Source organism: Couchioplanes azureus (genome assembly GCF_014648355.1).
Classification (GTDB): domain Bacteria; phylum Actinomycetota; class Actinomycetes; order Mycobacteriales; family Micromonosporaceae; genus Actinoplanes; species Actinoplanes azureus.
The window spans coordinates 115,343-173,013 of sequence record NZ_BMQY01000012.1; the positions used below are offsets into that span (position 1 = coordinate 115,343).

44 protein-coding genes and 1 pseudogene (1 of these 45 cut by a window edge) are annotated in these 57,671 nt (G+C 70.3%); 19 read left to right on the forward strand and 26 right to left on the reverse strand.

Annotation, left to right across the window (positions count from 1 at the left end):
* The 3 genes from IEY99_RS30405 to IEY99_RS30415 form a co-directional block, all read right to left on the reverse strand.
* Positions 1-288, reverse strand: partial view of an SHOCT domain-containing protein gene (locus IEY99_RS30405; RefSeq protein ID WP_189207543.1) — the 5' portion only. The gene continues 24 nt to the left of window position 1, outside the view; the window shows 288 of its 312 coding nt (coding positions 1-288); it begins with the start codon at positions 286-288; the stop codon falls past the left edge of the window.
* Positions 289-304: 16 nt separating this feature from the next.
* A complete protein-coding gene (locus tag IEY99_RS30410) occupies positions 305-751 on the reverse strand; it encodes a DUF6325 family protein (RefSeq protein WP_189207544.1) in 447 nt (148 codons plus the stop codon).
* Positions 752-1,054: 303 nt separating this feature from the next.
* Positions 1,055-1,642 (reverse strand): hypothetical protein, encoded by a 588-nt coding sequence (locus IEY99_RS30415; protein WP_189207545.1) that lies wholly within the window; start codon positions 1,640-1,642, stop codon positions 1,055-1,057.
* 694 nt (positions 1,643-2,336) lie between these two features.
* Here IEY99_RS30415 and IEY99_RS30420 point away from each other — a divergent pair.
* A complete protein-coding gene (locus IEY99_RS30420; RefSeq protein ID WP_189207546.1) occupies positions 2,337-2,738 on the forward strand; it encodes an SSI family serine proteinase inhibitor in 402 nt (133 codons plus the stop codon).
* 153 nt (positions 2,739-2,891) lie between these two features.
* Here the strand turns inward: IEY99_RS30420 and IEY99_RS30425 are convergent, their stop codons facing one another.
* The 4 genes from IEY99_RS30425 to IEY99_RS30440 all read right to left on the reverse strand — a co-directional run bounded on the left by IEY99_RS30425 (position 2,892) and on the right by IEY99_RS30440 (position 8,648).
* On the reverse strand, positions 2,892-4,739 hold the full coding sequence (locus IEY99_RS30425; RefSeq protein WP_189207547.1) for a glycoside hydrolase family 15 protein: 1,848 nt from the start codon (positions 4,737-4,739) through the stop codon (positions 2,892-2,894).
* A 33-nt stretch (positions 4,740-4,772) separates the two neighbouring features.
* Positions 4,773-5,609 carry a class II glutamine amidotransferase gene (locus tag IEY99_RS30430; protein WP_189207548.1) on the reverse strand — a complete coding sequence of 279 codons (837 nt, stop codon included), beginning with the start codon at positions 5,607-5,609 and terminating at the stop codon, positions 4,773-4,775.
* A 98-nt stretch (positions 5,610-5,707) separates the two neighbouring features.
* Positions 5,708-6,697 (reverse strand): hypothetical protein, encoded by a 990-nt coding sequence (locus IEY99_RS30435; RefSeq protein WP_189207549.1) that lies wholly within the window; start codon positions 6,695-6,697, stop codon positions 5,708-5,710.
* 679 nt (positions 6,698-7,376) lie between these two features.
* Positions 7,377-8,648, reverse strand: coding sequence for an EAL and HDOD domain-containing protein (locus IEY99_RS30440; protein WP_189207550.1), 1,272 nt, complete (start codon positions 8,646-8,648; stop codon positions 7,377-7,379).
* A 722-nt stretch (positions 8,649-9,370) separates the two neighbouring features.
* Here IEY99_RS30440 and IEY99_RS30445 point away from each other — a divergent pair.
* Positions 9,371-9,787: a hypothetical protein gene (locus IEY99_RS30445; protein WP_189207551.1), complete on the forward strand. Its 417-nt coding sequence runs from the start codon at positions 9,371-9,373 to the stop codon at positions 9,785-9,787.
* Positions 9,788-9,860: 73 nt separating this feature from the next.
* Here the strand turns inward: IEY99_RS30445 and IEY99_RS30450 are convergent, their stop codons facing one another.
* Positions 9,861-10,268, reverse strand: a complete 408-nt coding sequence (locus IEY99_RS30450) for a cellulose binding domain-containing protein (protein ID WP_189207552.1) — start codon at positions 10,266-10,268, stop codon at positions 9,861-9,863.
* A 108-nt stretch (positions 10,269-10,376) separates the two neighbouring features.
* Between IEY99_RS30450 and IEY99_RS30455 the strand changes: the two genes are divergently transcribed.
* A complete protein-coding gene (locus tag IEY99_RS30455) occupies positions 10,377-13,298 on the forward strand; it encodes an AfsR/SARP family transcriptional regulator (RefSeq protein WP_189207553.1) in 2,922 nt (973 codons plus the stop codon).
* A 61-nt stretch (positions 13,299-13,359) separates the two neighbouring features.
* The gene (locus IEY99_RS30460; protein ID WP_189207554.1) at positions 13,360-13,989 is read left to right on the forward strand and encodes a hypothetical protein; all 630 of its coding nucleotides are present in this window, start codon (positions 13,360-13,362) and stop codon (positions 13,987-13,989) included.
* A 58-nt stretch (positions 13,990-14,047) separates the two neighbouring features.
* On the opposite strand, the gene IEY99_RS34625 is transcribed toward IEY99_RS30460, so the two are convergent.
* From IEY99_RS34625 to IEY99_RS30480, 5 genes are all read right to left on the reverse strand, one after another.
* Positions 14,048-14,266, reverse strand: a complete 219-nt coding sequence (locus tag IEY99_RS34625; protein WP_229799384.1) for a hypothetical protein — start codon at positions 14,264-14,266, stop codon at positions 14,048-14,050.
* Positions 14,267-14,389: 123 nt separating this feature from the next.
* Complete coding sequence (locus tag IEY99_RS30465) at positions 14,390-15,244, reverse strand: flagellar basal body-associated FliL family protein (protein ID WP_189207555.1); 855 nt, start codon at positions 15,242-15,244, stop codon at positions 14,390-14,392.
* A 361-nt stretch (positions 15,245-15,605) separates the two neighbouring features.
* The gene (locus tag IEY99_RS30470) at positions 15,606-16,622 is read right to left on the reverse strand and encodes a hypothetical protein (protein ID WP_189207556.1); all 1,017 of its coding nucleotides are present in this window, start codon (positions 16,620-16,622) and stop codon (positions 15,606-15,608) included.
* Positions 16,623-16,876: 254 nt separating this feature from the next.
* Entirely contained in the window at positions 16,877-18,703 is a 1,827-nt protein-coding gene (locus IEY99_RS30475; RefSeq protein WP_229799385.1) for an ATP-binding protein, read from the reverse strand.
* 399 nt (positions 18,704-19,102) lie between these two features.
* Positions 19,103-19,669 carry a Uma2 family endonuclease gene (locus IEY99_RS30480; protein ID WP_189207557.1) on the reverse strand — a complete coding sequence of 189 codons (567 nt, stop codon included), beginning with the start codon at positions 19,667-19,669 and terminating at the stop codon, positions 19,103-19,105.
* Positions 19,670-19,912: 243 nt separating this feature from the next.
* Here IEY99_RS30480 and IEY99_RS30485 point away from each other — a divergent pair, with 243 nt between their 5' ends.
* Complete coding sequence (locus IEY99_RS30485) at positions 19,913-21,673, forward strand: acyl-CoA dehydrogenase (RefSeq protein WP_189207558.1); 1,761 nt, start codon at positions 19,913-19,915, stop codon at positions 21,671-21,673.
* 121 nt (positions 21,674-21,794) lie between these two features.
* Here IEY99_RS30485 and IEY99_RS30490 read toward each other — a convergent pair whose 3' ends face one another.
* Entirely contained in the window at positions 21,795-22,343 is a 549-nt protein-coding gene (locus tag IEY99_RS30490) for a hypothetical protein (protein WP_189207559.1), read from the reverse strand.
* A gap of 430 nt (positions 22,344-22,773) precedes the next feature.
* Positions 22,774-24,225 (reverse strand): hypothetical protein, encoded by a 1,452-nt coding sequence (locus IEY99_RS30495; protein WP_189207560.1) that lies wholly within the window; start codon positions 24,223-24,225, stop codon positions 22,774-22,776.
* A gap of 562 nt (positions 24,226-24,787) precedes the next feature.
* Here IEY99_RS30495 and IEY99_RS30500 point away from each other — a divergent pair.
* Positions 24,788-27,883: an ATP-binding protein gene (locus IEY99_RS30500; RefSeq protein ID WP_189207561.1), complete on the forward strand. Its 3,096-nt coding sequence runs from the start codon at positions 24,788-24,790 to the stop codon at positions 27,881-27,883.
* On the opposite strand, the gene IEY99_RS30505 is transcribed toward IEY99_RS30500, so the two are convergent.
* Both IEY99_RS30505 and IEY99_RS30510 read right to left on the reverse strand, forming a co-directional pair.
* Complete coding sequence (locus tag IEY99_RS30505; protein WP_189207562.1) at positions 27,880-28,779, reverse strand: hypothetical protein; 900 nt, start codon at positions 28,777-28,779, stop codon at positions 27,880-27,882. The two genes, IEY99_RS30500 and IEY99_RS30505, sit on opposite strands and share 4 nt — an antisense overlap.
* A gap of 102 nt (positions 28,780-28,881) precedes the next feature.
* On the reverse strand, positions 28,882-30,078 hold the full coding sequence (locus IEY99_RS30510; RefSeq protein ID WP_189207563.1) for a chymotrypsin family serine protease: 1,197 nt from the start codon (positions 30,076-30,078) through the stop codon (positions 28,882-28,884).
* Between the two features lie 254 nt (positions 30,079-30,332).
* Here IEY99_RS30510 and IEY99_RS30515 point away from each other — a divergent pair, with 254 nt between their 5' ends.
* Together IEY99_RS30515 and IEY99_RS30520 are read left to right on the forward strand one after the other, a co-directional pair.
* Positions 30,333-31,247, forward strand: a complete 915-nt coding sequence (locus IEY99_RS30515) for a glycosyltransferase family 8 protein (RefSeq protein WP_189207564.1) — start codon at positions 30,333-30,335, stop codon at positions 31,245-31,247.
* Complete coding sequence (locus IEY99_RS30520) at positions 31,235-34,927, forward strand: WD40 repeat domain-containing protein (RefSeq protein WP_189207565.1); 3,693 nt, start codon at positions 31,235-31,237, stop codon at positions 34,925-34,927. The genes IEY99_RS30515 and IEY99_RS30520 overlap by 13 nt, the downstream gene beginning before the upstream one ends.
* Positions 34,928-35,112: 185 nt before the next feature.
* Here the strand turns inward: IEY99_RS30520 and IEY99_RS30525 are convergent, their stop codons facing one another.
* Complete coding sequence (locus IEY99_RS30525) at positions 35,113-36,051, reverse strand: PhzF family phenazine biosynthesis protein (protein ID WP_189207566.1); 939 nt, start codon at positions 36,049-36,051, stop codon at positions 35,113-35,115.
* Between IEY99_RS30525 and IEY99_RS34630 the strand changes: the two genes are divergently transcribed.
* From IEY99_RS34630 to IEY99_RS30545, 4 genes are all read left to right on the forward strand, one after another.
* The gene (locus IEY99_RS34630; protein ID WP_229799395.1) at positions 35,999-36,667 is read left to right on the forward strand and encodes a winged helix-turn-helix transcriptional regulator; all 669 of its coding nucleotides are present in this window, start codon (positions 35,999-36,001) and stop codon (positions 36,665-36,667) included. The two genes, IEY99_RS30525 and IEY99_RS34630, sit on opposite strands and share 53 nt — an antisense overlap.
* 60 nt (positions 36,668-36,727) lie before the next feature.
* Positions 36,728-37,402: a TetR/AcrR family transcriptional regulator gene (locus IEY99_RS30535; RefSeq protein WP_189207567.1), complete on the forward strand. Its 675-nt coding sequence runs from the start codon at positions 36,728-36,730 to the stop codon at positions 37,400-37,402.
* The gene (locus tag IEY99_RS30540; protein ID WP_229799386.1) at positions 37,399-38,841 is read left to right on the forward strand and encodes a carboxylesterase/lipase family protein; all 1,443 of its coding nucleotides are present in this window, start codon (positions 37,399-37,401) and stop codon (positions 38,839-38,841) included. Before IEY99_RS30535 ends, IEY99_RS30540 begins: the two co-directional genes overlap by 4 nt.
* 523 nt (positions 38,842-39,364) lie before the next feature.
* A complete protein-coding gene (locus IEY99_RS30545) occupies positions 39,365-41,425 on the forward strand; it encodes a GGDEF domain-containing protein (RefSeq protein WP_189207568.1) in 2,061 nt (686 codons plus the stop codon).
* Positions 41,426-41,543: 118 nt separating this feature from the next.
* Here the strand turns inward: IEY99_RS30545 and IEY99_RS30550 are convergent, their stop codons facing one another.
* Both IEY99_RS30550 and IEY99_RS30555 read right to left on the reverse strand, forming a co-directional pair.
* On the reverse strand, positions 41,544-42,299 hold the full coding sequence (locus tag IEY99_RS30550) for an SDR family oxidoreductase (RefSeq protein ID WP_189207569.1): 756 nt from the start codon (positions 42,297-42,299) through the stop codon (positions 41,544-41,546).
* Positions 42,296-42,760, reverse strand: coding sequence for an alpha/beta hydrolase fold domain-containing protein (locus IEY99_RS30555; RefSeq protein WP_189207570.1), 465 nt, complete (start codon positions 42,758-42,760; stop codon positions 42,296-42,298). Before IEY99_RS30555 ends, IEY99_RS30550 begins: the two co-directional genes overlap by 4 nt.
* Positions 42,761-43,061: 301 nt before the next feature.
* Between IEY99_RS30555 and IEY99_RS30565 the strand changes: the two genes are divergently transcribed.
* On the forward strand, positions 43,062-43,451 hold the full coding sequence (locus IEY99_RS30565; protein ID WP_229799387.1) for a nucleotidyl cyclase domain-containing protein: 390 nt from the start codon (positions 43,062-43,064) through the stop codon (positions 43,449-43,451).
* A 24-nt stretch (positions 43,452-43,475) separates the two neighbouring features.
* Here the strand turns inward: IEY99_RS30565 and IEY99_RS30570 are convergent, their stop codons facing one another.
* Together IEY99_RS30570 and IEY99_RS30575 are read right to left on the reverse strand one after the other, a co-directional pair.
* Positions 43,476-44,585 (reverse strand): catalase family protein, encoded by a 1,110-nt coding sequence (locus IEY99_RS30570; RefSeq protein WP_189207573.1) that lies wholly within the window; start codon positions 44,583-44,585, stop codon positions 43,476-43,478.
* A 139-nt stretch (positions 44,586-44,724) separates the two neighbouring features.
* Entirely contained in the window at positions 44,725-45,096 is a 372-nt protein-coding gene (locus IEY99_RS30575) for a DUF4345 family protein (protein WP_189207574.1), read from the reverse strand.
* Positions 45,097-45,211: 115 nt separating this feature from the next.
* Between IEY99_RS30575 and IEY99_RS30580 the strand changes: the two genes are divergently transcribed.
* A complete protein-coding gene (locus IEY99_RS30580) occupies positions 45,212-46,009 on the forward strand; it encodes a helix-turn-helix transcriptional regulator (RefSeq protein WP_189207575.1) in 798 nt (265 codons plus the stop codon).
* A gap of 15 nt (positions 46,010-46,024) precedes the next feature.
* On the opposite strand, the gene IEY99_RS30585 is transcribed toward IEY99_RS30580, so the two are convergent.
* Positions 46,025-49,075 (reverse strand): AfsR/SARP family transcriptional regulator, encoded by a 3,051-nt coding sequence (locus tag IEY99_RS30585; protein WP_189207576.1) that lies wholly within the window; start codon positions 49,073-49,075, stop codon positions 46,025-46,027.
* Between the two features lie 187 nt (positions 49,076-49,262).
* Between IEY99_RS30585 and IEY99_RS30590 the strand changes: the two genes are divergently transcribed.
* From IEY99_RS30590 to IEY99_RS30605, 4 genes are all read left to right on the forward strand, one after another.
* Positions 49,263-49,685, forward strand: coding sequence for a peptidase inhibitor family I36 protein (locus IEY99_RS30590; protein ID WP_189207577.1), 423 nt, complete (start codon positions 49,263-49,265; stop codon positions 49,683-49,685).
* A gap of 231 nt (positions 49,686-49,916) precedes the next feature.
* Positions 49,917-50,396 (forward strand): SRPBCC family protein, encoded by a 480-nt coding sequence (locus tag IEY99_RS30595; RefSeq protein WP_189207578.1) that lies wholly within the window; start codon positions 49,917-49,919, stop codon positions 50,394-50,396.
* 346 nt (positions 50,397-50,742) lie between these two features.
* Positions 50,743-51,258: a hypothetical protein gene (locus IEY99_RS30600; RefSeq protein WP_189207579.1), complete on the forward strand. Its 516-nt coding sequence runs from the start codon at positions 50,743-50,745 to the stop codon at positions 51,256-51,258.
* Between the two features lie 626 nt (positions 51,259-51,884).
* Complete coding sequence (locus tag IEY99_RS30605) at positions 51,885-52,820, forward strand: DUF389 domain-containing protein (protein WP_308427101.1); 936 nt, start codon at positions 51,885-51,887, stop codon at positions 52,818-52,820.
* Here IEY99_RS30605 and IEY99_RS30610 read toward each other — a convergent pair.
* From IEY99_RS30610 to IEY99_RS30620, 3 genes and pseudogenes are all read right to left on the reverse strand, one after another.
* A pseudogene (locus IEY99_RS30610) lies at positions 52,817-53,176 on the reverse strand (amino acid transporter); the annotation flags it as partial. The gene IEY99_RS30605 and the pseudogene IEY99_RS30610 overlap by 4 nt on opposite strands.
* Entirely contained in the window at positions 53,140-54,102 is a 963-nt protein-coding gene (locus tag IEY99_RS30615) for an alpha/beta fold hydrolase (protein WP_189207580.1), read from the reverse strand. The gene IEY99_RS30615 and the pseudogene IEY99_RS30610, both read right to left, overlap by 37 nt.
* Before the next feature lie 502 nt (positions 54,103-54,604).
* Positions 54,605-55,105, reverse strand: a complete 501-nt coding sequence (locus IEY99_RS30620; protein WP_189207581.1) for a DUF6624 domain-containing protein — start codon at positions 55,103-55,105, stop codon at positions 54,605-54,607.
* A 565-nt stretch (positions 55,106-55,670) separates the two neighbouring features.
* Between IEY99_RS30620 and IEY99_RS30625 the strand changes: the two genes are divergently transcribed.
* Positions 55,671-57,332, forward strand: a complete 1,662-nt coding sequence (locus IEY99_RS30625; RefSeq protein ID WP_189207582.1) for a serine/threonine-protein kinase — start codon at positions 55,671-55,673, stop codon at positions 57,330-57,332.
* Positions 57,333-57,671 lie beyond the last annotated feature (339 nt).

The following is a 57,671-nucleotide window of genomic DNA, read 5'->3' on the forward strand; positions in this document are numbered from 1 at the left end:
AGCGTTGAACTCCTCATCGGTGAGGATGCCCTTGTCGCGGAGATCGGCGAGCTGCCGGAGCTGATCGACCATGGTGGGCTGGGGCGCGGCCGCGGGGGCCGGCGCCGCTTGGCCATAGGGTCGCCGTTCGGCCATTTCCTGCTCGTAGGCTTGCTCCCGGTCGGCGTAGGTCTGCGCATCGCGGTCGGCGAACTTCTTCGCCTGGTGACGCTGCACCCGTCCGGCCACAGCACTCGCCGTACCGGCCACCACGGCGGTGCGGGCGATTCCTCGCAACAGTCCCGGCATGACTTCCTTCCCTTCCTCAGGCCTGGCGACTGATCTCCAGCCGGTCCAGCGCATCGATCACGTCCTGGGCGGGGATGCGCTCGCTAGCGATCATCTCCCCGCCGGCATCCAGTGCGGCGGCGACGAAGGGCGCGGCCCAGGCGTTCTCGAAGACGATCAGGACGGCCATCGTGCCGGGTTGCATGACCTCGGCCGCCGTACTGAGGTCATCGTCGCCGAGCAGCCCTGACCGGGCCCCGCCGAACACATGGAACCCACCCACGCCGAAGGGCGTCACCTCGGAGAGGTCCACCCCGCTGAACGACCCGTCGAGCGCTTTGCGGATCACCAGAAGGTCGTACAGGCGAATGGAACCGCGCTCGACAAGATCCATGATCGCGTCGGCGCACGCCTTGGTATCGGCATCGCCCGGAAACTCCAGCAGCACGAAGTCGATCGGGCCGACGGCTACCTGGTTCGGCATCTCTCCATCACTCTCCCGTTGTCACTCACGCGTCCTGGCCGCGGGGTACGCCGCGGGCGAGGTCTGCACCGGCCATGCCTGGTCCCCCGCCACGGTAGGCGCCGGCAGACGCACCGAAATCACCCCGCACGGAGGGCTTCCGGTGGCCGTCCCGGTCGGTTCACGCGGGCGAATGCGGGGCCGGCAGGCCGCCTGGGCGGCCCACCGGCCCCGATCACGCCAACTGCGCCGCGTCACGGGAAAGGACATCGTGAGCGCTGTGGTGAACCGATCGATCGGACGGCAAGGACTGCGTGAACGAACCTAGAAGACGCCGATGGCGATCGCTTCGAGGGGTGTGGCCTCATTCGTGGTGCCGGCGATCTGGGTGTTGCAGCGAACCTCCTCCCAGCCCGAGCCCTGCAGATGTGCCTGATAGCAGACGCCGCCGAGCTGGACGCCGATGGCCAGTCCGTCCAGCCCGTAGCCCTCACCGACCAGGCCGGCGATCTGGGTGTTGCAACGAACGTCGTCCCAGCCGAGGCGTTGGATGTGTGCCTGGTAGCAGACGCTGCCCACCTCGGGGCTCACACCGATGGCGATCGCCTCCATCATCTGGCCCTCACCGATCGTGCCGGCGATCTGGGTGTCACAGCGGACCTCGTCCCAGCCGAGGCCCTGCACGTACGCCTGGTAGCAGACGTGCCGCCCCACCGGCTGGGCGACGTCGGCATCGGCCACCGCTGCCTGGACCCGGACCACACCGTCGGCCGGGTCGAGGGATCGCGCCTCGCGTGCCGCGGCGGCGAGCCCGTCGGTCGAGAGCCCCGTGGCGCCCGCCATGACCGGCGACGCCTGAACTGTGACGGCCAGCGTCGTCAACGCCACGACAGCGGCGACGCGTTTCCACATGGATGACTCCTTTCATCGGCGCCGGCGGCGGGTCGCGGAGGCCGGACAGTCGTCCGTCGCAATCACGTCACCGCAGGTCGCGCTATCACGGGAGGAGCTCCTGGCGGACCAGTATTCGCCGCAGGCACATATCCAATCAAGGACTTCGATGGAACGTCAAAGAAGAGAACGAGCACGCAAGGGGCCACGGTCACCGACCGCTCCCGCCCAGGACGGTTTGCCGACCCGGGCAACGACCAAAATGGCGGACAACGGCACTCCGGGCAGGCAGAGCGGAGCGGCCAGGTTAAGACCTCGTGAACATATGTGACTCGACGCAATTGATCGCCATGCCGCGAGCGTCCGGTCGCGCCGCACCCCACCACCCGGCGCCAGCATAATGTCGACGATCTGCCGATAATGTCGCCGTGGCATTTAATATCGACTTTCATCGAAAGGTAATTGACTGGCCGGGCACGGCGACATAGCGTGTAGGCGATTGCTGGCCAGCAACTGGTGAATGCCGCCACCCGGGTATCGGTTCATGGACGACAGCCAGCACTGCGGACAAGACAGAACCAGGGTCATTCGGCAACCAGCTGTAGCACCAACAAGGTCACGGACGGACAGGTGAGCCGGTTTCCCATGGCCCCCGAAAAGGTGATCGCCATCGGGAACCGGTTCGTCCGGCCGCGTCTCTCACAAGGAGGATTCCATGACCACCTTCCGGCGTATCGGTATGGCGTTGGCCTGCCTCTCCGCAACGGCGGCAGGGCTGGCCGTCTCGACGCCCGCCCAGGCTGTTCCCGCCGCTTCGGCGAGTTCGTTCGTCCTCGCGATCGTTCCGGAGTACGGCGGCCCCGTCAGTACGGCGACACTTCGCTGCGAGCCCGCCGGTGGAACGCATCCACACCCGATCGCGGCCTGCGCCCAGCTCGAGTCCGCCAACGGTGATTTCTACGCCGTCGAGGGCACCCGGGGCGCGTGCACCCTGGAATATCGCCCGGTGACCGCCATTTCGGTCGGAGATTGGCGGGGCACGCTCATCACCTATCGTGAGACCTTCTCCAACCGGTGCACCATGGAGCGCGCAACGAGCGGCATTTTCAATTTCTGAGCGATTCGTCCTTCGGCCGGGAAATCGGTCGGGACAGGCAGAACCACATCCCGCGGCACGGCAGGGCCCGGCCGCTTGCGCGATCGGGCCCTCGTCACCCTGCCCCGCCGGGAGGCAGGTGACCACCACGGTCCGCACCCCTTGGGCGTCGGCCTACCGCGGGGAGCGACGGTCCAGGTGGCGGTTCAACGTCAGGGCGGCGTCGATCAAGGCGAGGTGGGTGAACGCCTGCGGGAAGTTGCCCAGCTGCTCCCCGGTCAGGCCGATCTCCTCCGAGAACAGGCCGAGGTGGTTGGCGTACGTCAGCATCTTCTCGAAGGTGACCCGGGCCTGGTCGAGCCGGCCGGCACCGGCGAGCCCGTTGACATAGGCGAAGGTGCAGAGCGAGAAGGTTCCCTCGGCGCCGCGCAACCCGTCCGGTGACGCCGCCGGGTCGTACCTGTACACCAGGCTGTCCGTGACCAGCTCCGCGTCCATTGCTCGCAGGGTCGACAGCCACCTGGGGTCGGTGGGGGTGACGAAGCCGACGGTCGGCATCCGCAGCAGGGACGAGTCCAGTACCTCGGTCTGGTAGTGCTGGCGGAAGGCCTGCCGCGACGGACTCCACCCGCGATCCATGATCTCGTGATAGATGAGGTCCCGTTCCCGGCGCCAGCGGTCGAGCGGGGCCGGCCGGCCGTGGCGGGCCGCCATGCGGACGCCGCGGTCCAGCGCCACCCAGCACATCAGCCGCCCGTACGTGAAGCTCTGTCGGCCGCCGCGGGTTTCCCAGATGCCCTCTTCAGGCTGCGACCAGTTCTCCGCCACCCAGTCGAGCAGCCCGCAGATCGCCGTCCAGCCCTGGTGGCTGGGCGCGAGTCCGTGCTCGGCGGCGACGTGGATGCTGTCCAGCGCTTCGCCATAGATGTCGAGCTGGAGTTGGTCCGCCGCGCCGTTGCCGATATGCACCGGCGCAGACCCGCGGTATCCGCTCCAGTGCGCGAGGGTCTCCTCGGTCAGGTCCCCCGATCCGTCCACCCGATACATGATCTTCAACGGAGCCGTGCCGTCCTTCTCCGCCCGCTCGTCGATCCGGTCGCGCAGCCAGCTGCCCAACGCTGCTGCCTCGTCCGTGAAGCCGAGCCCGAGCAGTGAGTACACGGAGAACGAGGCGTCGCGGACCCAGGTGTAGCGGTAGTCCCAATTGCGTTCCCCGCCGATCACCTCGGGCAGCGCGGCGGTCGGCGCGGCTACCAGCGCGCCGGTGGGTGCGTACGTCATGAGCTTCAGCGTGATCGCCGAGCGGTGCACGGCCTCGCGCCATCTCCCGGCGTAGGTCGACCGGTCGAGCCAGGACTTCCAGAAGCCCACCGTCTCCTCGAACAGCCGCCACGCCTCGGCGACGCGTACCTCCCGCAGCCGGCCCGCATCGCCCGTGCGCAGGACGATCCCGCGCGTCTCCCCTGCCGTGAGCCGGACCTCCGCATGGACGTCGCCGTCGTCGTCCACCCGGATCCGGGCCGCCCGCTCGTCGCCCGCATCGCGGATCAGACAGACGGTCAGGGTGGTGCCACGGACGCCCTGAAAGACCGCGCCACTCCCGTCGACGTGGGTCTTGCCGGGCTCGCGGCCGTAGTCGAAGCGTGGCGCGATGTCGAGGCGGAAGGTCATGTCTCCGCGGACGCAGCGGGCCATACGGACCAGACAGCGTTCGTCCGACGCGACGCCGGGTGCGCTGACCGGCATGAAGTCGACCACCTCGCCGGCTCCCTCCTCGGTCAGGAACCGGGTGACCAGCACCGCCGTGTCGGGAAAGTAGAGCTGCCTGCGGGTGAAGGCTTCCGCCGACGGGCGGACCCGCAGATGGCCGCCCCGCTCGGCGTCGAGCAGTGCACCGAAGATGCTCGGCGAGTCGAAACGGGGCGCGCAGAACCAGTCGACGCACCCGTCGGTGCTGACGAGAGCGGCACTCTGCAGATCCCCGATGAGGCCGTGGTCGGCGATGAGCGGATAGTCAGGCATGGGCAAGCCCGCCCTCCCGGATGATCAACGGTGTCAGGGAACGACGGGCCGGAAGGGACCGAGCTCGTCCTGACCCTTCTGAATGACGCCATAGCTGGACTCGGGCACCGGTTGCCAGGCGCCGGGCAGCTCGCTGAGCGGCTCGGAGACGACCAACCGGGTCTCGTCGGACAGCCGCCGCAGATTGTCGTTCTCCGGGTAGAGCTCGTGCAGCGCGGAGATCGCGGTGCTGAAGTGAAGCGTTCGGCTGCGTCCCTCGCTGGAGTAGCGGAAACACCAGACCCGGTCGCCGTCGGTGGTGGCGACCGTCATCTGGATCGGATCCGGGACCTGGTGCGCCCGGGCGACCGACTCGACCAGGCCCACCATGCGCTCCACCGCGGCCACCGGGCCGTCCTGCAACCCCAGGGTCAGGGCCAGATAGAACATCACCTCGGAGTCGGTGGAGCCGGTCACCGACGGGAAGAACTCCGCGGCGATGGCGAACATCAGGTCCCGTCTCAGCCGCGGGAACTCGCGAATGGCGCCGTTGTGGACCCACAGCCAGCGTTGGTAGCGGAACGGGTGACAGTTGGACTGCTGCACGGGCGTGCCCGTGCTCGCCCGGATGTGCGCCAGGAACAGCGGCGAGGAAACGGCACCGGCCAGCTCGCGCAGGTTCGCGTCGCTCCAGGCGGGACCCGTGTCGCGGAACAGTACGGGCCCGGACCGCTCGGAGGCGCCGTACCACCCGACGCCGAAACCGTCCCCGTTGGTGGTCTCCACGCCGAGACGCGCGTGCAGGCTCTGATCGATCAGCGAGAAGGCCGGCTTGTAGAGCAACTCCTCCAGCAGGATCGGCGTGCCCGAGTAGGCCAGCCAGCGGCACATGACGGCTCCCCTTCGGCGGCGGGTTCGACCAGCCCGATGTTCCCGGCGACCGGCCACGGCGTGCTTCATCCCGGGCGAATGAGGCAGGCCCGCAGTGGTCAGGTCCCGAACGCCGAGGGCCTGGGCTCTCCCGCCGCGGGCGGTTCCGGATGCGGTTGCACCGCGAGCGCCGCGGCGAGAGCTCGTTCGACCTGATCGACCCGGGGCCGCAGGAGCATCCAGTCCCGTCCGAGGGTGAGCGCCTCGTTCTCGGCGTCCACCGCGGCGACGAGGTCTCGCAGCAGGGCGCCGATCTCCAGCGACCAGTTCCGTCGCGGTTCACCGGTGGCCCGTTCGACCAGGGCGTTCCACCGGCCGGCAAGCTCGGTCAGGTCGGCGCGTACGGGCAGCCAGACCAGGCCTCGCTGCGCCGCGGTCGTCGCGGTCAACACCGGCGGCAACCGCCTGCCGGTGACGGTGCGGGTATCCAGCGCCAAGGCGCGGGCCTCCGCGTCCCAGGCCGACTTCCGCTGCGCCCGGTAGACCATCAACCCGCCGACGACCAGCGCTGCGAGGAGGACGAGCAGCAGGAACCAGCCGAGCGGTCCGAAACCCGTCGCCGCGGCAGCCGCCGCGGCGCTGGCGGACACGCTGGGCGCCGAACCGGCCTGCGCCGGTGCGGTGGTCACGGTGGTCTGCGCCGGTACGGGTGCCGCGACGGTCGCCGATGCCGGAGGCCGGGTCGTAGCCTGGGCCGGAGTCGTGGTCCGGACGGTGGTGGTGGTCCGGGCCGGCTCCGTCTCCGGGGCGGTGGGCGTCGCGGGCTTCGCGGGCTTCGTGGGCTCCGCGGGCTCCGCGGTCGGCGCCGGTTGCCGCGACCGTGGAGCCTGCGTGCCGTCGGTCCGGCTGGGCCGCGCCGCGGTGGGGTCAGCCTCCGGCTCCTGCGATGCGGGGCGGTCGACGGACCGCTCCGACGCACGGGGCGACGGCAGGGTGGACGGGTCGCCCTCACCTGCGCCGCATGCGGGCAGAGCGAGCACCGCGCCGATCATGAACGCTGACAGCACGCTCACCGCGCCGGTCCGCCGATGGTTGCGCCTGGATCCCATGCCGGCTCCTCGCTGGTCGGTGGCGCGACGCTAACCCGGGCGCGGGCGCTCGCGAATCATTCGAGATTGACGATTCGTGGTCGCCCCGCAGCGAGCGCGTGCGCGGCTCGCGTCTCATCCAGAGCGAGTGGTTCCGGCCGGAGCGGAACAGAGCGCACCCGCGCGAGCGGCCCGGGTCGCTCGCGGATCGCGGTCAGCGACGGCCGTTCCGGCGCCGGATGGTGATCACTCCGGCGACGACGAGCAGGACGGGAAGAACGAATCCCCACAGCAGCCAGCCGTTCATGGGCAACCTCGCCAGATCCTCATGCGTCGGATGCGGACCGGACTCAGCGGGCACCGTGGCCCCATGAGCCTCCGCGGGCTCTGCCCCGGCGCACGAGGAACGATCGATTCCGTCGCCAGCGTTCGGGGCACATGCCGTAGCGACGGAGCACGCCGAGAGCCTCTCCCAACAGGTAGACGCCCAGCCCGCCGGCCAGCCCGGCCACCAGCGTGTGAACGAAATCCGCCCCAGTGAGGTTCACGGTCACTCCCCCTCGGCGACTGTCCGGGTCGCACCCACCTTGATGAAGGGTCGGCAATAGGCATGCCAGCCGCCTCATCCGATGCGGAGGTTTCTCCGGATCCTCGGCGAGGGGTACCGCACAGCTGACCGTTCCGCACGGCGGGTTGCGTGCTACGGCGTGTTTGCGTCCGCCGGTCCTTCCGACGCTGTGCCCAGAGCACCCTGCAGAGTGTGCCTGGACCAGCCGACGGCCGACAGGTAGGTGGGCACCATGATGTCAATGCCGACCATTCTCAGGGCGGCGGCCGGCTCGCCCTGTTCGTAGGCGCGCACCACGGAAAGAACCTGACCCAGGTCGCCGATGCCGTCGGTCAGAGCTGCAGCGACCGGCGCGGACAGCGGCAGCTGCGAGATGAGATCGTCGGCCGGCTCGGCCAGCAGTTCGGCGATTCCGGACAGCAGACCGACGGTGAAGGCGGCGCCGCCGTCGGCTCCCACCTCTTCGGCGAGGAGTTGACACAACCGTGCCCTGATCATGGTCGCCATCAGCTGTTCCTCGGTGGCTTCGGTCAGGTCGCTGAACAGCATCAGCGTCACCCATTGCCGTACGGTGGCCATGCCGAGCAGCACGGCCGCGTCGCGTACGGACGACACCCGGGCGCTCAGCCCGGACGCGGCCGCGTTCGTCGCCTGCAACAGCCGATAGGTGATCGCAGGATCACGGCTGATCAAGTCCACGATCTCGTCGAGATCCTGCTCGGTGGCGTTCAGGGCGGCGATCAACTGGAGGCGACCGACGCGCGACGGCGACAGGGAGGCCTTCGACAGGATGTGCGGTCGTCCGAGTACGTGACCCTGGAAGTATTCGAAACCCAACTCCATCGCCTGCTGCAGTTGGTCCTCGGTCTCGAGCCGCTCGGCGATCAACTGCAGGTGGGGGAACTTCCGGCAGTGCCGCACCGTCTCCGCGGTTTCCGCCGCCTCGGTGTCCAGCATGTCGATCTTGACATAGGTGACCATGTCGAGCAGTCGCTCGCTTTCCGTGCCCCGCACGAAGTCGTCCAACGCGAGGGTGAAGCCTCTGTCGACCAGCGATTGGACCCCGGCGACGACCGTGTCGTCGACGTGCACCGTTTCGATGATCTCGAGTACGGCCTGGTTGGCGTCGAAGGGCACCGGCAGGTCGCCGACCAGGAACTCCCGGGTGACATTGACGAAGCACGCCTTCGAGCCCGCCAGCTCGGCGAGGCCGAACTCGGTGAACGCGGCGATGATCACCCGGCTGGTCGCCTGCGCGGACCGTCGTGATGCATTCTCCGCGTCCGAGGTGTCGCGGAACAGCAACTCGTAGGCGATCACGTCACCGCTGCGATCGTAGATCGGTTGACGCCCGACATGGATGAACCGTGTCTCGTCATCGTTGGCGGCAGCGGAGCTCGTCATACCACCGACGGTATGCCCCAAGACCCCCTGCGGGTCGGGCTAACCGCATGACATGCCGCCGGGGTGTGTACCGCTACCGGACCCGGACACGTGGGAAACCCCTCAGCACGTAAACCATCCTAGGAACCTGGCTCACCGGGTGGAAGGTTGAAGCGTCGGAGGATTCACGTTGCGGTTCGGGTGCATCTTCCTCATGTGGGTGCCCACGGTGCCGATACCGAAAGAATGCACAGTCGCCTGACAGGGATGTTCACATGCGCGGGGTCGTGGCTGACCGGCCTGGCACTGACGGCATGCCTGACCGCGGCGACGGCCGTCGCCGCCACAGCGACGCAGCCCGGATCGTGGGGCGCCCGGCTGACGACGCACCAGTACGCAGTCGAGCGGACTAAGGACATTTCCTCCGCGGCCGCGCGGCGCCACCACTGGACCAAGCAGGTCGCCTCGTCGACACCGCCGGGCGACCACGTACAGGCGCACCGCGTAGACCTCTGGGCCCGTCTGGCAGCAATCTCCGCGAACGACGCCGACCAGGTGACCGCTCTGACGGCCGCGTCATCCGGCGTAAGGGCTCTCGGACGAGCTGCTTTCGCACGAGAGCGAACACCTCGTCCGTGGTGAATCCGTGGTTCGGGTAGGACCAGCCCGCCACCGTCCAGCCGCCGTCCAGTACGCGTCCAACCCTCCCTCACAGACTGTTCAGACCTACTAGGGGAGGAAACATGCACCGACCGAAGGCCCTCGTGACCATGGCACTCGCCGCAGTTGCCGCAGCCTGCTTCCTGATCGGCACACCGGCCACCGCCGTCGCCGGTCCGCAACCGGCCGCGCCCGCCCTCGCCGCCACCAAACTCGGCTTCGGCAAGGCGCCAGCCACCACCACCGGCAAGGGCATCCCGATGTCCGGCTTGCAGACCAACCTCGTCCAGGGCAGCTGCAACGTCTTCATCCCACCCGGACCGGTCTACTACGTCGACTTCGTCTGCAACATCACCGCCGGCGCCGTCCGGCTGTTCATCGTCTGCAACGACAACGTCACCTACTGGAGCCCCGTCGTCACCGGCCAGCAGGATCTGCGCGGCATCTGCGGCCCGCCCGGGACCGTCATCCAGTACGGCGGCCGCGAGGTCGTCGTCTAGGACCTGGCCAGACCGTCCAGCGCGCGGTTGGTGCGATTCCTCCGCACCACCGCGCGCGTCTGCGCTGTCGTCGTCAGGCGCAGGGGACGCTGTTGACGGTGAACTCCGCCGGCCGGGTGGCCTGACCGGAGGCCTGGTAGGACACCGTGACCGCGCCGCCGGGACGGACGGTCGCGTTCGTGACGATGTCGTGCGCGACGATCACGTCCGAGGTGGTCTCCAGGTATGCCCCCTTGGCCAGGAGGATCGTCTGCCCGAGCGGCAGCCTGAAGCGCAGCGTCCAGCCCTCGATCGGCGCGGTGCCGGTGTTGTTGATCCTCAACACCGCCTCATGGACCGACGCGTCCACCTGCCGCCCGTAGTAGTCGACGGCGCAGCCCACCGACGGAGCCGCAACGACCGCTCCGGCCGGCAGGGCGGTCGACAGGGCGGCCGCCGGGCCCAGAAGTCCCGCGGCCAGGCACCGGAAGATTCGCGACATACCCGTTCCCCTCCTCGCTCGTGGTCTCCATGCTCGATTGCAGACGATGACGGCCGTCACTGGACAGCGACTGGATGGCGACTGGTGCTGCGGATACAGGTTCTCGGCTTGACCCGGGCGTGGGTCGGCGGGGAACCGGCCGACCTCGGCCCGGCCGGCCAACGGGCCGTCCTCGGGCTGCTCCTGCTCGCCGAAGGGCAGCCGGTGAGCCGGTCCGCGCTGATCCACGCCCTGTGGGAGGACAAGCCGCCGGACAGCGCCGTCAACATCCTGCAGACCCGGATCAAGCATCTGCGCCGCCATCTGGAACCGCGGCGCCCGGCCAGGCAGCCCAGCGAGCTGATCCCGCTGGCCGGTGACGGGTACCGGCTGAACGCCCCGCCGGGCAGCGTCGATCTGGCCGAGTTCCGGCGGCTGGTCCGGCTGGCCGGGCAGGCGCACGACGACCGCCGGCTCGGCGAGGCGCTCCGGCTGTGGCGGCACAGCGAGCCGTTCGCCGACGTACCGGTGCTCGGCCGTCACCCGGCGGTGATCGCGCTGGCCGAGGAGCGGCGGTCGGCGCTGACCCGGTACGCCGCGGCGATGCTGGCCGACGGGCACGCCGACCGGGCGGTGCGGTTGCTCGCCGAGGCGGCCGCCGCCAGCCCACTGGACGAGACCGGTCAAGCCCGGCTGATCCGCGCCTACCAGGCGGCGGGGCGGCGGGCCCAGGCGTTCGACACCTACCACGCAGTACGGAAACGGCTGGCCGAGGAACTGGGCGTAGACCCGGGCCCGGAACTCAGCGCGGCGCACGAGGCCCTGCTCGCCGAGGAGCCGGTGCGCCGGTCGGTGTCCGCAGCCACCGGCCCGCCGGTAGCCGTACCCCGGCATCCGCCGCAGGCGCCGACGGCGCCGCCGCCCGCCGAACTGCCACCCGGCATCGGGGGTTTCACCGGCCGTCAGGCCGAACTCGACGAGCTCGACCGGCTCGCCCTCGAGGACCCCGGCGAGGCGCTGCGGATCATCGTGCTGTCCGGGACCGCCGGGGTCGGCAAGACCAGCCTCGCGGTGCACTGGGGCCACCGGGCGCGGGACCGGTTCGTGGACGGGCAGCTCTACGTCAACCTGCGCGGATATCACCCGGAGCAGCCGGTCGCCGCCGGTGACGCGCTGGCCGGGCTGCTCCGGTCGCTCGGCCTGCCCGCCGACTCCGTGCCGGCGGACCTCGCCGAACGGTCCGCCCGGCTCCGCAGCCTGCTCGCGGGCCGGCGCATGCTCCTGCTGCTGGACAACGCCGCCACGGTCGAGCAGGTCCGCCCATTGCTGCCCGGCACCGGATCGTGCGTGGTCCTGGTGACCAGCCGGGACTCGCTGGCCGGCCTGGTCGCCGGGCAGGGCGCCGACCGCCTTGAACTGGACCTGCTGCCGCTCGCCGACGCGGTCGCCCTGGCCGGCCGGCTGCTGCGGTCGCGAACGGACGGCGAACACGATGCGGTGGCCGCTCTCGCCGTCCAGTGCGCCCGCCTTCCGCTGGCTCTGCGGATCGCGGCCGAACTGGCCCTGATGCGCCGCACCGCGCCGCTGGCCGCGCTCGTCGACGAGCTGTCCGACCGGCACCGGCGCCTGGACCTGCTGGCCACCGGGACGGATCCGCAGACCGACGTCGCAGTGGTGCTGTCCTGGTCGTACGGCCACCTGCCACCGGCCACGGCCCGGGTGTTCCGGCTGCTCGGGCTGCACCCCGGCCCGGACATCGACGGCCACGCCGTGGCCGCGCTCTGCGGCGGGGACCCGGCCGTCACCCGGCGGGCGGTGGACGAGCTGGCCCGGGCGCACCTGATCCGGCGCCACGACGCCGACCGGTTCGTGCTGCACGACCTGCTGCAGGCGTACGCCGCCCGGCTCGCCGCCGACGACGCCGAACGCGATGCCGCTCTGCACCGGCTGCTGAACTACTACTGGTACACCGCGCAGACCGCCACCGAGACCATGTACCCGGCCGAACGGCACCGCCTCGTCTGCGGCAGGGCCCCGGAAACACCGGGGCCGTCGCTGGACACCGCCGCCCGCAGCCTCGCCTGGCTGAACGCGGAACGGGCGAACCTGGTCGCGGTCGCCGTGCACGCCGAACGACACGGGCTGCCCGCGCACACCACCGCACTGACCCTGGTGCTGCTGCGCTACGTGGAGGCCGGCGGGCACCACGACGAGGCCGCCACCCTGCACACACACGCACTGCGGGCCGCCGAAAAGCTCGGCGACACCCGCCGGCAGGCGCACCTGGAGACCAACTTCGCCGTCATCCTCGCCCAACAGGGGCGGTACCCGGAGGCGGAACTGCGGCTGCGGCACGCCGCCGATCTGGCCGCGAAGATCTCCGACCCGGTCGCGCAGGCCCGCGCGCTCGGCAACCTCGGTCACCTGCACGAGCGGCAGGGCCGGTACGCCGAGGCGGCCGACCGGCTCGACGAGGCGATCACGCTGTGCCGGGCGGCCGGCGACAGCACCGGCGAGGCCCGCGCCCTCGGCAACCTCGGCCAGGTGCTGCTGCGGCGCGGGCTGCCCGGTCCCGCCGGGGAGCGGCTGCGCGCGGCGCTCACCATCAACCGGCGCACCGGCGACGCGGTCGGCGAGGCGTACGCGCTGATCAGCCTGGGGCACATCGCGCTGCGGCAGGGCGACCACGACCGCGCCGCCGACCTGTGCGGAACGGCCCTGAAACTGTGCCGGGCCAACAACGAGCCGGCCGGCGAGGGGTACGCGCTCGACGCGCTCGGCCTGGCCCGGCTCGCCGCCGGTGACCACGCCGCCGCGCTGGACCTGCTGCGCCAGTCGCTGGTCACCTTCAGCCGCCTCGGTGAGCGGGCCGGTGAGGCGAACGCCGGCAACAGCCTCGGTGAGGCGCTGGCCGCATCGGGCCAGGTGCACCAGGCGCGGGCGTACCACGAGGCGGCGCTCACCCTGGCCGCCGAGATCGGCGACCACCACCAGCGGGAGCGCGCCGTTCGCGGACTGTCCAGTACCGGCCGGCCGACGTCCAGTGCCTGACCAGCGCCCCGTCCTACGTTCCGTCCCAGCACATCGACCGATGACCAGAAGGGACAGAACAATGCGACAAGGAATCCTTCGGACGCTGGCGGCCGCCGCGGCCGCCGGGGCGCTGGCCTTCGCCGGGGCCACCCCGGCGAAGGCGGACTCCGACCTGCCGAACTTCCAGCTCGGCATCCAGCTCATCGACAACGGCAGCGAGGTCGGGCAGATGCAGATGACCCCGTTCGCCACCTTCGGCGGCGGCTGCTCCGAGTGGGCCGGCGACCCGAACGCCTTCGACCCGGACGGCGCCCGCGTGCAGCTCATGCCGGCCCCGCGTGGCCGGCTCGGTGACCGTGACCTGCGGTTCGGCATCCAGCTCGAGGACCGCAACGGCAGCGAGCGAGGCCCGGTGCAGTGGACCAGGTGGGCGAGCGAGGGCGGCAGCATGAGCCCGGACGCGTTCGACGCCAACTTCTTCGACCCCGACCGGGTCCGGGTCTGCCTGGAGACCCGGACGATGCCGGCCGGCATCGACCTCTACGACATCAGAGCCTCCATCAAGGCCGTCGACCTGGGCGGGCGGGACCAGAACGGACTCCGGCAGTTCACGCCGTGGCTGTACGACGGCGGCGGGTTCAGCGGATGGGCGTACGACTCGAACGCCTTCGACCCGGACGGCTTCTCCATCGGTCTGGAGGTCTACTGAACTAGGCACGGGGACCGGTTCGCGCCGGTCCCCGTCCCGATGCTGTCAGCCGGGCCGATCAGTTGCGGACGATCGTGAAGGTCGACGTGGTGTTGCGGATGTCGACCGCGTTGTGGGCCAGGGTCAGGTTGGTGAAGACCACGCGGCCCACGGCCGGGCCCTGGCCCGGTTCCGGCATCTCGTTGGCCCAGATGTTGGTGAAGGCTCGTGGCGGTGATGGGGTTCTGCGGCTGGTCGGCGCGGACGATGGATCGGTGCATGAAATGCCGAGCCGCATCTGACCTCAATGGGAGGCGGTCAGGTCGAGTGCGGCGTGCCCGTCGACGGCGGCTGATCAAGCTGGAGGCGAGCCGCTACGTCACCGTGAGCGGATGAGTCTGCCGTGAGGGGACGATCGGAACTAGGTCTTCTTGATGGTCCATCGGCCGTCGCTGTTGACGACGAACAGCACTGAGTCGTTCGGAACCAGGTGCTCGCCCTTGAAGTTGCCGATGTCGTTGACGACGAGATCGGCATCGCCGTCCGAGTCGTACGCGTACATGGTGACATTCGAGTCTGATCTCGTACTCACGAACTCGATCGAGTCGAGCGGGTCGAAGGACGACGCGACATTCACCACGCCGTCGCTCTTGCCGGAGTAGGTCCCGGACCCGTTCCACCGTTCGGCTGTGGTCAGCGACGCCAGCTTGACGGTCCACGACCCGCCGCCTTCGATCTTCAGGCCGGCGACCTCGGATCCCCGAGGGTTGAAGAGTGCCTGCCCGGAATACGAGTCGATGGCGTTGACCAGGAGATCATCCTCATCGCCGTCCGGGCTCAGCGCGTAGATGGTGATATTGCCGTCGGCGCCTGTCCAGGATGTCGTCATGAGCAACGAGTCGGTGATCACCGGACGGAATTTCACCACCTTGTCGCCCCTCCCCCGGTACACCTTCGGCGCCGGCGTCTTCGGCGCCGGTGGCGCCGGCGCTGCCGTGGTGGGTTGGGGCGCCCGAGTGGTCGTCCGGGGAGTGGCCACCGGCGGTTCGGTGTCGGTGGTCGCGGCCGACGTGGCAGCGGGGCTGGCGCCGGCCGTCTCGGGCACCACCGCCTCCGAGGCGGTCTTCTCCTTCTCGTCTTCGCCGCTCATCACGGCGGCCACAGTCACGCCGCCACAGCACAGCAAGAGAAGTACGCCCGCACCCGCACCCGCGATGATCAGTTTCTTGCGCCGTGAGGCTGCCGGTCTGCCGGGACCCGGCGGAAAGCCCGGCATTCCGGCAAGAGGAGGTGGCGGAGGTTGAGTCATCCCGGGCAGTACACCACCAAAATCCGGCCGGAGTCGGAGAATTCGGCGGACTACCCGATTCGATCCGTCCCGTCCGGATCAGCATCACCGGTACTCCATCTGCGTATCGCGGCGTGTACTTGAACGGCATGATCGCGATGATGTTCCCCTCGTCGTACCCGGTGATGGTACGAGCCCATCCCACGGCCGGATCGGTGCCATGGAAAGCAGCGGCACAGCTCGTAGCTCGCTGGCACCCCAGCTTCGCCGCGATGACGCGGCGTGCCTGCAAGCGTGGGGCCAGAGCAAGGTACTGCAGAGTCCGCACATGCCGATGAGCGGCTGTTGGTTATTGGATCCATGGCCGTTTCTGCTGTCTCCACCGGTCGATCTCTCGGACGGCTGCTGGGTCCGGTGCTGCATCACGAGCCAGAGCGAGCAGCGCCCGAGTCATCCGAGCGCGGCGCACGTCGTACGGTGCGATTTCACGCCAGCTCTTCGGCATCGACAGGGCTTCGTCGAGCGTCATGGGAAGAGCGGCCATGCAGGCACGAGACACCTCAGCAGGCGACGGCGAGCCATAGCGCGCCCAGTGGTAGGTCCATTCCTCCTGGAGGAAGGCGTTCGTTTCGCGTGCCCGCTCCAGGAACCAGGAAAGCAGTGCGGTCCACTCGTCGGCGCGGGTCGGCTGGTCGCTGTCGAGCCGGGTGAGCGCGACGAACACCGCCGCATAGTCGTCCGCCGCGAACTCACGCTCCGCCAGCCATGCGGGCCACGCTCCGGCGCCCGCCTTGCCGAGGGCGCGCATCGCGTTACGGATGTGCCCCCGCCGGTCCGGGGACGGTAACGGTACGACGTTCCGGTTGATGGTGACGTCGATCAGCCTGCCAGGCGGTGCTGCGTCGTCACCGTCGCCGGTCGCCACCTTCGCTGACACGGCGGACGCTCTGACGGTGTACTCGTCCGGATGGGCGAGAGCGCCCGGCCCGGGTACCAGCTCGAAGCCGTACCGCCGCAGCTCCGCCACGACAGCTGACCACTCGGGAGGCTCGTCCATCAAGTAGGCACGGATAGTGATCCCGTTGGCCTCCCACGGCGCGTGCAGGTGGTCACGCACATAGAAGGCCGTGACATGGTTCCAGTCGCGGGTCATGTGCAGACCACCGGCGAAGTACCGTTGCTCGAAGGCCCGGCCGTAGGGCTCGCCCCGATCCGCCTGATCGGGAGGCAGCCGGTTCGGGAAGCCGAGTTGGGAGGCCAAATCCTCCGGGTCCGCCTCCAGCGGCACGCCTTCAATACAGCCAGTGGCAAGCGCCTCCAGACACGCCTCAGTCAACTCATCGTCGGTCCAGTACACAAACTCCACGCCCATAGAGACTAGTGGCCGGCCACAGGACGATCGTACGGAGAAAGCACCACCACGATCATGCCGAGTTTGATGGACTGCAGGACATCCGCTCATGCCGCGATGTGCGCGCTACGGCTGACACCGAGCGGTAAGGACAAGCCGCCGCCCCGGTTCGGAAGCGACCTGTGTCCCGGTGTCCCATCCGACAAGTACGACACTTGGCGGCCACCCGAGTCCCGGGTAGCCGCCCAGTGCTGTAGAACGTCGAGCTGCTACGCAGCCGGCCGCCTCTCGCGGGTGCTGCCCAGCTTGGAACCCAACGACCGCTTGATGGCGTGGTCGACGTGGTAGCGCTGCATCACTGCTGCCGTCAACGCCTCCGGGGTCCAACAGGCGGCCAGATCATTCGGTGTCCATTCCCTGCTGCCACGCAGGGACAGCACACCCAGGATGGTCTCCACCAACGCCTGCTCGAACCACTCCTGGACCACGTCCGTGATCTGCGGTCGAGCTCCAGGGGTGGCGGCGTACTCGGCGCTCCACCGGTCGATCATGTCCGTGAAACCTCGGAAGTCGCCGTTGATCTGCAGCAGGTTCTGGTCCTGGAGGTAGTGAGCCGCACGGTCCTCCAGCAGGCCGGGGGCGCGCGTCCCGTTCTCCGTGCTGATCCACTGCACCTTCGGATCGTCATGCCCTCCGACGAGGTCCGCAGGCGTCCCGTCCTCATCGATCAAGAACAGCGAGTAGACGTCGTTGCCGCGTCCGCCCTTACCGCCGCGTCCGCCGCCCCCCGAGCTTCCTACGCCGTCCACCGGGGTGCTGTCATGGTCCGGCTTTTCGGCAGTGACGTTCACCGACCCGTTCGGCGTGGTGCGGTAGCGGGACAGCCGGAACAGGTTGCGGATCTCCTTGAGTCGGTCCTTGATGCTCTTCTGGTGGTTGGAGTCAGCCGAGCCGGCAGACACCGCCTCCATGAGTTCGCGGATCTCGGCGGGCAGATTCGCCCGGAACTCGGCCATCCAGTCTGACCAGGGCAACGGCTCGTTGTTGAGCAGGAGTTGGGTCCGCGCAGTGTTCGAGGTGATTCGGCACGTCTCGCTGTGGTGTGGCTCGATGTAGATGACCACGCGGTTGCTGCCGAAGATGACGCCGAAGTGCTGCAGGCGCGCCATGCCACCACGCCCGGTCACCATCTCGTACAGCTCGTCACGGTACAACGCCGCAGCATGGCCGTTGGAGGCGTACACCCCGGAGTTCGAGCCTGAGGCCTTCTCCTCGCGCAAGATCCACCAGTGCGCGGTGGCATTGGTCAGCTTGACCTTGCCATTGGACTCTGCGTGCCGTGTCAGGTAGTGCTCCTGCCCGGTAATTGTCCGCAGGATGTTGGTGTCAGTGTTCTCCCGAGGCTTGGTCCAGCCTTCGCGGGCCTTGACCGTGACGCCGTCGGGGAAGCGAAAGTACCGGGTGTTCAGGTAGTACGAGACCCAGCGAGACGCCGGCTTGATTCCCTCGGGGGCTGCCATGGTGTCCTCGTCCGGGGCGTTTCCCAGGAGAGTGACCTGGGTGCCATGCGCCTCGATCATGGCGGGCTTGGCCTGGTCGCTGATCCGACTCCAGTACCTGTTCTCACCCTTGATCTCCATCGGCGCCAGGCCGTAATTCCCGGTTATCGGATCCCGCCACAACCGGATCTTCTCCCCAGGCTTACCGTCGCGCCAGGAGAGGTAGATCAAGCCTTCATGGTTACGGGTGGCGGCCGCGATCTTCGCACCGACGCCGAAATTGCCGTCATGAGCCTGCTTGTGCACCGAGGACGACAGGGCGTTGATGTACTGGGCCATCTCCTCCCCGGACATACCGATTCCGTTGTCGGTGATGGACAGCTTGAAGGTGCCCTGGACGGAGTGGGTGATCCAGTCGACGTCCCACACGATCAGCCCGACGCGCTCGGCGGTGGCGAGCACCGCCTCGATCGAGTTCTGCGTCAGCTCGCGCAGGAACTGCAGCGGTGCGCAGTCCTGGCCCAGTCGATCGACCATGAAACCGGTGTTCGCCACGGTCATGTCGAGCGTCCTGCCGATGTCGGCTACAGGAGCCATCGGTCCACCTTTCGCGGGCGGACGAGAAGGGATGGCGACTCGTCCGCGTGATGCCGGACAGCGGCCGGGCAGGTGGGAGTCCGAAGACAGCGACCCGTCCGTACCGCTCGTTCGGCGATGACCGCGACACGGTAGCGGCAGGGAATAACGACCTCGGCGGACCAACAGTCCGTCGGCCGACTTTCACCGTGAAGAGAATTTCTGCCACACGCGCAGACCACGTTGGAATTCGACATCTGCGGGCACCCGCGACTCTCCGCGCCGACGAGGCACCCACGCTCGCGCGGCTGCCCGCCGAGCACGGCAGCACTCCTCCCGCCTGCGCCCGCGACCACAATGACCGCCCGAAGACAGAGCTGCTCGGCAACACGCGCGAGCACTGATTCGCGTAGAGGAGGGTCAGATCTGGCCGAGATCGACCTCAAGGGGAAAGGGCGCCGCCAGTTTCACTGTGCCGGTGAAGACGTCGCTGTCGCGATATCGGTTCGTCGCCGGGTCAAGAACGTACGTATAGACGATCGGCGCGCCAGTTGCAGCCTGTTCAACACGCCAATAAAACTGAATTCCGGCTCTTGCGTACTGATCGGTTTTGACGATTCGATCCGTCGTCTCGGAGCCCGGTGAGACCACCTCGACCACCAGAAGCACATGCTCAGGTCGGGTGGGAGTCACGTCGATGGTGTCCGCTCGGTACACCGTCACATCCGGACGCCGATTGTTCAGTGGCACGTCCTGAAGGCGGACGTCGAAGTCGGTGTCGGCGTTCCAGTCCGGCCCCGCCGCAGCATCCAATGCGTTCGCCAACAGCCTGGCCAGGCGGTTGTGCCGCTTGGAGGCGCTCGGAGTCACGACGACCATCCCGTCCACGATCTCGATGCCCGCACACTGCTCTTCTGACCATGCCGCGTATTGCTCAGCCGTGACCTGCTGATGCATCCAAGCCGGCGCGACCATCTCGACCGCCATACACACCTCCTGCGGCGCCGTCGGCCATCAGAATCAAGATACCGAAGTTCCGGCCACGGACGGCGGTCTCCATGCGTCTGCGCCGTCTTCGGGACCGGCTTCGGCAGACACCGTCGCGCCGTGGCGGCGCGCATCGCGGCCTGCGGAAACGACGGTCCAGAATTCGTCAGCGTATCCGGTCGGGACGTCAGCGTATCCGGTCGGGACGTCGCCGGCGGCCGCCCGAGCTACTAAGCTCAGCGGATGTCCCGGATTCTCTCAGCGCGTGACATCGAGTTCCTCCTCTATGAGTGGCTGGACGTCGAGGCGCTGACCAAGCATCCCCGGTTCGCCGAGCACTCGCGGGAGACCTTCGACGCCGTCCTCGAGGTCTCGGCGCGCATCGCCGAGCGCGAGTTCGCCGGCCACAATCGCAAGAACGACCTGCACGAACCGACCTTCGACGGCGAGCGCGTCACGGTCATCCCCGAGGTCCGGTCCGCCCTGCGGGCATTCCACGAGTCAGGGCTGCTCGGCGGCGCGCTGGACGAGGAGGTCGGCGGCCTCCAACTGCCGCACGTCGTCACACGCTCCTGCTTCGCGTGGTTCCAGGCCGCGAACATCGCGACGTCGGCGTACCCGATGCTCACGATGGCGACCGTGAACCTGCTGCTCGCGTACGGGAGCCAGGAGCAGGTCGACGCCTTCGTCCGGCCGATGGTCGAGGGCCGGTTCACCGGCACGATGTGCCTGTCGGAACCGCAGGCCGGGTCGTCGCTCAGCGACGTGACGACCCGGGCCGTGCCCGCGGACGACGGGACCTACCGGCTGCACGGCAGCAAGATGTGGATCTCCGGGGGCGACCACGAGCTCAGCGAGACGATCGTGCACCTGGTACTGGCCCGGGTCGCCGGCGCGCCGGCCGGGGTCAAGGGGCTGTCGCTGTTCATCGTCCCGAAGCATCTGCTCGGGCCCGACGGTACGCCGGGTGAACGCAACGACGTCGTGCTCGTCGGACTGAACCACAAGATGGGCTTCCGGGGCACCACCAACGCCGTACTGTCGTTCGGCGACGGGACCCACACGCCGCACGGCGCCGCGGGCGCGGTCGGCTACCTCGTCGGCGAACAGGGCCGCGGGCTCGCGTACATGTTCCACATGATGAACGAGGCACGGATCGGCGTCGGGGCCGGCGCGGTCGCGCTCGGTTACACCGGATATCTGCACGCACTGGCATACGCCCGGGAACGCGTCCAGGGCCGGCCGCTCGGGGACAAGGACCCGACGGCACCACCGGTGCCGATCGTGCGGCATCCGGACGTACGCCGGATGCTCCTGGCGTCCAAGACCTACGTGGAGGGTGGTCTCGCCCTCATCCTGTACGCCGCCAAGCTGCTCGACGAGGACTCCCCGGACGCCCCACTGTTGCTGGACGTGCTGACCCCCATCGTGAAGGCGTGGCCGTCGCAGTGGTGCCTCAAGGCCAACGACTACGCGATCCAGGTGCACGGCGGATACGGCTACACCCGGGAGTACCCGGTCGAGCAGTTCTACCGCGACAACCGGCTGAATCCGATCCACGAGGGCACCGACGGCATCCAGGCATTGGATCTGCTCGGACGCAAGGTGACGATGGATGGCGGCGCGGGCCTGTCCCTGCTGCTGCGCACGATGGGCGAGACGACGTCGCGGGCCCCCCGGGAGCTGTCGGGCATGGCCCGCGCGCTCGATGCGGCCCGGGGGCGCCTGGCCGAGGTGACGCGGACGCTGTGGGCCTCGGGCGATCCCCGGACCGCGCTGGCGAACGCGACCGCCTACCTGGACGCCGCCGGGCACATCGTCGTCGCATGGATGTGGCTGGAACAGGCGATCGCCGCCCACGGCAAACAGGGCGCGTTCTACGACGGCAAGCGCCTGGCGGCGACGTACTTCTTCGACCATGAGCTGCCGCGTACGGGACCGTGGCTGGACCTGCTGGCCAGCGGCGACACCCTGCTGGCCGATCTGGACGACGCACTCCTCTGACCCGCGGCGGGCGGTGCGGCGTTCCTCGTGCCCGGCATGGCCCATCCCGATCGGCACGAACGCGCCGCCGAGACCGTGAGGCCCGCCGACAGGGGGCGAGAACTGACGCGTTTCTCCTCGCTCAGGCGCCCGGCCGTGCGGGAAGGTTCAACTTTCCCGCGAGCCAGTCCGACTGGGGCACGGCCGATCCACGAATGCCGAGACTTGCCCGGGCCGCCTGGTAGAAGCGATCGCGCGTCTCGTTGGCATGGTCGAGCCCAGCAGCCAGCTCGAACCCCGCGGTAGTCATGCCGCGGGCGTAACGGGCGATGTCCGTCACTGCGGCGCGCCACTCGCGGGCCGCGGTGATCGATGCGGCGTCGCCCAGGAGGAGGACGCTTTCCCAGGTCTTCGTGCGTCGGATGTCGGCCTCTTCCATCCTGGCCAGGGCCGGCTCACGATCGACACCGTGCGCAAGCGCGTTCAGGTTGGCGATCCGTAGCGCGTACGTATGCACTTCCTTGACTGCATCGGCAAACTCGACGTACGCCTGAAGCCGGCGCTCGTCCCACCGCGCCGCCTGCTGGCGCTGCCACCGCGAGCGGTCCGCGATCCCGGTAGCGAGGATGGTCCCGCCTGTTCCGAGCAGGACGCCGAGCAAGGCCGGCAGTTGGTCCGTCAGCGCGCTCATGCCCTCATGGTGCACGGGCGCCACAACATATGTGCGTCTGCCGCCGCGGCGGCGGGCCGCCCGCCCGGCGAACGCGCTGAGCGGCACATTGGTGCGTCGATCGGTCACCGACGCATCACGACGCGGGGCCCTCACCGGCAAACCCGATCGGATGACTCCGCGACCTGTCGATCGTCCGAGCTGAGTCGGCGCAGACCTGGCGTACTAGTGCGGGTCCGCGCGTCGGAGCGCATGTCGTGTGGTCCCCTACTGGTCCCCGTCGGCTCCCAGTTCAGCGCTGGCCGGACGCAGAGGGGGCCTTCTGCCGCGTGCCATCCTCCGCTTGCCCCGGCCCAGCATGACTACGCGATAACCGCGGCGAGCGCGAGGCACGGGACTGAACGACTCACCCCCGCCGAAGCACGACGGGGGTGAGTGCAGAGGCGTCGTGCTAGACGGCGGGGCTGGTGCCGGTCATCATGCCGTAGCCGGTGTCGACGGCGCGTTCGCCGTCGCGGACCCAGAGGAAGCCGGTGTTGGCCTGGAACACGATCCGGTAGCCGCGGATGGCGGGGCTGGTGCCGCGCATCATGCCGAAGCCGGTGTCCTTGGTGATCCCGGTGTTGGTGTGCACGTACAGGAACCCGGTGTTGGCCTGGAACGCCGTGGTGTAGCCGACCGGGGTGGCGCTGATCGCGGGGCTGGTGCCGTTCATCATCCCGTAGCCGGTGTCGCGGGCGCGGCCGTTGCTGTCGATGACGTACAGGAAACCGGTGTTGGCCTGGAAGGCGATGGCGTAGCCGCCGGTCGGCAGGGCGGTGATCGACGGGCTGGTGCCGGCCATCATGCCGTAGCCGGTGTTCACGACCGCGCCGGAGGAGTCGCGGGTGTAGAGGAAGCCGGTGTTGGCCTGGAAGGCGATCCGCCACCGGCTGGTGTCACCCGCGATGGACGGGCTGGTGCCGCGCATCATGCCCAGTTGCAGGTCCTGAGTGGCGCCGGTGTTCATGTTCCGGGTGTAGAGCATGGTGGTGTTGGCCTGGAAGGCGATCTGTCCGCCGGAGATGGCGGGACTGGTGCCGTTCATCATGCCGAAGCCGGTGTCGAGCATCGCGCCGTTGGTGTTACGGGTGTACAGGAAACCGGTGTTGGCCTGGAACGCGGTCTGCCCGCCCGAAGTGGCGGGACTGGTGCCGTTCATCATCCCGTAGCGAGTGTCGAGCATGGCCCCTGCGCCGCTGCGGGTGTACAGGAAGCCGGTGTTGGCCTGGAACGCCGCGGGGATGTTCTCGGGGCTCGGAATGGTCGAGCCGGTACCGGTACCAGTGCCGGAACCCGTGCCACCGCCTCCCGGCGCCGTACCCATGCCTTCATCGGCCGGAATGACGATGCGGGGGAACCAGGAGGGACCCTCAGGAAGTCCGGCCGCCCGACCACCGCATCTGATGGAGGTGATGATCAGTCTGTCGCCTCCGTGGAGCCGTATCCATCGGCTCTGCTTACCGACCTGGTTCAGCTGGCCGCCGGAGCCATTGAGGGTGTAGTTGGTGATGCAGTCTCGGTAGCCGCGGAAGGCGTCGACGTCGTAGTACTCCCTGAACGTGTCGTTCATGCTCGAGTTCTGCCTGGCCGGCAGCTCGTAGTCGCCGTACACAGCGCTCTTGTTGTTGAAGTTCGACGGGTCGATGCACGGATTGGGCGACCCCTCCTTGTAGGGCTGGTCCAGGTGGTCACCGAAGCGTTCGTGTTGCCACTGCCAGCACCAGTTGTTTGCGATGAGGATCGAAAAGTTGTTGTCTGTCTCGTTATAGACCACCGCACCGCAATAGGGCGTGTAACACTTGTCGGCCATGGCGGGGCCGGCGAACGCGACCGGTGCGACAGTTCCGGCGAACATCACCACCGCGGCGATCCGGGCGATGACACCGATTCTTGTCCGCGGCCGCGGGCGCCCACCGGCCGTGTCGGACCGGCGTGGGCGCAGGAAACGTACTTTCACGGATACTCCACTACTACGGGGTGACAGAGCAGTCGGGCGGCGGCTCGGCCGGGAGCGTACCTGGAGCTCGCCAGGTATCAGAGCGGTGTCGATCACCAAGCCCCATCTCCACCGAAGCCGCTGAACACGAGCCTTTGACGACGAACCGGAGCAGGCCACAGCAATCGACGTTGGTCTCGTGACGACGTGAGGGATATACGACTGCTCGGCGTGCACCTCAAACTCCATGTACCTCCCAGTCGCCGGTGACGACGGCTTACGTCGAAGAGGTGCAGGCGAACTCCCTGGCATCGAGCCCTTGGCTGGCGGCATGTTGATCGGCTGGTTCCCGACAGAGGGTTGTGGAGTCGTCTCGGTCAGCGCAAATCTGTGGGCGTGTGCCGGCGCCCATCACGACTTCGGGCGAAGGCGCGGGCAGGGAAGGGGAAGGTCGGTGCAGTCGTCGTCGCGAGCAGCTGCGGAACCGGTGGGGCGGCGCAGCGCCTGCTGGTGGCTGGTGGCGGCGGCCGGCTACGGGAAGAGCACCGCGCTGCGCCGCTGGTTTCCGAGGCCTGACACGCACTGGCACCGGGTGGGCGGGGCACCGCAGGCCGGCGCGGTGTCGCAACTGGTGAGAGAGGCGGTCCGGGCCGGCGCCACGGTGATCGTCCTCGACGATGTTCCCCGGCTGTCCCGCGACACCGTGCAGGACCTGGTCGCGGCGGTGGAGTCGATGCCCACCGCGGTCACGGTCGTGCTGTCCTCGCGCTGGCCGCAGCACCTTCCGGCGGCGGACAGTCTCGGGCACGGCCTGTGGGGCCGGCGGGGGCCGGCCGATCTGGCACTCTCCGCCGAACAGGTGGCCGACGTGTTGCGGAAGGAGTACGACCGTGTCGACCCGGACCTCGCCGATCGCGTCCACGAGGCGACGGCGGGCTGGCCGGCGCTGGTGCATCTGGCCGCCGACATGGTGCGGGCGGACGGCGCCCCGCACGGGTCGCTGGTCACCGCGCTGAGCGAGCCCGGTGGTCCGCTGGCCACGTACGTCGCCGGCGAGGTTCTCGCGGCCCTGCCGCCGGCGGCGGTGCGCCTGATCCGGCAGGTCGGTCACCTGGCGCCGGTAACGGCCGGTGTGTGCCGTGCGCTGGGGCACCGGGGTGCCGAGGAGGCGGTGCGGCTGCTGTCCCGGGTCGGCGTGATCGCCCGCGCCGGTCCGCCGGTGCCGGGCCTGCCGCCGGTGCACCGGATCGTACCGGTGGTGGCCGAGGTCTGCGGGCACGGGCGACGCTGCTCCCCCGCACAGCGGACGGCGCACGCCGCGCTCGCCGCCGCCTGGTACCGCGAGCACGGTCCACCCGTCGCTGCGGCTCGCGCCTACCGGCTTGCCGGGGACGAGGACGCCTGTGCCGGCGTGCTCGAGGCGCACGGCGCGGCCATCGTGGCCGGTGGGGACGCCGCCGCCGTGGCCGAGCTGACCGCCGGCCTGCCGCCGCGGCTGCACACCCGGGCCGTGCGTCTGGTGCGCGGCGACGCCTTGCGCACCGTCGGCGAAGTCGACGCCGCCGCCCGTGCGTACGCGGCGGTGGCCGACGCCGAGCCGCACTGGGATGCCGGACTGGCCTGGCGGGTGGGCCGCATCGCCTACCAGCGAGGCGACGCGCGGGCGGCGCTCGCCGCCTTCGCCCGCGCCGAAGGGCCCGAGGCGTCCACGGCCGATGCCGCGCTGCTGCTGGCCTGGACGGCGCACGCCCACCTGCTGGCCGGTGAGGTCGACCGGGCTGCCGGCTGCGCCGGGCGCGCGATCGAGGTGGCCGTGGCCGCCGATGACGACCCGGCCCGGGCCACGGCACACCTGAGCATGGCGTTGTGCCTGAGCGTGACCGGCGACGAGGCCGGCAGCGCGGAACAGTACGGGCTCGCCTCGTCGATCGCCGAGCGCACCGGCGACATCGTCCTGCTCAGCCGGATCTTCACCAACCGTGCGTACCGGCTGCTGCGCACCGCCCGCTACGCCGACGCGCTCGCCGTCGCGCGACGGTCCGGCCGGTACGCCGCGGCGGCCGGCTACCTCAGTCTCGCGGCCCTGGCGGTCAACAACGAGGCCGAGGCACTGACCATGCTGGGCCGTTTCGACGAGGCCGTCCAGCGGTACGAGTGGGCGCTGGTCCGCTTCCACCGGATGGGCTCGCGCCGCCTCTGCTGGGCACGGCTGGGTCTGGCCGAGGTGTACCGCCGCCGTGGCTGGCGCGAGCGGGCCCGTGCGGCGTACGAGGAGGCGGTCCGGGCTGCCCGCGAGGCGGCCAACGCCCACGTCCTCACCGAGGCGCTGGCCGGGTTGGCGCTGGTCGTGCTCGACGACGATCCACGAGCGGCGGCCGGACACGCCGACCGCGCCGCGGACGGCGCCGCGGCCGAGCTGCGCGTGCCGGCGCTGCTGGCACAGGGCTGGGTGGCGCACCGCACGGGCGACCTTGCCGGCGCGGCGCACCTGGTGCAGGAGGCGGCGCGGATCGCCCGCGAGCACGGCGACCTGGCCCGGATGGCGGACGCGTTGGAGCTGCGCGCCGCCACCGAGACGGACCCTGCCCGGGTCCGAGCCGAGCTGCGGGAGGCCCACGCGATCTGGGTGGAGGCGGGCGCGACCGTGGAGGCGGCCCGGATCCTGGTGCTGCTCGGCCGCCGGCCCGAAGCCTGTGCCGACGACCGGCTCGACGGTGTGGTCGCCGCCGGGCACCTCGCCGCCGCCGGTGCGGTCACGGATCGGCCGGGCGATACCGCGCTGACCGGCAGCGGTGGGCCGGCTCCGGGCGGTGAGGTGGCGATTCAGGCCCTGGGACGGTTCGAGGTCCGCCTCGGCGGCGTCGCGGTGTCGGCGTCGCAGTGGCAGTCCCGCAAGGCCCGCGAGCTTTTGAAGATCTTGGTCGCCCGGCGCGGACGTCCGGTGCCGCGCGGCGAGCTGTGCGAACTGCTATGGCCGGATGACGACCCGGAGCGTACCGGCCACCGGCTGTCGGTGCTGCTGTCGATCGTGCGTGGCGTGCTGGATCCGGCCAAAGCCGTCGCCGCCGACCACTACCTCGCTGCCGACCAGGCCAGCGTAGCCCTCGACCTGTCCCGGCTCCAGGTCGACGTGGTCGACTTCCTGGCGCACGTCGCTCACGGCCGTCGCCTCGCCGAGGCCGGCGCCTGGGCCGAGGCCCGCACGGTCCTCGCCGCGGCCGACGCCCGGTACCGGGCCGAGGCCTTCGAGGACGAGCCCTACGCGCACTGGTGCGGCCCGTTCCGCGAGGAAACCCGCGCGGCCCACCTCGGCATGTTGCGGATCCTCGCCCAGGCGACCCAGGCCACGTCCGGCCCGGATGCGGCCGTCGGCTATCTGCTGCGGCTGCTCGAACACGACCCGTTCGACGAGTCCGGTCACCGCGCGCTGGTCCACGCGCTGGTCGCCGCCGGCCGGCACGGCGAGGCCCGCCGGGCGTTCGAGCGGTACGCCGCCGCGATGCGGGCCATCGACGTGCGGCCGCCGGACGAGGTGATTCTGCGCCCCGCCCGGGCGGCCGCCGCGCCGGCCGCCCGCCGCTAATGGAACGCGGCCGCGGCGATCACGTACACCGTCGTGCTGGCGTCGTCGCCGGCGCGGGCCGGCGCACCCCGCCGGGCCCGCTCCACGCCGCCGGCCGGTTCCGGCAGCCGGGCCCGTACCACCTTCACCTGTCCGACACCGCCGTCCGGGTCCGGGAAAATCGCCTCGGGGTACGCGTTCGGGGCGCCCCGTACCTCCACCCCGACCGAGTACACGGAATGGCCCGTGAGGCCGGCGGTCACGGCGGTGGGATCGGCCTCCGACAGGCCGGTCGTGGCGGCCACGCGCACGCTGGGCGGCCCGTCGGATCGCGGAGGCTCGTGGCAGATGGCGTACGCGGTGAGCGCCTGCGGGGGCAAGCCGCCGGTGCGCACCTCGACCCCGGTCAGACCGGCGTCCGGGGTCAGATTCGTGACGTGGCCGGAATCGGCCGCACCCTCGTAGCGGTACCCCATCCCGAGCAGCCGCGTGATGCCCGGGCACTGTGCCGTCACGGCGGCGGCCCCGCGGACCACCGCGGGCACCAGCACCGGCGCGTGGGCGGACACGTTGCAGACGACCGCTGCCTCGACCGCCCACGGCTCGGCATGGCCGGTGCGTGCCCGCGCCTCGATCCGCGCCGAGGTGAGCCCGGCATCGGGCTGCATCCGCGTCACCGTCACCGAGCCGCGTCCGTCGATGATCCGATAGCCGACCGCGAACACACGGTACGCCCCGGGGCAGCTCACCGAGACTTCTTTGGTCTCGTCGGTGTCGTACGGACTGCTCGCCGTCGGGCGCACCGGTGCGCTGACGGCACGGCCCGGCGCGGTGGTCACCACCACGGACCCGACCAGCCCCGCGACCGCCGCGACGACCGCACCGACGGCCCGCCGGCCGACCCTGTATCGCTTCACGTCGACGTCCTCCCCAAGTCCGGCCGTCCCGTACGGACGGCGCGCACACTGTCCCGGGAGCGCATCACGGTGGCGTCATGGTGGCCGGCGGGATGTCCGGCGTCAGAGGATGACCGTGACGCCGAGCGCGGTGTACATGTTGGTGGCGAGGCTGTACACGTTGCGCCAGCTTCCGCCCGTATAGTAGTCGCCGAGGTGCACGCCGATGCCCTCGCTGCCGAACGACCAGGTGCCGCCGCTGTCGCCGCCGGTGGTGTGGTCGGTGGTCATGGCGATCAGGCTGCCGACGGTCACGGTCACCACGTAGGTCGAGTACACCTGGTCGCAGGCGCGCAGGTCCGAACCCCGCCCGTAGACACAGGACCAGAATCCGGTCGCGACGTTGTTGTACGGCGTCAGTGCGGTCAGCGTGCGTCTCTCGCCATCGCGGGCGTAGAATTCGGGCAGATCGACATGGTTCTGTGTCGTCATCCACTGGAAGTCGCCGTACACGCCCTGATGCTCGCTCTGGAAGGTGACCCCGTAGTCCGGGTCGCCCTCGGGCGGGCGGTACTCGTCCAGCCCGGTACAGTGGCCGGCCGTGCTGACGCCGGTGGTCCCGGTGACACTGTCGATCACCGTGAACCCGCTGGTGCACTCGAACACGTTGTTGTCCAGCAGCTCTGCCCCGCCCCGGGTGTGCTCCTGCCGGGTGACGGCGGCCGGCACGGCGGTGACCCGTACGCCGTCGCGCAGCTCCGACGGCAGTATGGGGGCCGGTGCGCCGCCACCGATGGTGAGGTCGATCGTGCCGTCGAACCTCACGGCGGCGGTGGCATCGGCGTACCCGAGGCCGCGCAGGTGCGCGATGACCGCGTCGGCGCGGGCCCGCACCTCGGTCGAGGAGTACCTGGCCCCACCGGCCAGGTTCACCCGGATCCCCGCGGCCGCCGCGTCGGCCGCGGCGTCGGCAGGCACCTGTCCCTTGAACCGGATGTCGGACGTCCCACCCGGCTGCCCGGCGAGCCGGCCGCCGGCGAAGGTGTCCGGGTGCCGCTCCGCGAGCCGGCCGAGCAGGACGCCCAGCTGCTGCTGCACCTTCAGGTGTTCCGCGGTTGCGGCCGGTGTCCAGCCGGTACGGGCCGCCACGAGGGCTACGTCGTGCTCGATGGCCGTACGCTGGTCGACCTGCTGGCCCGGGCGCTCGTCGTCAGCGGCATGGCCACCGTGGGCCGACACCGCACCGACCGGCACGACCCAGCCGAAGACCAGCGCGGCGACCAGCCCGGCCGTCCACATCGGTTTCCTACCGATTTCCATGTGCTCCCCTTCCATCCGCCTCCGGCGTTCACCCCGCCGAAGGGCGCCCATGACGGGTCGGACAGAGCGTCGCCCAGCCCCGTCACGGCGACATCAGGGACGGCTCACGGTCGGTCTGACAGGGCGCAAGCGCACGACGTCGACTGATGGTTCCGGCGCTGGGCGCCACGGCGGTGCGCACGATCGGCAAGTCCGCGACGTCCTGGTGGTTTCGCTACTCTCGGTCCAGAGTGCAGGCAAAAGGAGCGACGTTCATGGCAATCCTTCTGCAATCCGGATGGGCGCCGGCCGAGCCGCCACCCGCCGTCCGCCTGGTCCTCGGCGTTGACGCCCGCTATCTGGTCCCCGCCTGCGTAACCCTGTCATCGGTAGTGAGCTGTGGGGATCGGCGGGCGTTATCGGTGGACGTCCTGCACTTCGATCTCACCGGTGCCCACATCGCAATGCTGGAGTCGGTCGGTGCGTGGCTGGGCTTGCGAATACGCGTGCAGCAGGTATCCGATCATTTCGTCCCCGCGAACTCTACGCTGCCCCACATCAGCAGGGCGACGTATCTGCGGCTCGCTGCACACGACACGATTCCGCCTTGCGACCGGATGATCTACGTGGACAGTGACCTCCTGGTTCGCGGCGACATCGTCGCGTTGGCCAGCCTACCGCTGCGCAAGCCCGTGGGCGCGGTGCCCGATGCCTATCTCACGGCGGGCGACGCATCGCTGAAGCAGCTGGGTCTGTGGCTGGCACCAGACGGGCGCCGGTACTTCAACGCAGGCGTCTACCTCACCGATTTCCGGTGGCACCGTCGTCTCGACCTCGACCAGCGCGCTCGGGGTTTCCTCGGACCATACGCCGGCCGCATTCGTTACGGGGACCAGGATGCCATCAACGTCGCCTGGGGTGAGTTCATCGAGCCGCTGCACACGTCGTGGAACCATCCGGTCTCGTTACTGTGGCCGGAGAGCGCATCGGCACAGGGCCGGGCCGCCAAGCTGGCGACCCGGCTCGGCGCGGCACAGATCCTGCATTTCGAAGGGGCATTCAAACCCTGGCATGCGCGGGTGCCGTCGACCGAGGTGGTACGAGAGTACCGGCAGGAGCTCAACCGGGTGCTGCGTCGGCTGGACCAGACCGGCTGGACCCTGTACCGACGTCGCGGATGTTACTGCTGATGCGCCGCCAGCGTCATCGACGGCGGCGTCCGCGACTCCTGATCGAGATCCTGATCCTGCTGGCGGCCGCCGCTCTCAGCCTCACCACGAACTATCTCAGCAACCAGGCCCAGGTGCCGACCGTGTTCCGCCTGCTGCGCGGTCAGGCGCTCGTTGCGTCCCTCGCACTGGTGGCTGTTGTCGTACTGCTCGTGGTCTGGCGGTTCCGGGTGGAGGCGGCGCCCGACCTGCCGATCCGCGCCGGGCGTTCGCCGTTCCCCGGGCTCGAGGCTTTCGGTGCGGACGACGCCGCTGTGTTCTTCGGCCGCGACGAGGAGATCGGCACTCTGCTCGAACGGCTGAATGCACCCGCCCGAGAACCGGCGTCTCGGGTGATCGCAATCGCGGGACCGTCCGGTGTGGGTAAGTCGTCGCTGGTCCACGCCGGCGTCGTGGCCCGGCTGAGGAACGGGCGGCGTGGCTGGCTCGTGGCGCCGACCGTGTTTCCCGGCGAGCAGCCGACCGCCAGCCTCGCCGCGGCCATCACCGCGACGCATCCGTGCGGACCGGCCGTCGGCGGATCGGCGGCCGAACAGTCGCACCACGCGCTACAGGCCCTGCGGTTGAGGCCGGATTCGGCACGGCGGAACGTCCTGGTGGTGGTGGACCAGGCGGAGGAGCTCTACACGCTGGCCGGACTGCGCGAACGTGAGCACTTCCTGTCCGTTCTCGAGGAGTTGCTGTCGGTCGACCGCCACCTATGGGTGGTACTGATAATGCGCTCGGAGTTCTTGACCGAGCTTCTCTCCGGCCGGTTCGCGCATCTGTGTCGGAACCTCGTCACCGTCGGCGCACTCCCACGTCCGGCACTGATCGAGGTGGTACGGCGCCCGGCGGAGACGAGCGGGCTGCGCTTCGAGCCGGCGACGCTTCCGGAGCGCATAGCGGACGACGCCGGGTCCGGCCTGGCGTTGCCCCTGCTGGCGTACACAATGCAACAGCTTTGTGCTCAGGCCGGTGGGTCGGGCGTGCTCACACTGACCGGGTACCAAGCACTCGGTGGCGTGGTCGGCGTCCTCGCCCGCCGGGCCGACGGGGTCGCGGCGGATCTGCGCCAAGCAGACGACACGATGCCTGTCCTGCCCACGTTGCTGAAGTTCGTAGCACTCACCGACAGCGAGCCGACCCGGCGGCGGGTCCGCCGAGCCGCCCTCGACACGGCCGAATCCGCCGTGGTCGAGGGATTCCTCGCCGCGCGCCTGCTCAGCTCGGACGGCGGGCGGGCGGACCCGGGCGCGACGCTGGAGGTGGCCCACGAAGCCCTGTTCCGGTACTGGCCGCCGCTACGCCAGGAGATCGAAGCGCGCCGCGATGCACTGCGCTGGCGATCGGATCTGGAGCGGTGGGCGGCCGACTGGCGCGGCTCCGGACGCGATCCGGCCTACCTCCTCCACGGCGAGCGGTTGCGTACCGCGCTGACGTGGCGTGACTCGCTTCCAGAGCTGACCGACGAGATGCCGGAGGTGGCGGAGTTCTTGGAGCATTCCCGACATGCCGATCACGCGACGATGGAGCTACTGTCGGAGACGATCGCCCGGCAGGCGCTCGCCGAGGTCAACATCGACCCCGAGTACGCGATCCGGTTGGCCCTCGCGGCGTTCGAGGACTGCCGGCCCACTCGACCGGCGTACAACGCTCTCGTCGCAGCGCTGGTGGCGTGCCGGGTGCGACACATCATGACCGGTCACGACGAACGGATCTGGTCACTTGACTGGTCCCCGGACGGGAGGTATCTCGCGACCGCTTCGCTGGACCGTACCGCCCGGGTATGGGACATCGCCACAGGCCGTGAGGTCAGCGTGTTGCGCGGCCACGCCGACCGGGTGCGGACGGTGGCCTGGTCGCCGGACGGGCGGCGCCTCGTCACCGGCTCGGAGGACGGCAGCGCCGGGACCTGGGAGCCGAAGGACGGTGCACAGCTGCATCGGCTGACCGGCCACGACGCGGCAGTATGGGGCGTGGCCTGGGCACCGGACTCCCGCCGGGTTGCCACCGCGTCCGCGGACGGCACCGCCCGAGTCTGGAACGCGGACACCGGATCGGTGGTCCGCGTCCTGCGGGCTCACGAAGACCGGCTCTGGAATGTCGCGTGGTCGCCGGACGGCACACGGCTGGCAACGAGCTCCGCCGACGGTACCGTCCGCATCTGGAACGCGGACAACTCGGCGGATCCACCGATGGTCTGCCGGCACGACGACATGGCGTGGGGACTTGCCTGGTCGCCGGATGGCCGGCACCTCGTCACAGGATCGCAGGACCGAACCGCCCGGATCTGGGACGCAGCAAGCGGCGACGAACTCGCCGTACTGCGTGGCCACCAGGACTGGGTGTGGACCGTCGCGTTCTCCCCCGACGGCACCCGGATCGCCACCGCCTCGGAAGACCGAACCGCCCGAATCTGGGACGCAGCAAGCGGCGACGAACTCGCCGTACTGCGTGGCCACCAGGACTGGGTGTGGACCGTCGCGTTCTCCCCCGACGGCACCCGGATCGCCACCGCGTCGGGCGATCGCAGCGCCCGGATCTGGGAGGCGTCCAACGGGAGCGAACTCACCGCGCTCCGCGGTCACACCGACCGGCTCCGGAAGGCGGCTTGGTCGCCGGACGGCCGACACATCGCGACCGCCTCGGAAGACCGTACCGCCCGCATATGGGATACCGAAGGCGACTTCGAGCTGGGGGTGTTACGCGGACACACCGACCGGGTCCGCGCCGTGGCCTGGTCCCCGGACGGCGCCCGCATGGCGACCGGCGCGGAGGACCGCACCGTTCGCTTGTGGGACGCCGCCCGAGCCGAGCAACTTGTCGTGCTCGACGGGCACACCGACCGCGTCCGCGGCGTCGCCTGGTCACCGGACGGGACGTGGATCGTCACCGCCTCCGAGGACCGTACGGTACGGCTATGGCGCGGCGGGGTCGAGCAGAAGATCCTGCACTGCGAGAGCGAGCTGTGGGCCGTCGACTGGTCGCCGGACGGAACCCGGATCGCGGCTGGCTGCACCGATCACACCGTACGGCTGTGGGACGCAGCGGAGTACGTCGAGACGGGGGTCCTGCGCGGACACGACCACGAGGTTCGCGCCGTGGCGTGGTCGCCGGACGGGCGGCGGCTGGTCAGCTCCGCCGAGGACCACACCGCCCGAATCTGGCATCCCGACCGGGGGAAGGTCATCGTCCTGACCGGCCACACGGACATGGTGAACTCCGTTTCCTGGTCCCCGGACGGCCAGTACGTGGTCACGGGTTCCGGCGACCACACCGCCCGAATCTGGGCGGCCGACTCGGGCCAGGAACAGGCGGTTCTCCGCGGGCACCTGGGCGGGGTCTGGGCCACCGCCTGGTCGCCGGACAACCGGGGCATCGCGACGTCGTCGGACGACTTGGCGATCTACCTGTGGGATCCAGCCGATCCGCGGCAACCCCGTACGATCGGGGTGGTCACCGCGACCGCCACCAGCATCGCGTTCTCACCGGACAGCCAGTCGCTCGCTACGGCCTCCGACGACCGCACCGTCACCGTATGGGCCACGACGACCGACATCGGACACCTGGTGGCCATGGCCCGTCGACGGGCCCGGCAGCCCCTCTCCGACGCCGAGCGACACAAACTCATGCTGCCCGACGCGCCGTGGTCGGCGTGACAGGCTTGTTGCTTCGGCTGGTCGGACGGTCAGGCAAGGGTGGACCAGTGGAGTCTGGCGTTCAGTCTGGCCCGGTTTCCTGCCCGCTCGACCCTCGCTGGGTCCGGGTCGTATGCCGCAGCCCGATCACGGGCAGCCTCCGGCTGTCGCATCGCGACAGTGGCCTGCAGCCGGGCTGGGTCGGCTCAGAGTGCGCCGGTGCGGATGATGGTGGCGGCGCCGCCCACCAGGATCTTCAGGCCGGTCGGACTCTGGCGGGCGGAGGCGGTGATGGTGGCGGGGCTGCCGAGAGTGTCGCCCATGGCGACGCTGAGGTCGGTGACGCCTCGGTCGGCGAGGTGCGCGGCGAGGCAAGCGGTGCTGTTGGCGTTGGCGATGTCCTCGGGGACGCCGATCGAGGGAGCGAACATCCGCGCCGTGACGCGACCGCTGCCCGTCGGCACCGAGTGGACGTAGCAACCGAGCAGCCCGAACCGGTCACAGGCCGCGCGGAGCCGGTCGAGATCGGGGGCGAGGTCGGCGACGGCCGCCGGGGTGGCGATCGGAACCAGCATCCGAGCCCTGCCCAGCGACGCGACGCAGGCGCCGGGGGCGAGCAGGTCAGGGCTCACACCGAGGGCGGCGACCACGAGACCGATCTCGGCTGAGGTGGGTTCGCGCAGAGTGGCGGGACCCGGGTCGAAGGCGGCGTGGACATGGTCGCCGTCGCGGACGGCACGGCCGGTGAAGGTGCGGCCCGACACGCACAGGGTGAACTCGTGCTCGCCGCCCTGCCGCTGGTTGGCGAGGAAGGCCACGGCGGCGATCGTGCCGTGGCCGCAGGCAGGCAGCTCCCCCTCGGCGGCGAAGAAACGCAGGTCAACCGTCGGCTCCCTCAGGGCGCGACTCTGGTCAGGCGCCGGTGCTCGTGCAGCGCCCCGCGGATCCCGTCGTGTCACGAAGACGGCGTGCGAGGTGCCGTAACGGACCGGCACCCGGCTGCGTTCGGCATCGGTCAGCGTGGTCGGAGCGGAATCGTCGATGACAGCCGTGGGGCTGCCGCCTCGACCCTCGCGAAGACAGGCGTTGACGATGCTGATCGGGATCGGCACACCCGTCGAACGGGCTTGTTCACCCAGGTTCATGGCTGCCTTCGATCTGCGACATGCCGCGCCACGCTGGCAACTGCTCGACGGTGGCGGGGCTGCGCCTCTAGGTGATGACGCGGACAGGTGGCCCGCGTCTCGACGCAGACTCGGCCGGGTGGGCCGGGTCGGCGGCTTGGCCCGCGTCATCGCAGATCTTGGCGAACGTGCGGAACAGCGCTGCCGGAGCGACGCGAGACACACGGCCTCCCTGTTTCTGTTTCAGAAACGGTTGGTCCGTACCGTAGCGTTACGGATTCAGAAACAGCAAGGGGTGGCGGTGCGAGGCGTTCCACATCCCGGCCGCCCGGTGCGCGGCTCGACGACCGGGCGGCCGTCGATGGCGGCGTTGGATCTGTTCGGCCGCCGCTGGGCCCTGCGGATCCTGTGGGAACTGCGCGAAGGGCCGGTCGGCGCACGGAACCTGCGCGAACGCTGCGACGGCATGTCGACCAGCGTGTTGTACGAGAGGCTCAGAGAACTGCTTGCCGCCGATCTCGTACACCATCGCAGTGACAATGACCGCTACGAGCTGACGCCGATGGGACGGTCGCTGGGCGCGGCCATGGCACCGCTGGAGCAGTGGGCCAGCGACCGGGCCGCGTCGAGGCGCTGACGCCCGACCCAGCCGACTAGACAAGTTGACGCTGCACGTCCAGCATGACAAGGTCGTGGCGTGACGGACGACCGAAGTGGACAGATCCTCGATGCGGCGCTGACCGTTTTCTGCCAGTACGGCTACGGCAAGACCACCATGCAGGACGTGGCCCGCGCCGCCGGCATGTCCCGGGCGGCCCTCTACCTTCACTTCCGCACCAAGGAGGACCTCTTCCGGGCAGGGTCGCGGCGGGCGCACGCCCGTGCGCTCGACCGGGCCGACGCGGCCCTGGAGGCGCCGGGTGACGTGGTGTCGCGGATCGACGCCGCGATGGCCACGTACTTCGAGGCGCTGATGGCGCAGATCTCCGCAAGCATCCATGGCGGGGAACTGCTCGACGCCGGTGTGACGCTCACCGGTGACATCGTCAGCGAGGCTGACGCCGCGCTGGTGACCCGGCTGGCCGCTGCGCTGGACGCCGCCGCGGCAGCGGGACAGGTGCGGTTGTCGGCCGTCGACGCCACCGCCGAGGACGTCGCGCGGCTGCTGCTCGCGGTCGCGCACGGGCTGCAGAAGACCAGCCCCGACCCGCACGTGTGGCGCGAGCGCAGGTCGCTGTTCTTCCGCATGGCGAGCGCTGCCATCTCGTCACCGGACGGCATCGGCTCACCCCCGTCACCCCAGCGGGTACGGCGCCGAGGCGGGTCACCACCACGCGTCGACACCACCGCCACACGGGGGTCACGGTCGTGACGGCGCCGGTGGTGACGACGCGGCTGGGCCGGGCCAGAGGGCGCGAGGTGAACGGCGTCGCGGCGTTCAAGGGCCTGCCGTACGCGGCAGCGCCACAGGGGAAGCTGCGGTTCCAGCCCCCGGCGCCGGCGCCGGCGTGGGACGGCATCCGCGACTGTGGGCAGTTCGGCTGCGCCTCGCCCCAGCTGGCACCCGCCCCGGGCACGCCGCCGGCCTGGCGACCCGGCGACGGGCTGGACTGCCTGACGCTGAACGTGTGGAGCCCGGACCTCGGGGCGGCCGGTCTGCCGGTGATGGTGTGGATCCACGGCGGGCTGTGGAAGCACGGCGCGGCGCGCATGCCGCAGTACGATGCCGCGACGCTGGCCCGCTCCGGGGTCGTGGCGGTCACCGTCAACTACCGGGTCGGCTTCGAAGGCTTCGGCCACCTTCCCGGCGTCCCGGACAACCGGGGCCTGCGCGACCAGATCGCGGCGCTGGAGTGGGTCCAGTCCCACATCGCCGCCTTCGGCGGCGACCCCGGCAACGTGACCGTCTTCGGCCAGTCCGCCGGTGCCGCCTCGGCCACGCTGCTGCTGGCCGCCCCCGCCGCAACCGGGCTGTTCCGCCGCGCCATTGCCCAGAGCATCCCCGCCGGCCACCAGACCCGGGGTGAGGCCGCGGCCGTCACAGCGACCATCGCCCTGGCCGCCGGCGTGCCGGCCACCTGGGACGCGTTCGCGGTCCTGCCGCCCGAGGCGATTCTTGCCGTCCAGGACGCGCCGCTGCGCGGCCGCGACGCCGGATCCACCGCCTTCTCACCCGTCGTCGACGGCGACCTGGTGACCGGCCCGACGTGGGCGGCGCTCGCCACCGGCGTCAGTCGCGACGTCGACCTGATCTGCGGATACACCCACGAGGAGTACCGCGGTATGGGCCCACCGCCCCCGCCCGGCGTCGACCTGGACGCGGTCGCGCACGCCATCGGCCTACCCCGGCAGGCCGCCGACGCGTATCGGCGGGCCCAGCCCTCCGCCGCGGACGCCGAACTTTTCACCACCATGCTGTCCGACGCCCTCGTCCGGATACCGACCATCCGGACCGCCGAGGCGCACGCCGCCGCAGGCGGGCGCACGTGGCTGTATGACCTCGCCTGGCCCGGTCCCGGCCTGGGGGCCGGCCACGGGCTCGACATCCCGCTCGTCTTCGGCATCGCCACCACCGGCTACGGCACCCGGTTCCTCGGCACCCCGCCGCCCGCCGACTTCGCGTCGCTGTCCGAGCAGATGCGCCGCGCATGGACCGGGTTCGCCGCCGCCGCAGACCCCGGCTGGCCACGCTTCGACCTCACCCACCACCGCACCCGAATCTGGGACGTCCCGCCCCGCGACGCCGAGGACCCCCTCGCAGGCTCCCGGCGCATCTGGCAGAGCTCCCCCGCCGGGGCGGCCAGCACATAGGACCGGGCGCCCGCCGGGCCCACGACACCGAAAAATGCATAGCTATCGATCAGAACGCAGTCGGCGCTTTCTCGCCGACGGGCTCGGCCTGCGGGCCGCCATGCGGTACGTCCCGCTGGCAGCCGGGCCGTCCGACCACGAGTGCCGCAGCGATCGGCGGCGCTCTGCGCCGCCAGATCGTGGCATGCGAGCCGCCCGTCAAGAAAGAGGGCCCTGATGTCGGCACGCTGGCCGATGACATGGGCGCGGACAAGGTGATCAACCAGGACCTGGCTCCCCACTCTCCGCCGCGAACCGGTCCGGTGCCGGATGGACCCCTCAGCGATCGACGATGGCGAGGCGGTGTGGGCGGTGCATGCGCGGGGCCTAACGGATTCGCTACTGACGTGCCACCGGCTAGTGCGGTATTCAAAGGTGTACTTGATGGGCAAGTCTTGCCGGGTGAACGAGATGCGAGCATCGCGCCTCGACGCCCGTGGGAAGGGGACACCGGGATGGCTGGCGTGAGTGCGGCAGGCGAGGTGTGACGCCGAACGAGCGGCAGGCCGCGCGAGTGCGGGCGGTTCGGGTCGGCGCGGTGCAGGGCGGGGTCGGCCCGGGTCTCGCCATGGTGTACCTGCTCGGGACGCTGGGCCAGCCGCACCGGCCGGTGATGCTGACGGTTGCGGCTCTGATGCTGTTGATGGCGGTTCTTGGCTGGTTCGGCGCCTCGGCGGTGTCTCGCTTACGGGCCCGACTGCCGGTTCAGCTTTCCGGTGCGGTCCTCAATCTTGCGGGTTCGGCCGTGCTGGCCTGGCTCGACGGTGGGGTCGCCAGCCCGCTCGGTCCGATGCTGCCGCTGTCGGTCACCTTTCTCGCGATCGTGGTGCCGCCCCGGACCTTCACCGGGTTCGCGGTGCTCGGCGCCTTGGGTTACTGGACCGTGGCGGTCGTCGCCGACCCGGCGCCGCCGGGCTACGCCGTCGTGCACACCCTCAGCTTCGGGTTCGTCGGCTATCTGGCGCTGCGCTACTCCGGAACACTGGCGTCACTGCGCCGCCGGCTCGCGGAGATCACGCGGGTCGATCCGTTGACGGGCTGCCTGAACCGCCGCGGCTTCGAGGAGCGCTTGGGGCACGAACTGGCGGCAGCGGCCCGCACCGGTGAGCCGGTCACCGTCGCGGTCGTCGACCTCGACCGGTTCAAGGAGGTCAACGACTCGTACGGTCATCGCGCCGGGGACGATCTGCTGGCCTGGGTCGGCCGGACGCTCGGCGCGGAGCTGCGCACCGACGATGCGGTCGGGCGGCTCGGCGGCGACGAGTTCGCCGTGCTCCTGCCGGGCACCGACGCGGACGGCGCCGCGACGGTCGTGCAGCGGCTACGCGTCGCGCTCGGCGACTGCGCCGGTGGCAGTATCGGCCACGCCAGCTTCCCGGACGACGCCGTCGACGCCGACGAGCTCATGCTGGTGGCCGATCGCAGGCTGTACGCCGACAAAACCGCCCGCGAACGGCGGGTGCCCTCGGCCGAGGCGGTGGCCGCCGTGCGGCGGACCCTGGCGGCCCAGACACCGGTCATGGTCTCGCACGCCGAACGCCGCCGGCACTCCATCGCCGACGGCGGCTGGATGACGCTGGCGCAGAGCGCGATCAGCATGGGCTACGTGCTGTTGTTCACCGCCGGGGACCCGCACCGGACGGCGATGGCGGCGCTGTGCGCCGTGACCGCCCTGCTGGGCCTGGCCGTGGTGGCCGCTGCCGGCCGGCTCAGTCGCTCACCGGCGGCACGGCAGCTGATGCTGGCCTATTCCGTGATCACCTTCTGCAACGCCGCGGCCGGCGCGTGGCTGGACGGTGACGTGAGCTCGGCGTTCGGCATCGGCATGCTCACCTCGATGCCGCTGGCCATGCTGGCCCTGCGGGCCCACGTGGCCGTGCCCCTGGTCGCCGGCGCCTCGCTGGCCTACCTCGCCGTCGCCACCCTGCGCGGCGCGCCCAGCGGCTGGTACGTCATGACCCACCTGACCGGCATGTTCGCCGTCGCCGCCGCCTGCGCCGTCCAGGGCCGCACCGCCGCCCGGCAACGTGCACAGCTCACCCGGCTGTCGCGTACCGACGCGCTCACCGGCTGCCTGAACCGTCGCGGCTTCGCCGAACGCTTCACCGGCGAGACGGCGCATGCGCGCCGCACCGGCCGGACGGTGTCCCTGCTCGTCCTCGACCTCGACGGCTTCAAACAGCTCAACGACGCGCACGGGCATGCCGCCGGTGACGAGCTGTTGTGCTGGGTGGCCGCCACCCTGCACGCCGCAGCGCAACCCGGCGACATCGTCGCACGCCTGGGCGGCGACGAGTTCGTCATGCTCGTCGGTGCCGACGCCGGCACAGCCGCCGCCGACCTGCGCACCGCACTGGCCGCCCGCACCGCCGTCAGCATCGGCACCGCCATACTCGGCCCCGACGGCGACGACTTCGACACCCTCTACGCCGCCGCGGACACTCGCCTGTACGAGGAGAAAAGCCGCCACGCAGGCGGCCGCCTAGTACCGGTAGATGCCACGCCTTCCCCGGGTGTCGCAACCGGGCGGCACGCGGTCGGCTGACACCGCACCCGCGCAACGCCCGCCGATCGCAAAGTGCCGATGACCGCTCGGCCGCACGGGAACCACGCGGACGACCTCGAACATCCCTTGCCGTCGCGCGGGTTCTCGTACTACTGGGCTATCTGCCTGCCACCGTCCGGCCGGGCCAGTCGCGGTAGCGGGTCTGGGTGAGGATTGCGTCCTTGACCGGCACCAGAGACTCCTCGGTCAGCTCGGCGCCGAAGTAGCGGGCGTGGGGGTCGGTGACGACCTTGCGCGGGTCGTGGCGAGCGGCCAGGACTTCGGTGAAGAATGCGTCCATCCGGAACCGCTGGGGGCCGGCGACCTCGACGTGTCCGTGCAACGGCGACCCGACCGCGATCCGGGCGACCTCCCGGGCGACGTCGTCGCCCGCGATGGGCTGGAACGACACCGGGGGCATCCGTACCGTGCCGTCGACGGTGGCGGCGTCGGCGATGGCTCCCACGAACTCGAAGAACTGGGTCGCGTGCACGATCGTGTACGGGATCGAGGACTTCTCGATCAGCTGCTCCTGCGCGACCTTCGCCCGGAAGTAGCCGCTCTCGGGCAACCGCTCGGTCCCCACCACCGACAGCGCGACGTGGTGCGCGACACCGGCCGCGGCTTCCGCGGCGAGCAGATTGTGGGTGGAGGTCTCGAAGAACCTCAGCACCGCCGTGTCTTCGAACGACGGAGCGTTGGACACGTCGATGACCACGGAGGCGACGGCCAGCGCGTCGGCGAGTCCGTCGCCGGTAAGCGTGTTCACTCCGGTGTTCGGCGCGGCGGCCACGACCTCATGACCCTGCTCCCCCAGCCTGGTGACGAGCTTCGCACCGATCAGGCCGGTGCCTCCGACGACGACGATCTTCATGGCAACCCTCCGTTCACCGGGTATCCATCCCGGATGAGTAGTTCCGGATCAGATGGTGCTGAGCCCGGCCCGGAGAAGGCGGCGGCCTGGTCGATGGCGGCACGCGTGGCGCAGGTCGGGCGCAGCGCATTGATCAGCATGAAGTCGTGGATGGTGCGGTGGTATCGCACGGCGGTCACGGCGACCCCTGCCGAGCCGAGCTTGGCGGCGTAGGCCTCCCCCTCGTCGCGCAGCACGTCGGCCTCATCCACGCACATAGGTGGGTCGTGGGTTCCGGCGTTGCCGAGGATCCAGCCTCCACCGTGCATGTACACGATGATCGGCAATGTGCCCGTCGCGCTGTCTTCGAGGACCCTCCGGGCGTCGGCCGGTGTCCTGTCGTACAGGAACGGCGGTTTCGAGAACGCATCGACAACTTGCTGCGCTACTGGCTCGAGGACGATCGGGCTGCCAGTCGTCATGACAGTGCTCCCTACCCGAAGCCGGACACGACCTGGGCCATGAGCGCGCGGCGCGCTGCCAGCGCCCGCCACCGTCACGCACTGATCTCCCCTGTCAACCAGGCGACTCCGGGCTGGCGGCTACCCGCCGTGCCACACGTCAGCGTTCGTGACCCTCCTGTCCAGCCACCATACTCACCCTCCATCCGGGAGCAAGCCCGTGCAGCGACGGCATCCAGGGTGGCCGCATCCAGCCTCGACCGAGACAAGACGTTACCTAGCGTTCACCCAGGAAAAGTGGCTTCATGGCTAGCGTGACGATATGAAAGCTGTCGATGCATCCGCCGGACTTATCCACGGGGCGCGTCACCTTGCCGAAGTCCTCCTGGCCGAGACACCCGAGCGATGGCAGCACACCATGGGCGTGGCCGAGCAGGCTGAGCACGTCGGCCGAACCCTCCCGGCGTCCGATGCGGACCTGCTTGTCGCGGCGGCCTGGGTCCGGACGTGCCGCGGGGCGCTCCCGGACGAGGCGCTCGTCACCCGGCTCGGCGGCGACGAGTTCGTCATCGTCCTGCCCCGTACCGACGCGGCCGGTGCGGCCGAGGCGTCAGGGCGCATCGTCGAGGGCCCGGTCCCGGCGACCCCGCCATCGCCGTCCGGCTCGTGCGTGCCCGGCGCCCTCACCTCGATCCGCTATGCAGCCAGGTGAGGGCGCGGGACCCCGTTCCGCCGCTCAGCCCAGCAGCTGATGACCGCCGGTCGGCTCGCGTCGCGGCTGGTTGTTGAGCGCGTGCCGGATGATGGACGACTGCCGGTAGACCTCCTCGCGCACCCGGTTGATCTCGCCGAGGGGGCGGTGCTCCTCGCGCACCCGCCAGGGGGTGATGGAGGTGGTGTCCGCAATGGCGAGGTTGTCGTCCGAGGAGATGTCCTGGCGCGGAATGTCGATGCGGGCCACGGTCACGAACGGCGAGAGCCGTTCGGGCCACTCGCGCGAGGTGTTCTCCACGGGCATCAGGTCGACATCGGTACAGAGCTGGGCTTGCAGCTCGAAGCTGTGTGCCCGCTCGCCCAGCTCCGCGACGAGCGTGGTGCGGTAGGCCTCGGGATCGGCGGCCACGTCCACGGTCGGGTGGCTCACGCCGGCCGCGGAGGCCGGGGTGGGGATCGCCCGGATCTTGGCGATGTAGTCGCCGTGCCGGAACGCACCCATGCTCCAGTACGTGTAGAGCATGAGGTTCCTGCGAGGGATCGAGGTGAACGACAGCATCGACAGCAGTTCGTCCCAGAGCCAGGCGTCCGGTGAGAGAGCCCCGGCGCGGGTCAGGAAGTCGTGCAGCCACACCCGGCGGGTCTCCGGGGACACCAGCGCGTCGGGCAGTTGCGCGAACAGTGGTTCGATGACCAGGTAGTCCTTCACGGTGTTGCAGAAGAACGTGGTGTTGTTGATCAGGTTGTAGTCGAAGGTGGCGTCGTCGGGCTCGTCGGCCAGCAGCGAGCGTCCGGGCACCCCGAACATCTTGATGCCCATGCCGCACGCGGGGCCGAGGAACGGGTCCGCGCGCAAGTGCCCCAGTCCGTTGGAGTAGCGCACGACGGCGTCGAAGGTGCCCGGCGTGGCGTAGATGCCCTGGGCGTACTCGGGTGCCACCTCGGGGATCGTGACGACCGCGCGGGCCAGGCCGTACGTCTTGCCGTGGGCGGTGCGCACCGCCCGGCCGGCCTTCTGCCTCTCGACCGAGTCCCGGGTGCGCTGCGCCACCATGCCGACCAGCTGGGCCAGTTCCTCGGCGAAGTCGGCCGGAACGTGCGGGGCGTACTCGTCGTACCTGACGAACCTCATGCTGCGTCTCCTGTCCTCATGCCGGCGTGCACCGGCCCTTCGAACGAAGCGGATCACCGCCCACCAGAAAGGTAGTGCCAAATTAAGTTGTGCACGATCTTTCTGTACGCAATGAGTCCCACGCCACGTCCCCGGGCGGTCAGCTCCAGACGGCGAGCAGCAGCAGTCCTGACGCGACAGTCTCGACCCAGAAGTAGCACCAGATCGGGTAAAAGGTGCGCGGCGCTTCTGCGAGCCGCGCCACCAACCGGCCGCCTGCCATCCCCAGCAGGCCGACCGCCACCGCGCTGACCGCACCGGCACGGATACCGCCGAGGTCCAGGCCCGCGATGGTCAGGACGCCGGCGACCGCGACGCCGAATCCGCCGTACACCGCGCGGACCTCGGCCCGCGCCTCCGCGCTCGGCAACGCGATGCCGAACGGCCGGACCAATGCGGCCGGCGCGATCAGCCCGTATCCGCCCATGGCGAGGAACAACGCGGCTGCCGTGAGGATGACCGCGCCGCTCACGACCGGCTTCCTGACCGGACGGCAATGTCCGACCGTACGTGTGCGATCCGCAACACCCAGCTCACACCCTGCATCCCTTCATCGAGGTCCATGCCGCTAGGAGGAGAATGGGTGCATGCGGCCTCCGGCGCTTTCAGAAACGTGTCATGCGCCGCGGCTGTGGCTGTGGCCCGGCCAGGCGGTGTACGTCGGCGCATCGCTCGGACTCGACCCGCACTCCGGGTCGGTGCCCTGCCTGGCGGTCGCGGTGGACGGCACCTTCACCGTCCGGGTGAACGGCTCGTACGGGCCGGCGGTCCGCAGCGCGCTGATCCCACCGCGGATCACGCACCAGGTGGTGGCCCGCGCGGACCGGATGGCGTTCTGTTACCTCGACTCCGGTTCGGTGCGGCACCGCGCCTGCCTGGGGACGATGACCGCGACGGACGAGGCGATCGCCTACCGGCACCGCCACGAGGATGCGCTCGCCGGCGCCGCGGAAACCCTCACCGATCCGGCGGGGGCCCGCGCCTGGCTCGACCTGGCCGCATGCCCACGAACGGTTCACGGCACACGGACGAAGCAGGGCGACGCGGCTCCGTACGACCCTCGGATCCGGGACGCCGTCGCAGCCCTGCACGGCCTCGATCCCGAGGACAAGCTGTCGGCCGCGGACCTCGCCGCGCGCGTAGGGCTCTCGCCGTCACGGTTCCTGCACCTGTTTCGCGACCACACCGGGACGAGCTTCCGCCGCTACCGGCTCTGGCTGCGGATGGTGCGGGCCGCCGCGCTGATCCGCGACCGGGCCGATCTGACCACCGCCGCCATGGACGCCGGCTTCGCCAGCCCGTCGCACTTCTCCGCCTCGTTCCACTCCATGTTCGGGCTGCGCCCCAGCGACCTTCGCGGCACCCGGATCCACCTCGCCGGATGACAGGCGAGCCCGCGGTCAGGGGAGCGATTCTTCGATTCCGGCGAGGACCCGGCGGGCGCTGCGCTGCAGCAGCGCGTACCCGTCTTCCCGGGCGCTGGTCTCGGCTTGTTCACCCAGCAGCCGGGCCTGCCGGAGATCGCCGAGCCGCCGCAGTGTGGTCGCCAGTCCGATGGCGGCGGTCAACTCCAGCCCGCGGGCCTGCGTCTCCCGGGCCCGGCGGAGAGCGTCCTCGTGCAGGTCCCGGGCGGCCTGCAGGCCACCGAGACCGAGGTGGGCGGCGCCCAGGGTGGTCAGGGCGTCCGCCTCGTAGCGGTGGTTCGCGGTGCTGCGGGCCAGTGTGAGGGCCTGCTCGGCGAGGTCCCGGGCGAGAAGGTGACGCCCGGCGTCGTGGTGTACCTCGGCGATGCGGCACAGCGTGCGCGGTTCACTCTCCCGGTCACCGGTCTGCCGGTTGAGCCGCAACGCCTCGCCGAGGTACCGCAGGCTCTCGTCGATGCGGCCCAGTGCGTGACAGACATGCCCGAGATCGGTCAGCGCGTCGGCTTCACCGGTGGGGGCGTCCGCCGCGCGGTAGAGCGCCAGCGCCTGACGGTGGTACTCGGCCGCCGGTTCCAGGTGGCCCATCTGGTGCTGCAGGGCTCCGAGGTTACCCAGCAGGATCGCCCGGCGCCCGGCCGGCACGCCCATCTCTTCAGCCAGCGCCAGCGCCTCGGCGTACCGGTCGGCGGCCACCCGCAGCCGGCCGGCTTCCTCGTGCAGAAGGCCGAGATTGCCCAGTGCGGCGGCCTGCCCGTCGTGCCAGCCGGCCCGGCGGCTCAGCTCCAGAGCCTGCGTGTACGGCTCGAGCGCCGCCCGGTGCCGCCCCCACCGGTAGTGCGCGGTACCCAGGCTCAGCTGGGCGGCGGCCTGCCCGAGCAGGCTGTCCTCGGCCTCGGCGGCGGCGAGGCCGGCGTGCGCCACGGTCAGCCACTCGGACGGGTACATGCGCAGCCAGAAGTAGCCGCGCAGCGCATCGGCGAGCAACCAGGAATACGGTCGAGGTCCGTGCGCGGCGGCGTGCTCGACCGCGGCCACCAGGTTCACCCGCTCGTTGTCGAGCCACTCCAGCGCCGTGGTGTCGTCCGGGAACGACACCACGTCCTCCGCGGCCGGCATCGGTATGCGCAGTCGCTGCGGGTACAGCCGGCGGGCGGCCGCGTCGGCACCGCGCAGGTAATGCACGTACAGCCGCTCGGTGGCCGCCGTGCGCTCGGTCTCGGTCTCCTCGCGCCGCACGCACTCGCCGGCGTACACGCGCAGCAGGTCGTGCAGGCCGTATCGGCCGGGCCCGCGCTGTTCGACCAGGTGCGCGGTGGCGAGCGCGTCGAGCAGCCGCGCCGCGCCGCCGTCGGGGACGCCGGCGAGCCGGGCGGCCGTCAGCGCCGTCACGTCGCTGCCGGGCACGAGGGAAAGCAGCCGGAACAGCCGGCGCGCCGACCCGTCGAGCTCCAGGTAGGACACGTCGAATGCGGCCCGCACGGCGGTCTGGTCGTCGCCGATGACGCCGAGCGTGCCCAGCCGGTCGCCGTCGCGGAGTTCCCCCACCAGGTATCCGATGCTGCGGTCCGGGGAGTCGGCGAGGTTCGCGGCGGCGATCCGTACGGCCAACGGCAAGTGACCGCAGAGCCGGGCCAGCTCGGCGGCGGCGTCCGCTTCGGCCCGGACGCGACGCTCGCCCAGCAGGTACGTCAGCAGCGCATGCGTCTCCGCCGGCCCCAGCATCCGCACGGCGAGCCGGCGGGCGCCGTCGCGGGCGACCAGCCCGCCGAGGCGGTGCCGGCTGGTGACCAGCACCATGCATCCGGGCTCGGCGGGCAGCAGCGGGCGGACCTGCTCGCTGGTCCGCGCGTCGTCGAGGACCACGAGGAAGCGCTTGCCGCTGAGCAGGCTGCGGTAGGCGGCGGCCGCCTCGTCGATGTCGTCCGGCACCTGGGCACCGGGCATCCCGAGCGCGCGCAGGAACCGGGCGAGGACCTCGAGCGGGCGCACCGGCGGCCCCGCTGCGTAGCCGCGCAGGTTGACGAACAACTGGCCGTCGGGAAAGCGTTCCCGCTGCAGGTGGGCCCAGTGCACGGCAAGCGCCGTCTTGCCCACCCCCGCGGTGCCGGCGACCACGACCACGCTGACTCCGGAACCGGTACGTCCGGCCGCCGCCAGGTCGTCGAGTTGGTGCAGCAGCTCACCGCGGCCGGTGAAACCGGCCACGTCCGACGGCAGCTGTGCCGGAGGACCCCCCGCGGCGGCGGACACGGGCACCGGTGCGCCGGCGACGACGGCCGGGAGGCGCGGAGGGTCGAGGGCCGGATCGGCGGTGAGCACGGCCTGTTCCAGGCGGCGCAGCTCCTTGCCCGGTTCGAGGCCCAGCTCGGCGGCCAGGATCTCGCGGGTGTCGCGATAGACCTGCAGCGCCTCGCCCTGGCGGCCACTGCGGTAGAGGGCGATCATGAGTTGCGCCCGCCACCCTTCGTGCAGCGGGTCCTCGGCCACCAGCTCGGACAGCTCCGCCACGACTTCGCCGTGACGGCCCAGGGCGAGATCGGCGTCGATCCGCGCCCGTACGGCCGCCCGCCGGCGTTCCTGCCACCGCACGCTTTCGCGCCGTAGCGGCTCCACGTCGTCCAGGCCGGCGAACGCGGGCCCTCGCCACAACGCCAGCGCCTGCCGCAGCAGGCCGGAACCCGCGGCGGGGTCGCCGGCGGCGAGCGCGGACCGGCCCTGCTCGGCCAGGGTGGCGAAGCGGTCGCAGTCGCGCTCGCCGGGATGAACCACCAGCAGGTAGCCGGAGGAGCGGTGCAGGATCCGCTGCGGGCCCACCACCCGGCGGAGCTGGTGCACGTACTGCCGGACGTTCTGCGGTGCACTGCGCGGCGGAACCGTCCACAATGCGTCGACAAGCTGGTCGACGGTGATGGCCGACCCGGAGCGGCTGGCCAGCACCGCCAGAACGGCCCGGGCCTTCGTGGCGGGCAGCTGTCGCACGCCGCCGTCACCGACCACCTCGACCGGTCCGAGCAGGTTGAACTGCATGCCTCGCCTTCACTGCCCGGCCCGTGGGCCAGCGGGTGCACTGCGTTACCGGCCGACGATATACGCCGAATATGCCCGTACTGAACACCGCGGATCGATGCTTCATGTCACAGCCGGTGCGTTCCGTGTCACCGGCCGCCGTCAAGGAGACACAGTGAATCTCAGCTCTCGGTCCCAGGCTCTATCGATGCGGATGGTCGCGCCGGCCGCCGTCGGCGTCCTGCTGGCCCTGCCGGTCGCCGGCGCCGCGGTCGCCGCTCCGCACCAGGCGGCGGGCGCGCCGCAGCCGCTCGCCGCCGCCCTGAGCAACGGGGTGTGCGACTCGGGCGAGTTCTGCCTCTACCGTGACCGGAACCGCTCCGGGCCGGTCAAGGACTACCGGTCCGGCGCCGACGACACGTACTACCGGGGCAAGACGTGGCCCATCGTCGGCGGCGAGCTCGACAACACCGCGTCGTCGGTGTGGAACCGGACCGGGTGCGAGGTCCGCGTCTACCAGTTCGGCGACTACAACGGCAACGTCGCCGTGATCCCGGCGGGATCGTGGCGGAACTTCGGCGACACGCTGCTGGGTGACGACAAGGCCACCGCACACGACGCCTGTCCGTGACGGGGGCGGTGGGGCGGGGCCGGCACCGGCGCCCGCCCCACCGCATTCTGCGTCGCCGCGCGCGCTCACCGGCCGCCGGGAGCGCTTCCGCGGAATCGAACTCGCCGTGTTCATGATCAAACCGGAGGGGCCGCCAGCGCGGCGCGATCCCGTACACCGAATCACCCCGAGCCGACGGCGATACCTTCACACAGATGGCCGTCCCGCCGGCGCCGTGAGTATCCTCGCGGCGTGCTGGTACGTACCCGCTGGACCATGCCGCAGTCGCCGACAGCGCTCTGGCCGTTACTTTGTGACTCGCGGCTGGAGCTGCAGCCGCGGTGCCCCGTGTTCTACCTGGGCACACCCCGGCCCTCGAGCTGCCGTCTGCCGGAGGGCCCGGGTGAGATCGGCGCCGCCCGTCAGTGCGTCTCGGAGCAGGGCGTGGTGTGGCAGCGCATCACGACCTGGGAGCCACCGACTCGCCTCGCGTTCGAGATGGAGTCGACCGACCTGGGCTTCCACCGCTTCGTCGACACCCTCGCGGACGTGTTCGAGCTCGAGGCCACGGACGCCGGCACACGCATCACCAGGACCACGACCGTCACGGTGGGTGGCCGTTCCGCGGCCGTTCTCTACCCGGCGTTGTGGGTGGGCCTGAAGTCGGTCCACCGTTTCGTGTTCCGCAACTGGGAACGCATGGCGTCCCAGCCGCAGGAGATAGGTGCCTGACCGCCGGAGGAAACGGTGTGGCGAGCGTACGCGACGAACCCGGTCTCATCCGTGGGCGGCTGTGCGCCCCGCGTGCCGGCGAGGGTCACCAGCCAGCGGCCGTGCTCGACCGGCACGAGCAGCGCGGCCCCGGCCGGCCCTCTGGTCGGGACGTCCGGCGATGCCCGATATCGGCGTCCGCCGCCGACGATCAACCGGGCGCCGCGCCGGCGCCGTCAGCATCGCGGACCTGGGCCGGGGCCATGGTGAAGCCGGACCGACTTCCGCACGCCTGGGGGCCTCCGCTCCCGGCGCTCCCACCCGCGGCAAGCACTGCGTACCCACCGGCGAGACGCAGACGCTGTACGTGCAAACGGTCGCGCCCAGCGGCCGTCACGCGGCGCCCAGCTCGCGGGCGGTGCTGCCCTATCCGGACTGGTGCACCGCCAGCACCGACGGTTCCCCGGTCTCCGGATCGCGCACCGAGTCCTTCCGGATCACCGGGCTGTTGGTGAGGACCACCCGGATCGTCAGCAACGCCCCGGTACTCACCGGAGAGTTGAACCTCGACGTGAGGGACTACACCGTCAGCAGCGCCAACCTGCCCAACTGGCAGCACCAGATCGGCCTCTCCCCGTGGGACCCAGGGCTGGCATTCGGCGGCACCCGCCGCACCTTCTCCGGCTGCAACATCAACGCACCCACCGGCGCCACCGGCCCGAGCGGCGCCAGCGCCTGCATGATCCCCGAACGCGACAACCAACCCCTGGAGCACATCCTCGCCACGCTCCACCGCGCCAACCCCGACGACGACACCTGCATCCTCGCCGCCCGCCGCCTCCGCCCGGCCGGCGAACAACCGCCAGGACGCCTCCGCGGCTGATCCCACCACCACACCCCCGCCCCGGCCGGGCCACCATCGGCGCGTCGACCTGCTGCGCCGCGACCTCACCCTGCACACCCTCGTCAAGCTGCGGCACCAGGCGCAGCAGCACGCCCATGCGCCGAAACGTCTTAGGCAACAAGGGCAACCTAGCCATGATCGGCGCTCACATCGGCCGTGCGTCGATGATCGCTCGTGGCCGCGTATCGGAGGTGCGGCAACGGGAGTGCAGCTGCCGTGGCCACGTTCGCTCAGTCGCGGGCAGGCACTGCCGAGCCGCCGTCTGGAGGCGTCGCGGCATCCGCCTCGTCGAAGATTCCTTGGGTCATTGCGGCACCTCCCGAGTCCGGCTGGTGTCGACGTTGCCCGTGTCGTGGATGGGTTGTTCCCTCGAACGATCGTTTCCCGTTGGTCCGCTGTCTTCGGTTATCGCGCATGTGTCAGGGCATGTCCCGCGCGGAGCGCGGAGCCGCAGTGCTTGAACGATCCTGGGTGATCGTCATCGTGGTCACCTTCTGCGGTTGTCCTGGCTTTCCCGTGCGAACCTCGATCGGAGTTGCCGGGTGGTGGCAGGGTTCTCGGTGCGGTGACGGCCGGAGTTCCGAGTTTGCTGGTCGATGTGTTTCGTGAGGGGTCGCATGCTGCACGTACGGGTCATCGCGCCGGCGCGGACCGCCGAGGGGGTGCGAAGGTTGCTGGCCGCCGATGACGCGGTGGCCCATGTGGTGGTGCTGCCGGGCGCGGCGTTGTCACCTGCCGGGGACGTCATCGAGTTCGACGTGGTGCGCGAGGGCGCGAGCACCGTCCTGGAGCAGCTGCGCGGGCTGGGGTTGGAACGCGACGGGTCGATCGTCGTCGAACGCCTGGACGCCACGATGTCCGCGGCGGCTGATCGTGCCGCGCGGCGCACGCCGGGGCTGGGCGCGGACGCGGTGGTGTGGCACGAGATCGAGCACCAGACCGGTGAGGAGGCGGAGCTGTCCGCCTCGTTCCTGGCGTTCATGACGATCGCGATGATCATCGCGGCGGTGGGTGTGCTGCTGGACCAGCCGATTCTCATCGTAGGGTCGATGGTGGTGGGTCCGGAGTTCGGTCCGCTCGCCGCCTTGTGCGTGGGATTGGCGCGGGGCCGGCCCGCGTTGGTGCGCCGCTCGGTGCTGGCGCTCGGGGTGGGTTTCCCCTTCGCGATGCTGCTCACCGTCGGTGCGGTGTGGTTGCTGACGGCGGCGGATCTGGTCGGCAGGTCGATGCTGCTGGCGGAACGGCCGCTGACCGACTTCATCTGGCGGCCGGACGCGCTGTCCTGGGTGATCGGCTTCCTCGGCGGGGTCGCGGGGATCCTGTCGCTCACCTCGGCGAAGGCCGGCACCCTGGTCGGGGTGCTGATCTCGGTGACGACGGTGCCGGCGGCGGCGAACGCCGCGGTGGCACTGGCCTACGGGGTCCGCGAGGAGGCCGCCGGCTCGGCGCTGCAGCTGGTCATCAATCTGGCGGCAATCGTGCTGGCCGGTGTGCTGACCCTGCTGGTGCAGCGTGCGGTGTGGCGGCGCCCGGGTCGTTAGGCGCCGACGTGGATGCCGGGGCGGCGGTCGGGGGCGGGTTCGTGTTTGCGGATGATTTCCCGGACGACCGGGGCGGTGTCACCGCGGCCGAGCAGGAAGTAGCGGATCATGTGGACCAGTGGGCTGCCCTCGGCCCAGGCGAAGTAGCAGTGCGGGCGCACGCCGGTGGTGTCGCGCAGCGTGAGCAGGATCGCGGCGATGGCGTTCGGTGCGGCGGGGGCTTCGGCGCGCAGGATCCGGTGGCCACCGACCTCCACGCCGGGGACGGTGAGGGTGTCGCTGAAGTCGGACGGGTCGATGACGTCGATCTCCAGGAAGATCACGTCAGCGCGGCCGGGTACGGGTACTGGACCCCGTCCTTGACCGCCATGGCCCAAGAGGCTCCGGAGTGGGTCTGTAGCAGGTTCCGCCAGCGGCGGGCGTCCCAGCGCTTCGGTTCGGTTCCTTCGACAAAATCGATCATCGCATGGACGAATTCCTCAGGCGCCTCCCGGTGTGGGAAGTGCCCAACGCCGCGCAGAACCACCGACTGCGCCCCGGGCATCAGCTCGGCGGCGGCCTCGGCGTGCTCGACCGGGAGGACGTGGTCCTGGTCGCCCCAGACGACCAGCGTCGGCAGGCCCTGCGCCAGGTAGGCGCGGTCCCGCATGGTGATCAGCTGTCCGCGCCAATCCGCGACGTGCCGCAGCACATGCAGGAACGCCGCCCGAGCGGCTGGGTCACGCAGCCCGGTATGCACGGCGTAGGCCTCGTTCAGGTCGGCCGCGAGCGCGGCCGGCACGACTAGCCCGGCGGCCGCGCGCAGCGCACCGAGGGCCAGGCGGGACGGCGGCAGGTGGCTGAGCCGCAGCGCGACGGAAGCGCCCGGTAGGGTCAGCGCGCGAAACGCCACGCTCACCTGCGAGCCGAGCCCGCCACCGGCGACAATGACCAGCCGGTCGGTCCGCTCCGGGAACTGGTAAGCGAACTGCATCGTCACGCCGCCGCCGAAACTGTGACCGACCACGGTTGCCCGGTCGATGTCGAGCACGCCGAGCAGGTCCCGCATGCCGTTGGCGTACCCGCCGATGCTGTAGTCCGCCCGCGGCTTCGCCGACCGGCCGTGGCCGAGCAGGTCGGGCACGATCACCGTGTACCGCTCGGCGAGCGCGGGCGCGACGGTGTCCCAGGTGGCGCCGTCACACCCAATCCCGTGGACGAGCAGCAGGACGGTCGGGCCGGTGCCCAGCAGCCGGAAGGCGCGAGCGTGCCCGTGCACCTCGACCATCCGCCGCTCGGTCATCCGCGCAGCATAGACAGCCGACGTTTCGTGGCAGTAACCATCTCCTCCTCAGCCAGCCGCGTTCGCGCCCGCCTCTCGGCCACATCGCCGAGCGTGTCGGTCCCGGCCCACCCTGGACCTCAGCCCCCATGAACGGCTCGACCGAGACGAACCGCCTGCCATGGTAGGTATCCGCACCTCGGCAGATCCGAGCACTAGGACCCCTAGGCTTCATGCTCGTCTGTACGCAGCGTGAACGGGCGCGGGAGCGACCGTCGGCACCACCGGGCGGTCAAGATCCGCGAGTGGTGCTGGTTCCCACGAACATTACGGCGCGCACTGCTGGCAACGTGGCGCCGAAACTCGCGAACATCTGGCGCCGAAACTCGATTCTGTCCCGTGAAGAGTGAGCGATCTTCAGTTCAACGGGCAAGCAAGCTCGCTTCGCTTCGAACAGTCCTTCGCTTACGCATATCGACGGACCGCGGGTGCCCGGCGGATTGTCTGTGCCAGAAGAGGACGATCAGGCGGGCGCGTGCTTGGTGACGTGTACGAGAAATGGATCCAGTCCCACCTCTGCCCTCCGCTCATCCATACCCTCCGGGTCTTCGCACGGCCACGGCACCGGTGCGCCGTCGACGACGCCGGCGATCTGGGTGCCGTAGATCTGCCGTCGTCCCTCGTTGACCATGACTCGGTCCCGGAGCATCGCAAGGTGCTGCGGGTCTGCTTCACCCGCTTCCACGGCTTGCGTCATCAGCGTCAGGGCTTTTCGTTGCAGGTCCAGCTGCCGGTCGGCGTGCTGGGCCACCAACCAGGCCCGGCGCGCTGCCTCGACACCGACCGAACTGATCGTCGGCCATCCGTGGCTGTCCAGGATCTCGGCCAGCCGATCACCGTTGTGCACGGTGACGCGGCGATGCGCCAGTTGCGCGGCGAAGTCGTCGCCGAGGGCGCCGCTTTGCAGGTTCCGGTCCTGCTCCGTCATATCGATCAATTCCTGGGCCAGGGCGTCATCGGTCATGGCGGGGACACTAATACCTCATTCAAGACCGACGATGAGACCCCACCGTCAGATTGGTGGACATCGATGGCGCAGAATTGGTATAGAGCCGATCGAAGCAGCACGCCGACGAGCGCGGCGAGGCACTCGATTCGGCCAGGACCGCGCATCGCCCGTGGTACAGCGTCGCGGTTGACGGGTGCGTAGCGGATTGGCGCCGCGACACCAGTGGACGTCTGCTGTGGTGAGGGCAGCGAACCCGGGAGCTGTCCCACGAGCCGTGAAGAGCCCGGGGCCGAGCTGCCCTCCGAGCTCACCTCCACGGCGAGCGTCTGGATCTTCGGTCGCCCCATCGCCGCGGTCTCAGTCGTCGGCCGACGGGCGGCGGACGGTTCCCGCAGGTGCTTGAAGGACCGCCCTGATCCTCTGCATGATGTCGTGCGGTTGCTCGGCGTGGGGTTTTCCGGACAGGTCGTCCATACGGGATGCCCGGCGGCGGGCCCGGCATCCCCTGATCGTCCCTGGCCGCTGCACCCGGGCGGAGCGGTCGGTGTGACCGATGTCGCATGGGGGTATGTCGGCTCGCATGACTGCCGGACCGGTCGACCTCGCCGGGCGCTACCACCTGGGTCAGCCGCTGGGCACCGGCGGCATGGGGCAGGTATGGGTGGCCCGCGACGAGGTCCTCGGTCGCGACGTGGCCGTGAAGGAGATCGTCCTCCCGGCCGACCTCGTTGCCGCTGAGCGTGGCGCCGTGCACCGGCGCATGCTTCAGGAGGCGCGGGCCGCGGCCCGGCTCAGCCACCCCAACGTGGCGCAGGTGTACGACGTCTTCGAGAACGACGGCAGGGCCTGGATCGTCATGGAGTACGTCCCGTCGCGCTCGCTGCAAGAGGTCATCCACGAGGACGGCCCTCTGGAGCCACGGCTGGTGGCGGTCATCGGGCTCGAGCTGTTGGACGCGCTCGAGGCGGCGCACCGCGCGGGGGTACGGCATCGCGACGTCAAACCGGCGAACGTGCTGCTGGGCGATGACGGGCGGGTGGTGCTGACCGACTTCGGCATCGCCTCCATCGACGGCGACAGCGTCATCACGACCAGTTCCGAGCTCGTGCTCGGATCACCGCAGTACATGTCGCCGGAGCGAGCTCGGAACGGTACCGCCGAGCCGGCATCGGACCTGTGGTCGTTGGGGGCGACGCTGTACGCCGCGGTCGAGGGCCGCTCGCCGTACCAGCGCCCCTCGGCGGTGGGGACGCTGACCGCACTGGCAGTCGACGAGCCGGACACGCCACACCGGGCCGGGCCGCTGCGGCCGGTCCTTGACGGCTTGCTGCGTAAGGATCCCACCGAGCGGATCGACGCGGCGGAGACGCGGCGCCGCTTACACGAGGCCGCCGGCGAGCCGGACACCGACGAGCCCGCCTCGGCGGAACCGGCCGGAGCGGAACCGGCCGGCGCGCAGCCGGCTCCTTCGGCAGCACCGGTTGACGCTGAACCCGTCGTCGACGGCACCGCCGTGCCACCCGACCGCGCCGCCATACGCGGGCCACGCCGCCCTCGGCGGGCCGTGCTGCTGGCGTCGCTGGTCGCCGTGATCGTCCTCCTCGTCGGCGCGGCGACGGCGTGGCTGGCGACACGCCCCGACACCTCGACCAGGGCGCAGCCCCCACCTTCGACGACGACCTCGGCAGCCGCGCCGTCCACGGCCGCGCAAACCCCGGCCACGCCAGCCGTCCCACCGGCCGCCCCGGAGAACGCCACGGCGACCGCCCGCCCCAGCGGATCTGGCCTGCCGCCGCGGCCGGACGGGTGGCGCGACTACCGGGATCGCACCGGATTCGCCGTGTACGTGCCGAAGGGCTGGAAGCAGTCACGCGAGGGAACCATGGTCTACTTCCGTGACTTCGGCACCGGCCGGGTCCTGGGCATCGATCAGACCGACGACCCGCAGTGGGATCCGGTCGCCGACTGGCGCGGCAAAGCGGCGTACCGCGTACAGGCGGGCGACTTCCCGGATTACGAGGAGATCCACATCCGCGAGGTCCGGTACTTCCGCAAGGCCGCGGACTGGGAGTTCACGTTCGACGATGGCACACGCCAGCACGTCAACAACCGGGGCTTCATCGTGTCCGCAAACCGGGCTTACGGCATCTACTGGCAGACTCGCGACGCCGACTGGGATGACGCCCGCACCGACCTGGAACTGATCTTCGACAGTTTCCGACCCGATGGAAACAGCCGCTGACACTCCAACAGCACCCGTCACCTCGTGTAGGGAGCGAGTGCCCGCCGACATCCGGCCCGCCGAGACGAGTTCGCCGGATCCCTAGGTAGCAGTGTGCCGCCTAGGCCATCCACGACCATGGTCGCGCCGTCTGGAGCACCGACCCAGCCGAGGAGCTTGCCGAACAGCAGTATCGTCAGGAAAGGGACGATGATCTTCCGTCGCTGGCGTCGGCCAAGGCGATTTTCAGCACCGAACTGGCCCGCCGCAACGGTCATGACTGGGTTGGCGGCCGCCGCCGTCGTTGCCGGGATCGTCGGTTACCGCCGCCGCGACCTCCACACCTGATCGGCCGGGCCT

Bases quoted from the DNA above. Each gene is read 5' to 3' on its own strand.
- IEY99_RS30410 (WP_189207544.1), bottom strand. From the start codon at position 751: ATGCCGAACCAGGTAGCCGTCGGCCCGATCGACTTCGTGCTGCTGGAG.
- IEY99_RS30415 (WP_189207545.1), bottom strand. From the start codon at position 1,642: ATGTGGAAACGCGTCGCCGCTGTCGTGGCGTTGACGACGCTGGCCGTC.
- IEY99_RS30420 (WP_189207546.1), top strand. From the start codon at position 2,337: ATGACCACCTTCCGGCGTATCGGTATGGCGTTGGCCTGCCTCTCCGCA.
- IEY99_RS30425 (WP_189207547.1), bottom strand. From the start codon at position 4,739: ATGCCTGACTATCCGCTCATCGCCGACCACGGCCTCATCGGGGATCTG.
- IEY99_RS30430 (WP_189207548.1), bottom strand. From the start codon at position 5,609: ATGTGCCGCTGGCTGGCCTACTCGGGCACGCCGATCCTGCTGGAGGAG.
- IEY99_RS30435 (WP_189207549.1), bottom strand. From the start codon at position 6,697: ATGGGATCCAGGCGCAACCATCGGCGGACCGGCGCGGTGAGCGTGCTG.
- IEY99_RS30440 (WP_189207550.1), bottom strand. From the start codon at position 8,648: ATGACGAGCTCCGCTGCCGCCAACGATGACGAGACACGGTTCATCCAT.
- IEY99_RS30445 (WP_189207551.1), top strand. From the start codon at position 9,371: ATGCACCGACCGAAGGCCCTCGTGACCATGGCACTCGCCGCAGTTGCC.
- IEY99_RS30450 (WP_189207552.1), bottom strand. From the start codon at position 10,268: ATGTCGCGAATCTTCCGGTGCCTGGCCGCGGGACTTCTGGGCCCGGCG.
- IEY99_RS30460 (WP_189207554.1), top strand. From the start codon at position 13,360: ATGCGACAAGGAATCCTTCGGACGCTGGCGGCCGCCGCGGCCGCCGGG.
- IEY99_RS34625 (WP_229799384.1), bottom strand. From the start codon at position 14,266: ATGCGGCTCGGCATTTCATGCACCGATCCATCGTCCGCGCCGACCAGC.
- IEY99_RS30465 (WP_189207555.1), bottom strand. From the start codon at position 15,244: ATGCCGGGCTTTCCGCCGGGTCCCGGCAGACCGGCAGCCTCACGGCGC.
- IEY99_RS30475 (WP_229799385.1), bottom strand. From the start codon at position 18,703: ATGGCTCCTGTAGCCGACATCGGCAGGACGCTCGACATGACCGTGGCG.
- IEY99_RS30480 (WP_189207557.1), bottom strand. From the start codon at position 19,669: ATGGCGGTCGAGATGGTCGCGCCGGCTTGGATGCATCAGCAGGTCACG.
- IEY99_RS30485 (WP_189207558.1), top strand. From the start codon at position 19,913: ATGTCCCGGATTCTCTCAGCGCGTGACATCGAGTTCCTCCTCTATGAG.
- IEY99_RS30490 (WP_189207559.1), bottom strand. From the start codon at position 22,343: ATGAGCGCGCTGACGGACCAACTGCCGGCCTTGCTCGGCGTCCTGCTC.
- IEY99_RS30510 (WP_189207563.1), bottom strand. From the start codon at position 30,078: ATGGAAATCGGTAGGAAACCGATGTGGACGGCCGGGCTGGTCGCCGCG.
- IEY99_RS30515 (WP_189207564.1), top strand. From the start codon at position 30,333: ATGGCAATCCTTCTGCAATCCGGATGGGCGCCGGCCGAGCCGCCACCC.
- IEY99_RS30520 (WP_189207565.1), top strand. From the start codon at position 31,235: ATGTTACTGCTGATGCGCCGCCAGCGTCATCGACGGCGGCGTCCGCGA.
- IEY99_RS34630 (WP_229799395.1), top strand. From the start codon at position 35,999: ATGCTGATCGGGATCGGCACACCCGTCGAACGGGCTTGTTCACCCAGG.
- IEY99_RS30525 (WP_189207566.1), bottom strand. From the start codon at position 36,051: ATGAACCTGGGTGAACAAGCCCGTTCGACGGGTGTGCCGATCCCGATC.
- IEY99_RS30550 (WP_189207569.1), bottom strand. From the start codon at position 42,299: ATGAAGATCGTCGTCGTCGGAGGCACCGGCCTGATCGGTGCGAAGCTC.
- IEY99_RS30555 (WP_189207570.1), bottom strand. From the start codon at position 42,760: ATGACGACTGGCAGCCCGATCGTCCTCGAGCCAGTAGCGCAGCAAGTT.
- IEY99_RS30565 (WP_229799387.1), top strand. From the start codon at position 43,062: ATGAAAGCTGTCGATGCATCCGCCGGACTTATCCACGGGGCGCGTCAC.
- IEY99_RS30570 (WP_189207573.1), bottom strand. From the start codon at position 44,585: ATGAGGTTCGTCAGGTACGACGAGTACGCCCCGCACGTTCCGGCCGAC.
- IEY99_RS30580 (WP_189207575.1), top strand. From the start codon at position 45,212: ATGCGGCCTCCGGCGCTTTCAGAAACGTGTCATGCGCCGCGGCTGTGG.
- IEY99_RS30585 (WP_189207576.1), bottom strand. From the start codon at position 49,075: ATGCAGTTCAACCTGCTCGGACCGGTCGAGGTGGTCGGTGACGGCGGC.
- IEY99_RS30590 (WP_189207577.1), top strand. From the start codon at position 49,263: ATGCGGATGGTCGCGCCGGCCGCCGTCGGCGTCCTGCTGGCCCTGCCG.
- IEY99_RS30615 (WP_189207580.1), bottom strand. From the start codon at position 54,102: ATGACCGAGCGGCGGATGGTCGAGGTGCACGGGCACGCTCGCGCCTTC.
- IEY99_RS30620 (WP_189207581.1), bottom strand. From the start codon at position 55,105: ATGACCGATGACGCCCTGGCCCAGGAATTGATCGATATGACGGAGCAG.
- IEY99_RS30625 (WP_189207582.1), top strand. From the start codon at position 55,671: ATGACTGCCGGACCGGTCGACCTCGCCGGGCGCTACCACCTGGGTCAG.